Origin of the sequence: Flavonifractor sp. An9 (genome assembly GCF_002161245.1) — a bacterium.
Lineage (GTDB): Bacteria > Bacillota > Clostridia > Oscillospirales > Oscillospiraceae > Flavonifractor > Flavonifractor avicola.
Map to the genome: position 1 here is coordinate 1 of NZ_NFHC01000024.1, position 51688 is coordinate 51688.

A 51688-nucleotide genomic window follows, 5' to 3' on the forward strand; every position below is an offset into this window, starting at 1 on the left:
GGGGACCCTCTGCGTGACCTCCGGCCCGGATGCACTGGGCTGCGCCAGCTCGCGGCGGGAGACCAGCACCTTGGGGGGGGGGGCGGGATCTGGCGCGGAGGGAGGCTCTGGAACATTGGTGGGCGCTTCATATACCACCGCTTCGGTAATGGTAACCTCCAGCGTCTGATAGGAACTGGCATCGCCAGCGGTACCCACCTGGAGCTTCAGACTTTGGCCAACTCCCTTGTAAGTCAGGCCGGTGAGCCGGACGGCATAGACCAGAGGGGCGGAGTCAGAGGAGGTCTTTTCCACCGAGAGGGAGCCGCCGGTAAAGCTGTCGTCCAGCTTTGTAATGTCCAGGGTTTTGGGATCGCCGGCCCCGGTGCCGTCGCCGGTATCCTTGACGGACACGGTGATGTTGACCGTATTGCCTTTGCTGATGCTGCCCACCGAGCGGCCGGAGGAATCGGTGACCTGGTAGCCGGTGATGTACAGATTGCTGCCCTCGGCGGCAAAGACTGCGGGCAGTGTCGCCGCCAGCATGGCCAGCAGCAGGAGCAGAGAAACGCCGGTGCGGAATAGGTTATGTTTCATGGGAAGATCTCTCCTTTGGATTGACTTTGTTGCTGACGATCTCGCCGTCGATGAGGGTGACGATCCGATTGGCGTAGGCCGCCATTTCCGGATCGTGGGTGACCAGAATGATGGTCTGGTGGTAGTCACGGGCAAAGGTGCAGATCATGTTCATGATCTCTACCGTGGTTTTGGAGTCCAGGTTGCCGGTGGGCTCGTCGGCAAAGACCACGTCGGGCCGGGCAATAAAGGCCCGGGCGATGCCCGCACGCTGCTGCTGACCGCCCGACATTTGGCGGGGAAAGTGGTCCAGCCGGTGGGCCAGCCCTACCCGGGTGAGTAGCTTGCGGGCGGCGGCCTCCCGCTGGGCTTTGGGTACCCCCCGGAACATCAGGGGGAGGGCCACATTTTCTGTGGCGGTCAGATTGGGCAGCAGGTTGTAGGATTGGAACACAAAGCCCAGATGCTGCTGCCGGAAGGCTGCCAGCTGGTTCTCGTTCAGCCGGGAGATGGGTACCCCGCCGATGAGGACCTCCCCACGGGTGGGCTTCTCCATACCGGCCAGCTGGTTGAGGAGGGTACTTTTGCCCGAGCCGGAGGTGCCGAAGATGCAGCAGATCTCCCCACGGGACACGCTTAAATTGATGCGCTTGAGTGCCACCACCGTCTCGTCGCCGATGGGGTACTCTTTGCGGACATTTTTCACTTCAATGATGGGGCGGCTGCGCAAATCAGGCCCATTCATAGGTGTTGCCCCCTTTCTGAATGGGAGTATACCCGACCACTCTTTATCCCTCGTGTGGGTTTGTTTAAGATTTGTAAAGGTAGGAGAAAGAAAAAAGACGCTCCGGACTGTTTCCAGTCCAGAGCGTCAAAAATTAGGTGGAGGTGGGCGGCTGCCACAGGGGAAGGGTGAGGAGAAATTCGGTGCCCTTCCCGGCGGCAGGACGGGTAGAGAGGGTAATAGAGCCGCCGTGCAGCTCCATGATACGGCGGGTGATGGACAGGCCCAGGCCGCTGCCCTGGCCGGAACGGGCATCGCTGCCCACCACAAAGGGCTCAAAAATAGATTTCATCCGCTGCGGGGGAATCCCTGCGCCGTTGTCCGCCACAGTGAGCAGAGCCTTGCCCTCGGTCTCGGTCAGCCGGAAGAAGAGCATGGTGCCCAGCCGGTTGTGGCGCAGAGCGTTGGACAGCAGATTATCCAGCACCCGGCGGAATTGCAGGGGGTCCAACTGGCAGCGCAGGGCCCGGTCGGGCAGATCAATGTCCAGCCCGAAGCCCGCCAGATCGATCTCGTCATATTTGTCTGCCAGATAGGCCCGCAGAAATTCGCACAGGTCGGTGGGCTCGGTGTGGAGCACAAACTCCGGATGCTCCACCTTGCTGTATTCATGGAAGGCGTCCACCAGCTCAGTGAGGGCGGCCGCCTTCCCCTGAATGGCCCGCAGATAGCGCTCCTGCTCCTCGGGGGGCACCTTGCCGTCGCAGATGGCGTCAATGTAGCCGGCAATGACGGTGATGGGAGTTTTGAGGTCGTGGGAGATGTCGGCAATCAGCTTCTGCCTGCCCTGATCCAGCCGCTGGCGCTCCGCTTCACTCTCGGCCAGCCGGTCGGAAAAACGGTCAAAGCTCTCCCCAATACGCCGGATCTCCCGGGTTCCGCCGCAGTCCCCCACCCGGACCATCCGGCCCTCGGACTGGGAGACCACCGCGTCGTTGAGCCTGCGCAGAGGCCGGCCGATCCGGCGGCTGAGCCACCAGATGAAGAGCCCTGCGCTGAGCAGGAACAGGGGGATAAAGAGGAGCCAAACCTTCCAGGAATCCTGATAGCGTTTCATGTAATCGGCGTCGCTGATCACCGCCTCACGCAGCAGAACGGTCATGGGCTCGTTGTCCTGATTGACAAAGACACCACGGGTAAGAAAGGCGTCGGAAAACCGCTTGCCGGACAGGTAGAGAAATTCCTGGGGCGTATAGACGGTCTTGCCCTCCTTCAGGCCGCCAAATATGACCTCATAGGAGCCATTCAGCACCATGGTGTCCACCGATCCGTCGCTCATGGACTGACGGATCACCAGATAGCGGGATTCTTTGTTCGCGTTGGACAACGCAAAGGTGGTAACGGCGGCATCTGCATCCCAGAGCTGGACGCAGTCCAGTTCACTGGGAGTGCAGAGCGGGTCAAACCCGAGATCGGAGGAGTAGACCAGCAGACCATCCCCGTCATAGACGGCAAAGGCGCTGCCTGTGTCGCCGGTATAGCGGGTCAGGCTCTGGTAATTGCCGGATAACAAGGCGCTGTCGGCCATCAGACCGGCCCAGTCCGCCGGTTGATAGAGCCGGGTCAGCCACTGATCCCACAGAGAAAAGATCCCGCCCACAATGACCAGCAGGGTGAGGGTAAACAGCAGGTAATTGCGTACCAGCAGGCCGAACAGGCTGCCGGGAACCGGTTTATTTTTCAAGCTTATACCCCAATCCTCTCACGGTAATGATATAGCGGGGGTCCTTCGGGTCGTCCTCCAGCTTGTCCCGCAGTTTGGAGATGTGGACCATCATGGTGTTGTCGTCCCCCTCAAAGTAGGGGCCCACCGCCCCCTCATACAGCTGGATCTTGGTGAAGATCCGGCCGGGGGAGCGCATGAGCAGGGCCAGGATCTTATATTCCATGGGGGTGAGAGCCACGGGGACGCCCCGTTTGGACAGCTGGCAGGTAACGGTATCCAGCGCCAGATCCCGGACCGTGAGCACATCCTGACCTGTCCGGCCTGCCCGGCGCAGCTGGGCCTTTACCCGGGCCACGATCTCCACCGGGTTAAAGGGCTTGGCGATGTAGTCGTCGGCTCCCAGATTCAGGCCCAGGATCTTGTCATTGTCCTGGCTTTTGGCGGACAGGATCAAAATGGGCAGCTGGCTGTACTGGCGCAGGGCGCGAGTCAGTTCAAACCCATTGAGGCCGGGCATCATGATATCCAGAATGGCCATGTCAGGGCTGTGGGTTCGGGCCAGCTCCAGCGCCTTGCTGCCGTCGTCCGCCTCCAGAACCCGAAAGCCTTCGCCCTCCAGATAGAGCCGCAGCAGGCCCCGGATATCCGCGTCGTCCTCGGCAATGAGAATTATAGGTGTCATGGACAGCGCCTCCTCGTGCTGTATTGTGCTCCCATTGTAACAGAGGAAGGCGGATTGGGAAAGTCCGGCCCGCGAAAAAAGCGGAGTCTTTACGAATCTTAAGACGTGAGGAACGAATAGAGCCCAGCGCCCAAAGAAATTTGCGGTTTTGTTGCAGTAGCAACAGACAAAATACCTAAAATCATATATGATTTAGACAACACAAGGAAAGCTGCAAAAAGCACAGGCCGTGGAGTGATCCACGGAACATAGAGAGGTGTATATGATGAAAAAGACCATCGTCAATCCCCGCAAAGCTGCCATCGTCGGCTGCGGTTTTGTAGGCTCCGCCACGGCCTTTGCCCTGATGCAGAGCCATCTGTTTTCCGAACTGGTGCTGCTGGACGTGAACTTCGACAAGGCCGATGGTGAGGCCAAGGACATTGCTCACGGCATCCCCTTTGCGGGGGCTATGAAAATCTATGCCGGTACCTATGACGATGTGGCGGATGCCGCTGTGGTCATTGTGACGGCGGGAGCCAATCAGAAGCCCAACGAGACCCGGCTGGATCTGGTCCACAAGAATGTAGCGATCTTCAAGAGCATCATCCCTGAGATCGCAAAGCGGGATTTCCAGGGCATCCTGCTCATTGTCTCCAATCCGGTTGATATCCTGACCTATACAGCCCTTAAGCTCAGCGGGCTGCCGGAGCACCGTGTGATTGGTTCTGGTACTGTGCTGGATACCGCCCGGCTCAAGTACCAGCTGGGGCAGCACCTCCATGTGGACAGCCGCAGTGTCCACGCCTTCATCATCGGTGAACACGGCGACAGCGAGATCGCCGCCTGGAGCAGCTCCAACGTCTCCGGTATCCCACTCAACGACTTCTGCGAGATGCGGGGACATTTCGACCACGCCTCTGCCATGAAGGAGATTGCCGAGAAGGTCAAGACCAGCGCCTATGAGATTATTGCCAAGAAGCAGGCTACCTACTATGGCATTGCCATGTCGGTAAAGCGGATCTGCGAGGTCATTGTCCGCAATGAGCGGTCTATCCTGCCGGTGTCCACCATGATGCACGGGGAGTACGGCATCGAGGGCATTGCACTGAGTATGCCCGCCATTGTAGGCTTGGACGGGGTGGAGACCCATGTGCCTATCGTGCTGGACCAGGAGGAGCAGGAGCAGCTGCGCCGCTCGGCGGAGACCCTGAAGCAGGTGGCTGCCACTCTGGAACTGTAATCGGAAATTATAAAGAATTCCTTTCTTTTTGCGGCTGGCACAACTTTCCGGCCTCGACGGGAGTCTAAGCATCGTAACACGGGCGGCAAGGTCTGCCCGGTGAATGCATCAATCCCAGACAGGGACAAAGAAAGGAACATGACTATGAAGCGGAAGATTTGCCTGGTTCTTACTCTGGTGCTTGTGATGTTTGCACTGAGCGCCTGCGGAAAGGCTGACAGCGGTAAAAAGGCGGACGATGGTTCCAGCCAGCCTCAGTCCACGGAGAAGGTAGAGGAAAAAAAGGTGAGCGGGATCATCAACCGGATGGGGGACTATCTGATGCTGCTTACCGGAGATGGTGAGTACCAGGTCATGGATTACGGCAAGGGCGTCAGTGTCGATGGATTTGCTGAGGGTGACTCGGTGGAGATTACTTATACCGGCGAGCTGGGGGTGGACGGCGCTGCTCCTGTGATTACCGCCATCAGCAAGGTGAAGTGAAGCGCACCCGTTGCGTTTGGACGGGATCTGTGGGATAATGGCTTGAAAACAGGCCTGTTCCCCGGTACAGGCCCAATGATGGAAAGGATGAAGTGGACTTTATGGACAATACCTACATTCGCTTTACAGACGATCTGGAGGCCCCCTACTCCGATCTGGTGGTGGTGGACGGGAAGTACCTCTACCTCTCCGGCCTGGTATCCGAGGATCTGGAGACCCAGGAGCTGGCCTGCGGCGACATCACCTTTGAGACCCGCCAGGTGCTGAACAACCTGGAGACTCTGCTCAAGCGTTACGGCTCCGACATGGACCATGTGGTGCGGATCGACGTGCTGCTGCGGGATTTTGCCGAGCGGGACGAGATGAACGCGGAGTATGTGCGCCACTTTGACCCCAAGCGGGTGCCTGCCCGGCTGTGCTACGGCAACGTAGGCCTGGCGGATAACTGCAAGATCGAGATCGCAGTCATTGCCGTCAAGTGCTGACCATTGATTGAGAGATAAAGCGCCCCCCGCGCCCGGTTTAACCGGGTGCGGGGGGCGCTGTTTGTTGGAGAGGGGCGTCAAGTGAAGTTCTGCTCCGCGGCCCATTCATAGGCAGCATAGTAGATCTCTTCGTCGGTGGCGATGGTGGGGAGGATGCCGCAGCGGCCCTCATAGGAGACGAGGTGGCACTGGCTCAAAATGCTGCTCAAGCGAGTGAACTTGGGAGAGCGGCAGTTGCCGTTAAAATCGTATAGCTGAAAAACTTTATAAACGTCATAAGGTCCATCTTCACCGTCCCAGTAAATCAGGATCATGTAGTTATCGGTATCAAAGATTGCTTTATCGTAGTCTACATCCAGAAGCGGCTGTAGATCAGGGCAGACGATATCAGACCATTGCCCGCCGGACACATTGGGATCAAGGGGGCTTAATGTAGCGTCAAACACGCCGTTTGCTTTGGTGGAACGGATGGAATCTACATTTCCGGTTGGCTGCGGAAGAGGAATGGGTTCAAAACCCTGGGGCGGGTCGGGAAGCGGATTGGGGATCAGGTCATATCGGTCCTCATAGCTGATCTCTGTCAGCAGATTCCCGGCATCGTCCATCAGACCGTAACGGTCATTTGATTTTACCAGGAATGTGCCCTGTTTTTCCTGAACGGGGCTGATCTCATCGTAAAGGCCCGAGACAGGATCGCCGTATTCGTTCAGAAGCTGCTGCTGGTGGGTATAGGTGTCGGGGATATCCACGCGCACTACATAGCGGAAGCTGCCGTCTGACATTTTGGAAATTTTAGAGATATCAGAAGGGTCGTAAGGCCGGAGGGTGATGATACACTCGCCGTTTTCATTATATACCCCAGTTGCCCCATGCGCTTGGGGCAGAGCGGAAAAATAATGGATGCCGTCTATTTGGCCCAAATACCTGGCATCCTCCAGATCTTCAAAAGTAAAATCATCCAGCCAGATGACGGACTCCATGATGTCGTTACCCTCGGCATCCAGATAGACCTCCTGCCAGTCCTCCTCACGGTAGGGGGTTACCTCCTCCAGGATCCAGCCGCCCTCATCATAGAAGATGTAGAGCAGCTGGTACTGCCGGGTGAACTGGCGGAACTGCTCCCCTCCTGTTACAGAGCAGTAGACGATGTCCTCCTTGTCCTTGGGATTGCTCTGCCGCTTGATGACTTCACAGCCGGTGTAAGGTATCTGGTCGGGGAGGGCGGCCTCCTCCCAACGGTTCAGGTCGGCCAGGATCTGCTCATCCTTGGGGGGAACGTCCAGCCAGGTGGACACCAGGGCCGGAGCGGAAGCATCCGGCTGGGGGGCGCTGCCGCCGGAAGGGCCGCCGCATCCGGCCAGCAGGCCCAGGCACAGGGTGCAGCCCAGCAGGGCGGCGGGAATGGCACGTGTTTTCATCTATCTCTCTCCTTTATGGAAATAGCGGTTGGGGGATCAGCCGGCCTGGTCGCCGTACTGGGCGTACAGCCGCCAGGCCAGCAGGATGGCCTGCTCCACGGAGCAGGGCTCCTGGGGAGAGAGGGCGGAGCCGTTGCCCTTCATGATACCGTTGGCGGCCAGGGCGCCCACGCCATCCGCCGCCCAGAGGGAGACGCTGGCGCGGTCGTTGTAGTCCTCAATGGAGCCGGCCTTGGGGGCCAGATCCACGCCGGTGGCGGTTTTGACGACGCCCACGGCCCGGTAGAGCATGGTGGCAATCTGCTCACGATTAGTGGTGAGGGTGGGGGCGAACTTGTCGCCGCCGGTGCCGGTGACGATGCCCGCCTGGCTGGCCTTGCGGACGGCCAGACTGTCGCTGTCGGAGAAGGTGCTTTCCGCCGCGGCGGGCAGCTCTTCCTTCTGAATGACCTCCACCAGGCGCACCGCCAGCTGGGCAAACTGCTCACGGGTGATCTCATCCTGGTAGGAAGGATCGCCGGTGAACTGGGGGATGAGGCCGGCGTCGGCGGCCTGCTTGATCTCCGACGCGGCCCAGCTGCTGGGGCTGCCCTCGGTGGGGATGTAGGGCAACTCGTCCGGGTTCACCACCTCGCCCTTGATGGCCAGGACCGGGGTGACCAGCATGACCAGGGCAGTCAGGGTACAAAGCAGTTTTTTCAACATGATGATTTCCTCCTGATATTAGAACTGGCTGATAAAGGCGGACAGCTTCTGGTCCAGATACTGGGCCCGCTGGATGATGGGCATATTCCTCGGTGGGGGAAACGGTGTCCTGGATGAGCAGCAGCCCGTCATGGAACTCAGGGCAGAAGTTCCAGTTGTCGGCGGAGTGCTCATAGATCCCCCGGTCGTTCAGGGGATATTTGTGCTGGGTCCAGAAGTCCAGGGTCTCCTGGTTGGGGGTGATGGTAAAGCCATCAGCCTCCATGGTGTAGGCCTGGGCCGGGATGGTCAGGGTGGTAATGGTCAGGACGATGGCGGCCAGGGTGCTGCCCAGGGTTCGTTTCATCCCTTTCGCTTCCTTTCACTTCAAATTACTGGGTGCTATTTTTGGGGGGAAGGGCTCAGCCCGCGGAGGCCTGAGTGAAGGTTACGTTGTAGAAGAAACCTTGGTATTCGACAGCATTCAAAAGATGCTCATTTTGATTGATCGTGATATACAGGTAATCACAGCCCCGGATGTTGGTGTGGACGGACACCGGCTCGTCCCCGGACTTAAGCTCATAGCTGTCGATGAGGTTTTTGGTGCCATACTGATCCACCGCATAGATGGACAATTCGGCGGTACGCTTGTCGGTCAGGTCGGATTGACGGGCCACAAATTCGCCGTTGAGTTCGGTGTACATCCCGTCCAGCTTCACGGTGCGGCCTGATCGATACAAATTAAAGGGAGCCTGGGTCTCATTCAGCAGGGTAAACTGAGCGTCTTTCCCGGTATAAGCCAGGGCGCTGCTGCTGTCATAGGGCTTCAGTTCGTCGGCTCGGACCACCTTACCCGCGCCGGGCTTTGTGCCGATGTACACGCTCTCGGTTTTGGGGTCCCACTCCACCGGCTTGTCGGTGAGCATCCCGGTGAGGGCACGGACGGGCAGGTAGGTGGTACCGGCGTAGATCAGAGGCTCCACCTCGTTGCCGTTGACGTCAGTGGGCACCTGCAGCTTACCGTCCACATAGAGGGAGATACCGCCCATGGAGACATTGATCTGCTTGAAAGCGGACATGGCGTAGGCAGGCAGGCCGCTGCCGGCGATGACGGCGGCAGCCAGCAGGCCGGCGCCAAAGCCCTTAATGGTGTTGTGATTGAATTTTTTCATGTCTGTTTCCTCCTGTTTTTCATGGTCAGGGTTGGTTTGCCACTCTCCATTTTAGTAATAATATTTCTAAAGTAAATAGAAATAGTAATAATAGTTCTAATTCATGCAACGGTCAAAATTATCCGTTATCATGAACCTGGGGTGAGTTCCTTGACCTTTGGAGAACGGCTGCGACAGCTGCGGGAGGAGCGGAACCTGACACAAAAAGCCATTGCCGGGATCATCGGCATATCTCCGCGCATGGTCAGCTTCTATGAGAGCGGTGCCCACTTCCCACGGGAGGAGGGGACGCTGCTCAAGCTGGCACAGTTTTTCGGGGTCTCCACCGACTACCTGCTGGGATATTCCGACGTGCGCTGCGGGGAACAGCTGCGTAAACTGAATCAGGCTTTTCAAGGGCTGCCCGAGGCGGAACGCGAAAGTCTGATGGATTATTTGGACTTTCTGTCCGCGAAACAGAAACGTCCGAAGCCTTGACCGCCCTTCGCCGTTCCGCCCCAACAGCGGTGTGAGTTGGTCCGCTCACGGAAAGTAAGACCTGCCGAATTGTCGGCAGGTTTTACTTTTCTGAAAAAATTTTAAAATTTCATTGCGGGGATTTTCTCCCTTTGCTATGATGGGGTGGCGAGGGAGGAGAGACTATGAAACTGATGGAGCAGGTGCATCTGGCCCAGCAGGGCGATTCGGAGGCCCAGACCGCCCTTTACGAGGCCATGTACAAGCGGGTCTACTACCTGGCTTTTCGCATGACCCGCAGCGCCGAGGACGCGGAGGACGCCGTGCAGGAGGCCTTTCTGTCCGCTTTCCGGGCCCTGCCCAATCTGGCCGACCCCAACGCCTTTGAGGGGTGGCTGTTTCAGATCACCGCCAACAAGTGCCGCAATGTACTGAGCAAGTCGGGGCGGTACACCCAGCTGCCGGAGGACGAGGACGGCAATACTATGCTGGACGAGCTGCCTGAGGAGAACGAGGGCCTCATTCCAGCCTCCGCCCTGGAAAACCGGGCTCAGCGGGAGATCATCCTCTCTATTATTGAGGCTTTGCCCCAGCAGCAGAAGGAGTGCGTGCTGCTGTTTTACTATTCCGAACTTACCGTGGCCCAGATCGCCCAGACCCTGGAGTGCTCCGAGGGCACGGTGAAGAGCAGGCTGAACTATGCCCGCAAAAAGCTGCGGGAAGGTATTCTGGAGACCGAGGAGCGGGACGGCATCCGCCTGCACACCCTGGCACCTCTGGGCTTGCTGTTCCTCAAGGATTTTCAGGAGTTGACCACCGGTATGACCGCTGCCGCTCTGGGCGGTACGGCGGCAGGAGCTGCTACGGCCGGTTCAGGCACCGCGGCCGCAGGTTCGGGTACCGCCGCGGGAGCAGCGGCCAAGACAGGACTGTTTGCCACTGTGAAGGCCAAGGTGATTGCGGGCGTGACGGCGGCCGCTCTGGTGGTGGGCGGCGGAGCGGTGATCCTGAGCCAGCCCAAGGCCCTGGCCTTTACCGACCCGGCTATGGAGGCCAACCTGCGGATACTGCTGGACAAGCCGGAGGGAGCCATCTATCCGGCGGATGTGGAGAACCTGTGCGACCTCTATATCTTTGATGACGGCATGGCCACTGAGACCGGGTATATGAGCCAGGCGGTGACCCAGGCGGAGAGTGGAACCACGGCGGTGAGCAGCCTGGCCGACTTGGAGCAGCTGCCCGGATTGAGGAGCCTCTACTATATGTCCGATGATCCAGCTCTGCTGGACACCCTGGGCCAGCTGTCAGGGCTGCGGGAGCTGATCGTCACAGGAGAAAATGTAAATGTGTCTGACTTCTCCTTTGTATCCGGTATGCCAAACCTGCAACATATTTCTGCCCGTGTGGCGGGAGGTGCTGACCTGGGTCCCTTGGAGGAATGTGTGACTCTGCGGAGACTTATGCTATGGTCGGAGGGAAGCATCGCCCTCAACGCCGGAAAGCTCACTGAACTGCAGGAACTGAATCTCTCGGGGAATCTGAATGGGATGCAGCCAGAGTCGACTTGTGTGCTGGAGTTGGACCAGCCATTGCCTCAGCTTCTGTCCCTGACACTTCAGGGTGGGGAACTGCCGTCCCTGGGAGTGCTGGCGAATACTCCAGCACTCCAGGACCTGGATCTGTATAGCAACAACCTGGGTCAATTGGATCTGGGTCCTATCGGCGGTCTAAAGGAGTTACGGGCTGTCAGTCTGATGGCCTCCTACGACCAGACCCTGGATCTGGCGTCTCTGGCCGACTGCCCGGCGCTGGAGGTCTACCTGGTCCCAAACGGCACGGTGCTTAACCCGCCGCCTCAGGCCGTTACCGATACAGAAAGCAGTTTGCCTCTTTATAACCAAGTGACACAAAGTGTCTATGATGAAATCTATGCCAGACAAGAAGAGCAATGGGAAGGACTGCATGAGTAAATAGAAAAAGGGCGCGCTGCAACTTGCAGCGCGCCCTTTTGACGTGTTTGACAATTATTCAATATCTCCCAGGAGAGCAATCACATTGCGGAAGACCAGCCGCAGGAAGAGCAGGCTCAAAATCAGGGAGGCTATCTCGGCAATGGGGAAGGCCCACCACACGGCGGTCACGTTTCCGGTAAAGGAGAGCAGGTAGGCGGCGGGGAGCAGCACTACCAGCTGGCGGACGATGGACATGATCATGCTCAGTACGCCGTTGCCCAGGGCCTGGAACGTGGAGGAGCAGATGATGTTGAAGCCGGCAAATACAAAGCACAGGCTGATGATCCGCAGGGCGGGCACGCCGATCCGCAGCATTTCCGCCGAGGCCTCAAACAGACCCAGAATGGGGGCGGCGAAAAATTGAATGATCACCAGGCCCACCAGCATGATGCCAACGGCCAGAATGGCACTGAAGCGCACGGTTTCCGTAAGACGCTTACGCTTCCGGGCACCAAAGTTGTAGGAGACGATGGGTACCATGCCGTTATTCAGGCCAAATACCGGCATGAATACAAAGCTCTGGAGCTTGAAGTAGACGTTGAATACAGCCACGGCGGTGGAAGTGGAGATGGCGCCCAGGATCAGGTTCATACCAAAGGTCATCACCGAGCTGATGGAGTTGAGTACGATGGTGGGGATACCAACGCTATAAATGCGTCCAATGATATGTCCGCGGGGGCGGAAACCCTTCAGTTTGGGCTGGATCTCATGGTTGTGGGTAATATTGAAGATCAGAGCCAAAATGGCGGCAACAATCTGGCCCAGCACGGTGGCGGCAGCAGCGCCGGCCACGCCCATCTCCGGGAAGGGGCCAATGCCAAAGATGAGGATGGGGTCCATAACGATGTTGATGACTGCGCCCACGCCCTGGGTGATCATGGTATAGAAGGTGCGTCCAGTGGACTGGAGCAGCCGCTCAAACATGATCTCCATAAAGAGACCAATGGAGAGCCCGGCGCAGATTCGCAGATAAGCCACGCCCTGGTTGACGATATCTGGGTCGTTGTTCTGTGCCAGGAAGAAGGGCTCGGCAAACACAACACCTGCAATGGAAAAGACCAGCATACTGAGGAAGGCCAGGAAAACGCCGTTCTCTGCGGTGCGGTTGGCCGTATCAAAGTCCTTGGCGCCCAGGCTGCGGGAGAGCAGGGCGTTGACGCCCACGCCGGTACCTACGCTGACGGCGATCATCAGGTTCTGATAGGGGAAGGCCATTCCCACGGCAGCCAGTGCGTTTTCGCTGACTTTGGCCACGAAGTAGCTGTCCACCACATTGTACAGAGCCTGCACCAGCATGGAGATCATCATGGGCAGGGACATGGAGAGGACCAGACGTTTGATGGGCATGACGCCCATTTTGTTTTCTTGCAGTTCTGACATAAAAACCTCCCAACCGAAAAGAGAGCCGCAGCGAACCGCTGCGGCAAAAAAGAATCCATTTCGTTGTTATTCTAATCGATTGTATATGGTTAGTCAATAGATTTTCAGTATACGAACCAGTTTTTCAGAGGCACCACCCTTTCTGCTCCGCAATATGATAGGTTGTGGGGGCCTGCACCGGCTGACGGTGAACCTCCACCCATTTCAAGTGACAGCGAGGAGCGTTATGATATGAGTACCATTACCTTGGATGCCCTTCGGGTGGGCCAGTGGGGCCAGGTAGCCGAGGTGCTGACCGAACCGGCCATGCGCCGGCGTTTGCTGGACCTGGGACTGGTACCGGGGACTGCAGTGAGCTGCACGGCAGTCAGCCCAGCGGGTGACCCGGCAGCCTATCTGATCCGTGGGGCGGTCATTGCTCTGCGGCGGCGGGATGCCAGGGGCGTCAGACTGGCAGGCGCGCCATGGGACTGACGCGTGCTGCCACAGGAGCGGGCGCGGCGGCAGTGCTCCAGCCGGTAGGGATCGACGGAGCGGAACGGGTGGTGGCACTGGCGGGCAATCCCAATGTGGGTAAGTCTACCCTGTTTAATGCACTGACCGGTCTGCGCCAGCACACCGGGAACTGGCCGGGCAAGACCGTAGCGGTGGCTCAAGGGCGATGCCAGTGGAATGGAAGGTCCTATACACTGGTGGATCTGCCGGGTACCTATTCTCTATTAGCCCACTCCGCTGAGGAGGAAGTGGCACGGGATTTTCTCTGCTTCGGTGGTGCTCAGGGTGCGGTGGTGGTGTGCGACGCCACCTGTCTGGAGCGCAATCTGAATCTGGTGTTCCAGACCCTGGAGCTGGAACCCAGGACCGTGGTGTGTGTCAACCTGCTGGACGAGGCTGCCCGCAAGCATATTACGGTGGATTTGGAGGCTTTGTCTGCCTATTTGGGCGTTCCAGTGGTTGGAAGTTCCGCCGGACGGGAGGAGGGTCTGGAGGATCTGATGGAAGCACTGGACCATCTGTTGGATGGAAAGGAGCCGCCCAAGCCCCGGCCGGTTTGTTATCCGCCTCAGGTGGAATTTGCCGCTGCCTCCCTCAAACCCCTTTTGGAATCCAGGCTCCAGGGTAAACTCCCTGTACGCTGGGCGGCGCTGCGGCTGCTGGAGGGAGATCCCACGCTTCCTTCCAGCCTGGCACGGCAGACAGGCTGGGACCCGGAGAAGGACCAGGAACTTCAAGCCGCGTTGACCAGGGCCAGGGAGCTGCTGGCCCACAGCGGGATAACGGACCTGAGCGATCAGCTGGCGGCCAGCCTGGTCCATGCAGCCCACCAGGCCGCCCAAGAGGCCCTGCCCCAGGGTGTGGCTGCTGCAGGGGGGGAACGGCTGGATCGATTGCTTACCGCCAGGGCCACCGGTATTCCCGCCATGCTGCTTCTGCTGGCGGCTGTGCTGTGGCTCACCATAGAGGGGGCTAACTATCCCTCTCAGATGCTTTCCGATGGGCTGTTCTGGATTCAGGATCGACTTACCGACCTGTTTGTCTGGCTCAATGCTCCGGAGTGGCTCCACGGGGCGCTGGTCCTAGGCGTATACCGGGTGCTGGCCTGGGTGATCAGCGTCATGCTGCCCCCTATGGCCATCTTCTTTCCCCTTTTTACATTGCTGGAGGATTTTGGATATCTTCCTCGGGTGGCTTTTTTGCTGGATCATGCGTTTCAAAAAGCCAAAGCCTGTGGCAAGCAGGCCCTGACCATGTGAGTAGTATATATAATTTTGCAAATTGCTATTTACAGCCTCCAATGGAGCTGAATCGACTGGCCGTCAATAGTTACCCGATCCAGAAGGCCGGCCAGCAGTGCACGTTTGCGGTCTGTGTCCCCACCGGCAAAGCCCTGCCGGTAGTCCTCTACGGCAGCAAGAAACAGATCTTTGGCGGGCACCTCATCCGGAGCGTTGAGCTGCGATTCCAGCGCAGCCTTTTGTGCCGACAGATCGTTGACCCTCTGGGTGATAGATGCCATGGGAATGGAGCCGACCTGATATAGCTCGATCAGACGCTCGATCTGCCGCTCCAGCTCCGCGCAGGTGCGGCGCAGCTTTTCCTTGTCAACGCGTACTGTCTTGGCGGCGTCGGCAGCCATAATCGCGTGATCTACGGCAGCGGAGCTGGATACCATCGCATCTACCTGCTGACATACCAGGTGATCCAATGTGCTGATCTCCCAGTTGTCATTTTTGCAGTCTGGGTCACGCACAAATTTGGGGCTGCTTTTGGCTCTGGAATAGCATTTGTAGTATCCATGGTTGGCTGAGTACCGGGCTCCGCAGCGGCCGCAGTACAGCAGGCCTGAGAGCAGGTAGCCCGCCCGGAAAGGGTTGCGCTGGGATGTTGTTTTTGCTGCCTCACGGGACAGGCTGTTGAGCAGTTGGTTGGCGGCGGTAAAGACACGCTTCTCCACAATGGGCTGATGTATTCCATCATACTCTTGCCCCATGAAATGGACCTTCCCGATATAGAGACTGTTCTTCAGCACGTTGCGCACCTTTGCAGCTGTCCACTTTGTGGTGTACTTTGTGGATAAAATATGCCAGATTGCGTTGATGGACTTCCCGGCCAGGAAGAGGTCAAAGGCCTCCCGGACCTGTATAGCCTCGTACTCATTGACGGTAAGGACGCCGTCGGCATAGGTATAGCCGGTGGGTGCGTTGCCGCCGCCATGGAAGTACCCGGCCTTGCCCCGGCCGATCCGGCCCATGGTAAAGCGCTCGGTGATTTGATCCTTCTCCAGCTGGGCAAAGACGGACAGTATTCCGATCATGGCCCGGCCGAAGGGGGTGGAAGTGTCGAAGTTCTCATTGATGGAGACAAAATCAGTGCCGTGGGCCAGCAGCTCGTCCTCAATGAGGGTGAGGGTATCCTTCTGAGAGCGGCTGAGCCGGTCCAGCTTGTAAACCACTACAGCGTCCACATGGGTCTCCCGGATCTGCGCCAGCATGGTCTGAAGGGCAGGCCGGTCCGTGTTCCCGCCGGAGTATCCCCCGTCTATATAGGTGTGCAGCAGCACCCAGCCCTTGGCGGCACAATAGGACTCCAGCCGGGCGGTCTGCTCCTCGATGGAGTAGTTCTCCAGCTGGTTCTCGGTGGAAACTCTGGCATAGCCGAATACCATCATTTTGTCCTTGGACACTTGGAGTCCTCCTTATCTTAATATCAATGGTCTATATTTGGCGTCTTTAAAAGATTTTGAACTTGGGTGTATCTCAATGTGCAACTTTTAGTAATGCTACACCATAAGTGAGGGACAGCGTCAAATGCCATCATTGAAATAGTGTGATTAAAAAAGTCAACAATAAGCTAACAAGAACTTCGTAGAATTTCCCAGTGTTTTTTTTGGCTATTCTGCTGCTATAATATAAACGTTGCATAGTAAAGGAGGTGCGGTTATGGCTACAAAGAGCATCCTGAAAGATGTCCGCTTCCGGGACAAGTCGCTATGCCGCGGTTTTGCTGCAGCACTTGAGTCCTCAAAGAGAAAAAAGTATAAAAAGGTGCGGTTGTCCAGAACGTGCCAGATCATTCCTCAAAATATGGTTGAAGAATTTTTTGTGGATAAGTAATGACAGCCTATAGGATTATGAACTTGTTTACAGTATATTATGAATATATTAAGCCGGATTTTGTTATCACAAAATTTAACAAATTCACACAAGTGTCTTTGTACAATAAACCAGTGGTTAACTATGTGCAAAACTGATATAATAACAATGCAGAGGGAGGTACCCTCTGCCAGATAAGAATTTGACTCTCCGTCATCTTCGTCTGCCCATCGTCATTGCCGCCTGTCTCCGGGCGACTCACAAATACGGGACTTGCTTTAGATTGCCCCCTGCCTGTCCGGGGACTCATAAATAGGCGGCTTGAAAAGCCTCCCTGCGATCCTCCGTAGGGAGGCTTCCCCATTTACGGCGAAAGAGAGAATGTGAAGATGCAGGTAGAGACAAGCGGCAGCTTATCAATAAACGTAAGAATGCTGAGTATCTTGTATAACACTTTTGAGGCCGGGGCATGAGCCCCGGCTCATTTTGCTTAAAGATACCGCCGAAGTACCTCGGCCAGCTGGTCGTGGTAATCTCTCAGGTCATAAATATCTGTCAGGGGATATTTGGTTTCCTTCTTGTTCTCATCGGGGATAATCAGCATTTTCTGACTATCCGTCAGCCGCAAACGGCAGATCCACTTTCTGGTGTTGGCCTTATAAAGAATATTGATGTACGACTCAGTATCCTTGTAAGTAATATCATGGATGCTGACCAGGTCGGAGAGCAGATTCTTGATGATGAAAAATGCCTCCAGCTCCTCCTCGGTGGTCACGATATTAGATTCCCTTTTCTCCGGGGCGGGTTCCTCATCCGGGGGAGCGGACGTGTCATCGACCGGCTTGGTGTCATTGATGGAGACATTGCCGCCACTACCGCCCAAGGCAGTTTTGATCTTATCATTCATCATTTCACTGACCAAATCATTTAGCGCTTTTTTCAGGATGGGCCTAAACTTTTCCAGCACATTTTGGGTCTTGGGGGCAGAATAGCAATCTTGAAGGAAAAATCGGATTAGATCATCAGATGGATTGTTCAGCTGAGCGGTAAAGATATCCTTAAACTCATGCACATATTTCAGCTCTGAGGCTGTGCTGAAAATCGAATCAATATCAAAAATAGATTTACAGAATTTTTTTAGCTCTGGGACTTGGTTCTCACGAATATCAAGAATATTGACCGTCAAAAAAGGATCGTCATCCATTTTATTGGGGTTGTCCAGGTCAGTATAGAAGCGATAGATTACGCCGTTGGTGAGGATGGCGAACTTTGCTGTGGTGGTCCCAAAGTAGCGGAACAACTGGGAGTCGTGCCGGTCCAAGTTCTCGGAAATGGACTTGCACTCCACAAGAATCACGGGATTTCCGTCCTTAATGATGGCGTAATCAACCTTCTCGCCCTTTTTGATCCCAACATCAGCAGTGAATTCTGGTACAAACTCCTGTGGATTAAAGACGTCATAACCGAGCATGGAAAAGAACGGCATGATGATAGCGGTCTTAGTGGCTTCCTCTGTCTGGATGGAGTCCTTCATACTTTCGACTCGTTTTGAAAACTGCTTCAGTTGATCGATGAAATCCATAGACACACACTCCTCTTTCTCTTTTTTGTGGGCTAATTCCATGCTTTTAATTAAAGATCGGCTAAGCTGGCTTTGCTACTAGGCTATTAACAGATTTGAGAACACTATAATCATAATAAGTTCCATTGTCTACTACTGTACTGTAATAATAGGTATCAGAATATAGAAGGAAATTGAGTTCGTCGCCTACAGCCTCAAAATTTGCTGGGGATAGCAAGGCTGGAATCCTAGCGGCAAGTATAGCGGATGCAAGAGATTCTTCTTCAGAAATCCCAGCCATATACCAGTCTAGCTGAATCCTGTTCAATCGTCCGTCATCGGTTGCATCGAGAGTTAAAGAAACCTTCCCGCCATCTCCAATGGGAATCTCATCTCCAGAATTCTTATAGGAAGGTATTGTAAATGGCACATTAGCTTCCTCAAAAAATTGGTTTAAATCGTCAATGAATTCTTGTGGAGTGCAACTGTAAGCGCCATTTTCAATGTGTATTCCCGACGATGTGCTACAGGAGGATAGAAAGATCAAAGAAAGACAGACCAAGATGGTATATACTTTTTTCATAGTATTTACCCCCATTTCACACAGGTAAAATATTTTTCGACAAATTTCTTCCTTCGGTGTACCAAAACGTACAACAAACAGGCCTGTTCCACCTATAGGTGGACGATACTTTTTGAAAGGGGGCCTGTTCATGGTACAGAATGACATCATGACTGAGGCGCTGGAACTGTTCCGGCAGCTCTCCGAGGAGCAGCAGCTTACTTATCTTTCGCGTCTACGATCCCTTTTAGCTGAGCAAGAACAAGCTCCTGCTGATCCGGCGTGAGCTGGCTGAACAACTGAGTAAATTCTTCTTCACGCCCGTTGGCCGGTAGGCCGACGGGCGATATTTTTTCACCCAGCAAGTCGCTGGTGGTAACGCCCAGATACTCAGCCAGCATCTGAACTTTGGCCACAGAGGGTACCTGCCCACGGTTGATGTCACTTAAAAAGCTTCCTCCAACACCGCTTTCTTTGCAAGCATTTGTTGGTTTGATTCCTTTTTGTAGGCACAGGAACTTGACCTTTTGCACAAAAAAGTCTTTGTCCATTGACACCAACTCCTATATATAAAGAATTTGGTAATTACGTATAAAATAAATAATTACGAATTATTTGGTTGACAATACGTGATTACGGATTTATGATTAACCCGTAGCAAACCACAGGTTTACCGGCAAGCAGGAAGGGGGGAGAAAAACATGGAAAATTATCCCGCCATCGTGCTAGGGCGAGTCAGTTATGAACTCCAGTGGAACAGTGCCCGTATTTGCGGAGAAGCATATATCCCACAAGAACTGGTGGGGAAATTTATGGAACTCATGGATGAGCTGGAGTTGTTCAATGAGTCGGCCCCCACGTAACTTTGATGTATGGACACTCGGTGTATTCATAGAAGTTGCTGACCTTTGCTAACACAAAACGGCTATGCGGGAAACAATCCCGGACGATGTCCCGAAATGGCTCATGAAAATCATCTAAGTGTACAGAGATCAAGTAAGATGTGCCTAGGACGGGTTCATATTCCTCGCACTTTTGAAACAGCTTTTCCAGTTCGGCGTACGTCGGTTTTGTCTCAAAGTGAAGATAAAATCGAGCCTTCATATTACGCTACACCTCAATTGAGAATTTATGATTAATCCGCAGCAAGCCACAGGTTGCTCCGCAAGCAGGAAGGGGGTGAGCGGAGGTGGAAGAACTGACGTTTGAAAAGCAGACGGAAATCCATGATAAGATCATCCAACTGCTGGAGCAGGAAAACTGCACTGTGCGGCAGGCCAAAGCCATTTTGCTCCGATGTGGAAGAACCATTGAAGGGACCGCAGCAGTGCAGTTTGTCCCCGGCCTGGATTACGAGTTATGATCCTCAGCTTCCATGGTCCGCATCAGGATGTACTGATCCAGCTGATCTGCTGCAATAGCCAAGACACACAGAGAGGTATTGCTTTTCATGCCTCCTGTACTGGATCTTGCAAGGTGCCGGAAGGTACAATCTTCCCGGCACTCTCCGTTGATAAACGGGCAAAACATTTTCCTCACCTCCTTTCGTTGGGAGGAATTTGAAAAATCACCATTAACCCGTAGCAAACCACAGGTTGTCCGGCAAGCAGGAAGGGGGTGGATAAAATGCTGACTGCGATTTTGGGCATTACCACGGTCGTCTGCGCTGTTTGTTTGTTCTTTTCCAGGGTGACAATCAAAACGATCCTGTACTGTTGGAGAGATCGAGGGTATCCTCTTCCAACAGACAAAGAGATTCATGCGAATACCCGAAAAGTGATTGATGAGATTTTTAGGCCCGGCCGAAAACCAAAGTACTGATGGCGGCAGCAGAAGCACCGTCAGCGATGGCATTCAGGGCAGACAGGGAGTAATCCCGCACTGTGGAAACAGCTTTTTTAAGTTTTGGCCAGCGTTCTGGGTCACGGATTTTTGCAATAAATTCATGGCCCTGGAACGTCAATCGAATGATTGACTTAACGCCTGGCCTTTCCTGTCCCGGCAGTTGAATGGTCATAACTTGCAAAAAGTTTCCGTCACTCAGGACAAGGCAAGTGTATTCGATTTCTTCTTCCGTATATTGGGACAAGGAACGATGAAGTGTCGCAGGAGAAATATGATCACCAAGTGCAGCGTCTTCTATTGCGAGAAGTACTTCACGGACACAGTCAGGGTTTAGTCGCATTGCAATCCATCCTTTGCAGATATGGTGATTTGCTATTTGTAAATCATACCACATAAGCGGTTAAAGAACAACAGGAGGGGAGGGAAAACGTGAAGATCAGAGAGTTGCGGGAGCAAATGGGCTTGTCCCAGCTGGAGCTGGCCAGGGCAACACGGCTCTCTCCCGCTCTGGTATGTCAGTTGGAGAAGGGAAAGCGGACACCGTCTCTGTCAACGGCGCTGATTCTGGCAGACTTTTTCAGGGTTTCGCTGGATACCCTTGTGGGGCGTAAGCTCCCCAGCCAGACAGTACGGGACGCCAGCTGATCCCCGTAAGCATTTTAACCCAACCAGGAGGAGATAACCATGCCGGGAGACTACCGGAATATCTATAAAAACGCACGAGCTGTAGCCGATATCACCCAGGAAGCGGCAGCTGAGAGGCTGTGTATCAGCGTGGAGAGTGTGCGGGCCTACGAGACCGGCCAACGGATACCGCCCAATCATGTCGTATCCCGGATGGTGACTGTTTACAATACCCAGTGGCTGGCGGTTCAGCACGTCAATCTACACGACGAGTTGGCGGCCAGTATCATCCCGATGATCCAGCCGCGCACCCGGATGGAGGCAGCGATTCGATTCGCCAACCGCGTTAACCGGTTCATCAAAAAACACTCATTAGAGCGGCTGCTGGAGATTACGGAAGATAATCAAGTCGATCATGAGGAGAAGGAAGACTATAACGAGATTGTTGAGGCAATGGGAGATCTTGCTCAAAGCTATCTGGAGCTGCGTTTCTGCGATGAGTGACACATCAAAGGAGGTATCGATGTATGACCAAGCGTGAGTGGGAGGCCATGACCCGCCGGGAACGGCGCCAGTGGTACCTGGAGACCATTAAGGGCGGCGCTAGGCTGCTGGCCGTGTTCGTCATCGCCGCAGGTCTGCCCAACTGGATGCCCAACTGGGTGGGATAGGACAACCCGGCGGCAGCATAAATGGAAAAAGGAGGTGGCGCGCAATGGTCGATATGAGCAAGGTCAAGGTGACCAATATCATGGCGGATGGCTCTATCTGTGAGGATCTGAGTACATACCTTGAGACCCATACTCTGCCGGATGATGTGCTGCGGATGATCCTGGGATTTATCCGGGATGGACGCGCCATCCGGGAACAGAGAGAACGGGGTGCGTCTCATGATTAGGCAAAAAGAAAGGCCCCCCTGTCTGTGGGCGCAGACAGAGAGGCCAAACGATGGTTTCGTGCATGAAAACCATAATTATCATACCACAGTTAGCTGGATTTTACAAGGGGAGGGGATGAAAAATGGCTGATGTGATCCGTGTCCAGCGCAGTGTTGGGTACACCGTGCTGCCCAACGGCATCCTGCGGGATACCGGGCTGTCCCTCAAGACCAAGGGGCTGTTTGCCATCATTCTGTCCCTGCCGGAGACCTGGGACTACAGCGTGGCCGGGCTGGCCACGGTGGCCGGCTGCGGCCGGGATGCCATCCGCTCCGCCCTGGGAGAGATGGAACAAGCGGGCTATCTGACCCGCACCCGCTCCCATGGCGAGGGTGGCAAGTTCACCGGCGTGATCTACAACATCCGGGACCAGGCTGAGCCATTGTCGGAAAACCCGACTATGGTGGAAGAAGAACCATTGTCGGGAAAACCGATGACGGTTGAGCCAACATTGGAAAAACCATCGTTGGAAAATCCGACGCAATTAAATAAAGATATATTAAATAAAGACTTAATAAACCCCCATAGTCCCCCAACGGGGGAAAAGCCCCAGCGGAAAAAGCGACGGCCCAAGTCGGTGCCCACATGGCTGCCGGAGCGGTTTGAGGGCTTCTGGGGTGCCTACCCCAGAGATGAGGACAGGGCCAAGGCGGTGGATCAGTGGGACAAGCTGCCAAAGGACAAGGACCTGGTGGAGCGGTATGGATCGGAAGAGGCGCTTCTCCACGACATAGCGGTGGGGCTCAAGAGGCATCTGGAGTGTGAGGACTGGCGGGAAGGCCGGGGCATCCCCTACGCATTCCGGTGGCTGCGGGATCGCCGGTGGACGGAGAAGCGGAAGAGCGTGCAGACACAGCATCAGCCGCCACCCCAGCGGGTGGTTGAGGGGGATGGTGTGCCGGTATGGTGATCCAGGACATGGAGGCAGCCCAGCAGGCCGTTTTAGGCGCTATGTTGATCAAGCCAAGTATAGTGGGGGAGATATTGGCCGAGGTCCGTGACGAAGATTTTGTGAGCCCCACCCACCGCATGACCTTTCAGGTGATCCGGACGCTCTTTTCGGAGGGAAAGAAACCTGACCCCATAGTGGTGCTCCATCGATTGGGAGCGTCGGATCAGCAACCCTGGCGTGAGTACATCATTGACCTGATGGACCGGACCCCGACGGCGGCTAATGTCTGGGAGTATGTGCCCATCCTCAAGGAGCAGGCTAAGCTGTATCATCTGCGTCTGTTGGGAGAGCGGCTGGCCCAGGCGGGCAGCCTGGATGACGCAGCCAAATGTATGGCCGACGGCAACGCCATGATGGTGGACAAGCCAGGGCTGCGCTACGTCACTATGGAGCAGGCCCTGCTGGACTTCTACGACCGGCACAAGACCAGGAAGGAGTATCTCACCTGGGGACTGGACAAGCTCAATGACCGGCTCTTTGTGGACCGGGGCGACATGGTGGTGCTGGGGGGCTATGCCTCCGCCGGTAAGACGCTGCTGGCCATCCAATTCGCCTGGCACTGGGCCAAGCTGGGGCGGAAGGTGGGCTTTTACTCGCTGGAAACCGGTGCGGGCAAGCTGGAGGACCGACTCATTGCCCACAACATGAGATTGGATTTTGGCAAGATCAAGCGCTCTGAGCTGATTGAGGATGATTACAAGGCCCTGGCGATGGCCTCCAAGCGGTTGATCCAGCCAACCTTGGAGTGGGTGCCTGCCAGCGGTATGACGGTGGATGAGATCCGATCCTCCGCCCTCAGCCGGGGGTATGACGCCATTTTTATCGACTACTTACAGCTCATCCAGGGGGATAAGAGGCGCAGCCGGGCCGAAGAGGTGGCCGGGATCAGCATAGGGCTGCACCAGCTGTCACAGAGCACCGGTATCACGGTGGTTGCCCTGTCCCAGCTGTCCCGGCCGGAGAAGGGCGGGGACGGGGTGAAGGCCCCCACCCTGGCTTCCCTGCGGGAGTCCGGGCAGATCGAGCAGGATGCAGACGTGGCCATGCTGCTCTACAAGGAGGAGGACACCCCACATAGCCGGCGGATCCTGCACATCGCCAAGAACAAGGAGGGCGAGACCGGCAAGATCTATCTGGCCTTTGACGGCGCCCATCAGCGGCTGTATGAGTCGGTGGTGGACGCTCCAGCCCCCAGGAAACGGCGGGAGCCGGAGTACAAGCAGGTGCAGTTCACAGAGATCATGGAGGATCCGGACGATCCATTCCGCGAGAAAGGAGACCAGCATGGACAAAGCCAGAGCGGCCCAGCTGCTGCGGCTGGAGATCCTGCGCCGGGAGGCCCTGGCACGGGCCAGCAGCTTCCCAGTGGATCACCTGCAGGTGGCCCAGGCGCTGACTCTGGCAGTCCAGGCTCTGGAGGAGGATCAGCATGAGGATAGGCGAGAAGATCACATGGACCCCGGCGGCCTTTGAGTATGAGCTCAGCGGCGAGCGGGCCAACAAAATGCGCAAGCTGCGGTCGGTGACTGGCCGGATCGTCTACATCCATCCGGCCCGGCGGTATTACATGGCGGAAGCCAAAGTGGGCAATGAGACCATCCGGGAGTGCTTCCCGATGGAAAACAGATAGGAGTGTTCGTGCATGAAGACGTTTGCAATCGTGAACCGAAAGGGCGGGGTAGGGAAGACCACCACCGCCGTCAATCTGGCCTATGTGCTGGCAACCAGCTGCCGGCTGCGGGTGCTGTTGGTGGATGCCGATGGGCAGGCAAACGCCACTCAGATTCTGCTGCCCCCCCGGTGAGTATGCTGGCTTGGGCGCCCTGCTGCGGGGGCTGAGTATCTGCTATGACGAACTGGTGGAGCAGACCGATGTGCCCGGCCTGGATGTGCTGCCGGCATCGGCTGACCTGTGGGCGTTGGACCTGGAAGCGGATAAGGGGGCACACACATACAGAGCGGTGATGAATATGCGGGATGCCTTGGAGGAGGATGGGGCCTATGACGTGATGGTCATTGACTGCCCGCCCAACCTGTCGGCTGCCTGCGTGTCAGCCATCCTGGCCAGCGACGCCGTCATCATCCCGGTGCTGTCCGATGCCTGTTCCTCCACAGGTGTGGCTGACCTGGTGGAGCAGATCGACAGTCTGCGGTACATCAGACCGGAGATCCGGGTGGCTGGGGTGTTGATCAATCAGTGGCACAACTCCCCGGTAGTAGAGCAGGGGGAGGCCTTGCTCCGGTCTATGCCTCTGCCTGTGTTTAAGCAGACGATCCGCCGTACCGACAAAGTTCCGGAGAGTACGTTTCAAAATAAACCGGTTCTTGACTACAGCACCACCAGCGCAGCCAGCCGGGACTACCGGCTGCTGGCAAAGGAACTGTTTTGGGAGGTGCCTGGAGGTGAGTAAATTCCAGATCGGCGACTTCGCCAAGAGCGTGGGGGCGGCGGTGTCCAAGTTGGACACATCTGAGCAGCTTCAGCATATTGACATTGACCTGCTGGACCAGAATGAGGGGAACTTCTACGACCTGAGCAACCTGGAGCCCTTGGCGGACTCCATCGCCATGGATGGACTTCAGCAGCCCCTGGTGGTGATGCCGGCGGAGAAGGGGCGCTACACCGTTCTCTCCGGCCACCGGCGATGGGCGGCCATCCGCTTGCTTCTGCAGGAGGATCCGGAGCAGTGGGGGCGTATGAGGAACGTCCCTTGCCTGGTACGGACCTACGAAAACCAGCACCTGGCCCAGCTCCAGCTGATCCTGGCCAACTCCACCGCCCGTGAGCTGACCAATGCCGAGAAAATGAAACAGACAGCCCAGTTGGAGGTGCTCCTCTACCAGTTGAAGGAGGAGGGCTATGAGTTCCCCGGCCGGATGCGGGACCAGGTGGCGGCGGCCTGCAACGTATCCGCCCCCAAACTGGCCCGGCTGAAGGTGATCCGGGAACACTTGATCCCGGAGTATATGGTGGAATTTGAGGCGGACAGGCTGCCGGAGCAGACTGCATATGCATTGGCACGGATGCCGGATGATTTCCAGGCTCGTCTCCATCGCGTGCTGAAGGGCGAGGCCCCACGCGGACGAAGGTCAGAGGAGATACTGGAACTTCAGCAGAAGGGATGCACCTGGGAGCCGGACTTTACCTGCCCCAACGGGAAACCCTGCCAGAGGGGGGACGCTTTTCTGCGGCATGACGCTGAGTGCATGGCCTATGAACTTTGCCAGGGCAAGACCTGCTGCCTCCAGTGTTCCAGAGCCACCACCCAATATGGGGCGTGTGAGCGAATGTGCGCCAAAGCCAAGGCCCTGCGCAAGGACGGTCGGGATGAGGCCAGAGAGCGGGAGCAGGAACGGGAGCAAAAGCGCCAGAAGCAGTTCCAGGATGAGATTTGCTCAAGTGCTGTCCGGCTGTTGCGGGCGGCTGAGGCGGCGGGGCTGGAGGACGAGGTGGAACTCAAAATCCAGGATTACAGGCCCACAATATCAGTGGCAGAGCTGCGGTCCTATGCTGCTGGGGATTTCCTGGGGCGGTATTTCTATGGAAATGATCTGGACAAATTTGACCATCCGGCTGATCTTGCAAGACAGCTCAGTTGCTCCAGCGATTATCTGCTTGGGATGACCGAGGACCTCAACCATGCCATTGTTCCTCCTGCAGAGGGATGGCTACCTCTGAAGTGGATTCCCGGACAGGAACGTCCCCAAATAGATGGTCAGATGGCAGTAGGGCGATTCCGGCTGGACGGTGCGGAGGATCTGGTCCGCAGTATCGTCCGTTGGGATGCTGCATCCTGTGGATGGTGCTTCCCTGGCAGATGGGTACAGGGCGAGAAGCTGGAGGCGGAATGTGTGGCCTGGTGGCCGATTCCGAAGGAGGAATGAGCGTGGAACGGAATTCTAAAGATCATTTTTCTGATCTCACGAACAAGATCCCGCTGACTATAGAGCAGTTGCGGGCGATGCGTGGGAAGTGGGTATGGATTGTGTCCCCGGACAAGGACTTTACCGTGGCTGGATGGGCCTATGTCGGGAAGGACCATGTTTTTACGTATTGGGAATATGAGTATGATGCCATTGTCGGGCGTGTAGTCTATAACCTTTGCGATTATGGGGCATGGATTGCCTACGCCTACCCTCCCGCCAACATTCACCGGGAGGTGTGGGTGAGTGTCGAGGAACGGCTACCAGAAGATGAAAAAGATGGAGAAACCGTGCTGGTAATTGTTTTTGGGAAGCCACACGAAAATATAACCTTACATGGAGCAATTATGACGGCTGGTTATTTCCGAGATGAGGGTTGGATATTGAATGAATACCCGGAATGGGAAGGACCGGAAGTCACGCACTGGATGCCATTGCCGAGCCCGCCGGCCGAGCTGGAAAAGCGGTTGCGGGGGTGAGGGCGTGAGTATATCCCCTATCTTATTCAATACAGAGATGGTTCAGGCCATCTTGGATGGCCGGAAAACCGTCACCCGCCGGGTGGTGAAGCCGCAGCCGGATGGCAGACCGGTTCCTATGACGAAAGATAGCTGCTGGCCTGGGTATTTCGCCATCCAGGGGACAGAGGAGGTTGTCCAGCTACCATATCAGCCCGGTGACATCCTGTGGGTACGGGAGACCTGGAGCCGGGTGGAAACTGGCCAATACCTCTACAGAGCGGACAATGAAAATCCGTTATCGTTCCTTGGATGGAGACCGTCCATCCATATGCCCCGGGAGGCCGCCCGGATCTTCCTGCGGGTGACCAGCGTGCGGGTGGAGCGTCTGCAGTGGATTACACCGCAACAGATCGATGCGGAAGGCTGCTGCGAATACGCCTATAACGCTAAAACCGGGAGGCTCGCGCCATCTGGCCCATCGTGGTTCAAAATTATGTGGGACAAAACGGTAAAGCCTGCAGACTGGAGCGTATACGGCTGGGATGCCAACCCTTGGGTGTGGGTGATCGAGTTTGAACGCTGTAAGAGGTCGGAAAATTGGAAATGAGCAGACAGATCATCCCACTCGAGCCATGCTCGGCCAGGTGCCTGGGGCAGTCTTGCTGCAATTGCTGCGGCGATGCCCCAGCGCTTCACCGGACGGACGGCGGGCGATGGTTCGACCGATGGGACACCCGGTGCTGCCTTCATACACGCCTGGTAATGCCGAAACAGTGTATGTATTTACAGGGGAAGACCCGGGAGGAATGGCAGAAAGAGGAGTGATATTTATGGGTAAGAACCGAAGCTATCATTCGGGCAAGCCCCGAGGTATGAACTACGCCCAGGTGCTGGCACGGCAGGCGGCCATCCGGGCCGGGATCGAAAAGGCAGCCCGGGACGCCACCGTGCAGGCCGAGGCCGACGCCCACACCCAGCGGGCCATGTGGCTGATGGTGTGCTCCATCTCGGACGCTTACGGATATGGACCGAAGGGAATGCAGAAGTTTTTTGCAGCCCTCCAGGAGAACACCGACGAACTGGAACGGATGCGGACCGAGGTGGACGAGGAGTATGCCTTTGAAAAGCTTCGACAGAAGGCATCCAAGGTGACTGGTATGGAGGTCCACTATCTGGAGGACCAGCTCGGTATGCTGGCAGAAATGAGACGGGAAGCGGGGGTTACGCTTGGATAGATTAGACGTGTGCAGTTTTTGCAGGCACAATCCACCATCTGCTTGCGATGGGAAGCCGTGTACTATGTGCCCTGCAAGCGGAAGGCTTATTACTACCAACGCCGACCGGATCAGAGCTATGAGCGACCAGGAGTTGGCGACTTTCCTTAGCAGTGTCTGCTATGGACGTGTGCCCTGGGAGCGGGCATTCAAGGCTGCCTGCTGCGACTGTTGCCCAACCGTGAAGGGAACGGATGAGTACGGCAGACACTGCGATCTGCACGAGTGCGATTTTGCTGACGGTGTATGTCCTCACGGGGACAGCGTCCTCTGGTGGCTGGTACGGCCGCAGCAGGTGGAATAGACCTGTCAGCTCCGGCTCTCTGCCGGGTGAGAGCGCTCACTCACCCGGACCTCTCTCTTTCTCTTTGGTCGGGGCCCTGCTGATCCGAAGGCCTGCGTCCCAACGCGGGGTAGTGGTAGGAGAAGCGGGGCGCCCGGCAGAGAGCCGGAGCAGCAAAGTGCCGCCCACAGCGGGGCGGCACTTTGACACATACCATTACAACTCTTCCTGGTCGGTAATGGGCTTTTGGTGGTACACCTTCAGGCCGGGGCCGGAGGTGCCCGCCACGATGGGGTTGGCCTTGGCCTTCCCGGGCTTGGCTTTGCCCTGGATCTGGGGAACAGGAGGTTCCGTATTGCGAGGCTGGGTGTGGGTCACATCAGGACGTGCCATACCTTGCTTGGCCATCGTATCACCTCACTCTTTGTTTAAAACAGCTGTTTGACCTCTTCGGCCATGCGTTTCAGGTCTTCCAGAGTGGCAGGCTGCTGCTTGCGGGCGCGGATCTGCGCCTGGATATATCCGGGCAGCTGGACAAAATAGGCCTCCATGGCCGGGTCTTCCATCAGGTTGGCATATCGATCGCTGTAAGTGGATTCCATACGAATCACCTCCAGTGATAGCTTGCCCAGGACTATGTTGTTATCCGCAGAAAAGGGGGTGGGAAGATTGACCACGATGGACTTTTTGACAACACTCCGGGCGGTAAAACGAATGAAAGTGGAAACAGGGTCCATGGTCTGCTTGGGCTGTAGATTTGAACATAACTGCTCCGTGCATGGCTGTGCCATCCTGTGTAATGCAGCAGAGCATATGGAGGCAGCCTTGGCAAACATAGATCATTTGAATGCCCTGCTTGATCAGCGGGACACGCAGGAGGGAGAAGGAAAATGAAAAACAAAAATTTGCGACGAATATCTGTGTTAGTGACGGCCCAGACTGCTGCCAACCTGGAGAAGCTGGCCCAGATGGACGGCCAGCCCAGCATCGGTCGGGTGATGGACAAGCTGGTACGGGATCGAATGATCTCCCTGCGCCAGCCGAAGGAAGTCTGGATGACGCACTATATCAACCGCTTCAAAGAGGTACGGTGATGGCCAAACGGATCAAAACCATCACCGCCGGGCGGCTGGTGATCGTGGGCTGCTACACTATCCCGACGCCCCGCAGCTCTGACCGAGAGCGGCAGGCCCTGCGGGAGATCTCCTCCGCCGCCCAGGAACGGATGAACCTGAAGCGATCGTGGCAGAAACTGGAGGTGGAGCTGGCCACCAACTTCACCCGCCGGGACCTCCACCTGGTCTATACCTACGACGATGATCATCTACCGGAGTCCAGGCCGGAGGCTGTGAAGTGTCTCAAGAAGATGATCCGCTTGCTGCGGGCCCACCGGAAAGCCAGGGAACAGGAGACCAAGTACATCTATGTGACCGAGCAGCTTAGCGCCGAAGGCGGACGGATTCACCACCATATGATCCTCAACGGAACCGGGGCGGACCTGGAGGTGCTCCGCTCCCTGTGGCCTTACGGAGAGGTGGAGCTGGAGACGCTGGACCTGTGGGAGGGCTACGAGGCCCTGGCCAAGTATCTGACCAAGGAGCCCCGGGAGTGCGGAAAGGCGGAAAGCGGCGCACGGACCTGGGCATCTTCTATCGGGCTGAAGAAGCCCAAAGTGGAGAGCGAGATCGTCAAGGACAATATAACGGTAGCGGCACCGCCGGGCGCCATCATTCTCAGCTCGCCGCCGCCGGTGGAGAATGAGTTCGGGGTGTTTACCACCATCAAATATTATTTGCCAGTGAGAAAGGAGAGGAAAGGAACCAGGCCGCCGCGCAAGCGACAACAGAACAGCCCTCGCGTCTTTATTCGGTCTGGAAACCAGGTGTAACAAGTAAAAAAGCTCATAGAAAGCGAGTGAAAAAGTTGAAAATGGACCGTGAGTGTGGTAAACTAATCGTGAAGGACGGATGGCTGATCTGTCCCGGCTGCCGCAAGCGTCTGCTCCGGGTGGAGATGGACACGGCAGCGCAAAACTTAATCGTCTACTGCCGCAACTGCAAGCGCACCGTGACGGTAGACATCGACAGAGGCCAGTGCTTTGAAAGCCAGAGCCCGACATGATTCCAGCGTGGGATGTGGTCGGGCTCTGGCTTTTTGTTTTGCCCGGAGGTGATAGCCCGTGGCCATGAAGCCCCTCCGACCATGCAGGCACCCTGGGTGCTCCGCCCTCACCCGGGAGGGTTACTGTGACAGGCACAAGCCAAAGCCGGCGGCCCGTCGGGCCTCGGCGGAGTACCACGCCTGGTACAGCTTGCCCGTCTGGACCGACGACCTGCGGCCCACCCAGCTCCTGCTGGAGCCCTGGTGCCGGGAGTGTGCCAAGCGGGGCATCCGCACCCGGGCCACGGTGGTGGATCACGTGGAGCCCCACTGTGGTGACTGGGCCAGGTTCATCGAACGGGCCAATCTCCAGAGCCTGTGTAAGCGCTGCCATGATCGTAAAACGGCGCTGGAACAGGCGGGAAAACGGCGGAAAAGGACCAGCCGTTAAGGACCTACCATGTGGATGCTTGGGCGCGTGTGCGTGGGTGCGCCATGCGCCTGTGCGCCCACAGCAAGCCCTTGGCTTGCCGTGACCCGCCCCCCCGACCTGGAAAAATTTGGCGGGCGAGTGTGTAAGACCGTGCGGCCCCCTCCGTGCGGGATTTTTTCCCCACGGAAAAACGGGGCCTGGGATGAAGAAAGGAGGCGGTCAGATGCCGGGACCCAGGCAAAAGCTGAGTGTGCTGGAGGGGAACGGCCGGAAGCACCTGAGCAAAAGCGAGAAGGCCCAGCGGGCTGCCCAGGAGGTGGACCTGCCCAAGCCTAAAACCATGAGAGTGCCCAAGTGGCTGCCTGAGGACTGCCGGAAGGAGTTCCGGGCCCTGGCCAAGGAGCTGCTGGCCGCCGATCTGGGGGCGGCCCAGCTGGACCGGGATGCTCTGGGTCGCTATGTGGTGGCCCAGGCCAACTATACCCAGACCCTTGCCATTGTCCATGCAGCGCTGGCGGACCACGACGGCGACGCCCTCAAGGAGGCGACCAAGATCCTGGACACTTACTTCAAGCAGGCCCGGGCCTGCGCCAACGATCTGGGCATGACCATCACCAGCCGGTGCCGTTTGGTGCTGCCTGAGGGGGCCAGGCCCAAGGAGAAAAACCCCTTCGAGCAGATGATGGAGGAGCGGATGCGCCGTGCCTGAGTTGCTCCAACTGGGACCGGTGACGGTGTGCGCCCCGGACGACGGCGCCGTGCTGCGGTACAGCGAGCAGGCGGTGCAGGACGTGCTGGACTTCTTCTCCCTGCTGTGCTTTGGCTCCAACGAATGGGCGGGAGAGCCTTTCCGGCTGTTGGACTGGGAGCTGGACGCCATCCGCAGCTTCTACGGAGTCCAGGAGCAGGACGAGGACGGCAGCTGGAGCCGGTACCGGCGTTTCCTCTATGACGAGCTGCCCAAGAAGAACGGCAAGACAGAGTTTTCCGCCGGTCTGGGGCTGTACCACCTGCTGTGGGACGGGGAGAAGCGGCCCAAGGTTGGCATTTTCTCCTCCGACAAGGAAAACGCCGCCCAGGTGTACGAGGCTGCCAAATACATGGTGGAGCATACCTGCCTGGGCCAGCCTGAGCACGACCCCATCGCCTGGGCGGTGGATTCCAAGCGGGAGATCCACACCAGGTATGGCGGTGTGCTCAAGGTGTATTCCGCCGACGCCGTGTCCAAGCACGGCTACTCCTTCAGCGCCATCATCTTTGACGAGCTCCACACCCAGCCCAACCGCCGGCTGTGGGACGTGCTCACTGCAGGCTCGGACGCCGCCCGGCGGCAGCAGGCGGTCATTGTCCTTACTACCGCTGGCGACGACCCGGACCGGAAAAGCATCGGCTGGGAGATCCATGAGAAGTGCCGGCGTATCCTGGCCTGGCGGCGGGGGGAACCCGAGCGGGAGCTGGACACCGACGACCCGGCCTGGTGCCCCATTATGTATGGCGTTTCTGTCCTTACCGGCGACGATCCGGACAGGATCGCCGCCTTGGACATCTACGACGAGGCGGTGTGGTACGCCTGCAACCCAGGCCTGGGGCACAACCTGAAGCTGCGGGACTTCCGACGGGAGGCCAGGGCCGCTAAACAGAGCGAGGCGGCGGAACGGCTCTTCCGGTGGCTGCGGCTCAATCAGTGGATTGCCACCCATACAGTGGGCTGGCTGCCCCTGGGACTGTACGACAAGACCCAGTGGAACCGGGAGGAATGGCAGGGCCTTAAGGTCACGGATCGGCGGCAGGCCGTCCGGGACTGTCTCATGGGCAAGAAGTGCTACGGTGGCCTTGATCTGTCCACCACCACCGACCTGACGGCGCTTACCCTGCTATTTCCGCCTCAGGAGGGACTGGATATCTGGGTGACCCTGTTCTGGGCCTGGCGGCCGGAGGACGGGGTGGTGGAGGCCGAGCAGCGGGACCATGTACCCTATCGGGACTGGGTCAGAGCGGAGTTTATCACCCTGTGCCCCGGGGATATGGTGGACTTCTCCATGATTGAGCAGACGGTGGCCTGGTGCGCCAGCGTATTCAACCTGGACACTCTGGGGGTAGACCCTTATCTGAGCCGCACCCTGACCCAGCGGCTGATGGACAGGGGCATCAACGTGGTGGAGATCCCACAGACCATCAAGGAACTGTCTCCGGCCATGAAGGAGCTGGAACGGCTGATGCGTGCTCATGAACTGCTTCATGAGCATAATACCGCCGCCCGGTGGTGCTTTGGTAATGTCCGCTGCCATGTGGACGGCAATGAGAACCTGAAGCCCATGAAGAACCGGAGTATCGGTCGCATCGACATGACAGTGGCCTGGATCATCGTTATGGCAGTGGCCCTGCTCAGAATGCCCATCGGTACTGATATCAATGCCCACATTATGTCAGATGATTGGAGTTTGTAATGGACGAGAAAAAGAACTTTTGGCCTGTGCTGGCGCAGGTGATCCGGGCGGTGATCGGTTACCTGGGGCTGTACCTGGATGACTTGCTCCTTATAGCTGGCGGCGGGTGTTTTGTGCAGGCGGCCTTTGATCTGGGCGGCCGGCCGGCAGCTCTGGCTACGGCTGGCGTCTGCCTGACTGTCTATGCCGTGGTAGTGGCCAGATCCAGAGGAGGTGGCAGAAAGTGATTCTGAATCAGGCAATGACACCAAGGGCCTCGGTGGAGGAGACGTCACTCCCCTGGGAACAGCTCAGCCATTGGTTCCAGCGGGTCTTTTCCAGCGAGGATGCCATAGAGGCCAGCCGGGCCAACGCGGAACACCTCTCTCCGGTGGCGGCGGCCCACCGGATCCTGACCAACTCCTTTGGCCTGATCCCTTTCAGCCTTTACCGGAAGGACGGGGACGCACGGGTCCCAGTGGATGACCCGACGCTCAATAAGGTGCTCAAGGTGCGTGCCAATGATTATATGTCTCCCTTTATGCTGCGGAAAATCGCCATGTCCAACGCCTTTTGGTTTGGCTTTGGCGCGGTGTGGAACCGGAGAGACAGTACCGGCCATGTAGTCCAACGGATCCCTCTGCCCACGGACTGCTGCACCATCCGAAAAGATGCAGACACCGGGACCTATTGGTACGACTACAGCGTGGATGGATTTTACAAGTCCTTTGCCAACTCGGAGCTGTCTTTTTTGTACTTTGAGACCTACGACGGCATCCGGGGGCGCGGGATGCTGGACCTGGCCCGGGAAGCCATTTCTGTGGATGCCATGGCTCAGCGGTACAGCAAGAAATTCTATCAGAACGGCGCGCGGCTCTCCGGCATCGTGGAGGTTGATACCGACGCCAAACCGGAGACCAGGCAGAAGGTCAAGGAGGAGTTTCGTACATTTGCCTCCGATGACGCCTTTGCCGTGGCGGTACTGGACCACAGTATGAAGTTTACCCCACTGGGTATCAGCCAGAGTGACGCCCAGTTCATCGAGAGCCGGGGCTTCACCGTGGAGGAGATCAGCCGGTTTTCCGGGATCCCGAAACATATGCTCCAGACTGGCAAGGAGAGTTACAACAGCAATGCTCAACAGCGGCTTAACTATGTTACAGACACCCTGCTGCCTTATGTGGTCCAGTGGGAGAGTGAGGACAGCTACAAACTGCCGGACCCTGTCAAGCGGAGGGAAGGGGTTTACATCCATGGAAATGTAGAGGCCCTGCTTCGGGCTGATCCTGCCACCCGAGCGGATTTCTACGTGAAATTGATCGAGCACTCTGTATTTTGCCCGGATGATGCCCGGGCCAAAGAGGAGCTGAACCCCATCCCCGGCGGACTGGGGAAGGAGTTCCTGGTGACAAAAAATCTGGGCTCCTTGGAGTCCGTGCTGAAAGGAGAGACAGTAACAGATGGTTGACATCTCACTCAGGGGAGAGCTGTGGGACAACGATTCCGCCGACGTGCTGCGCTGGTGGGGCTTTCGGGATATCACGGCCCCCATGGACATCCAGGCTGCCCTGGATGCGGCCGGCGGGGATGAGGTGACCCTGCTCATCAACTCCCCCGGCGGGGACATGACGGTGGGCACTGAGATCCGCTCCATGCTGCGGCGGTATCAGGGCAAGACCACGGCTCTGTTCCAGGGCTATGGGGCCAGTGCAGCCACCCTGGCGGCTACCGGGTGCCAGGTCATCCAGAGTGAGCCTGGGGCCCTGCTTTGCTATCACAATCCCAGCGCTGTTGCAGAGGGTGATTACCACGATATGCGCCGATCTGCGGAGGCGCTGCGCAATGCCCGGGACTGCGTGCTGGAGGTCTATACCGCCCACAGCAGCGCCAAGAGCCGGGAGGAGCTGATCGCGCTGATGGAGAAAAACATCTGGATCAGTCCCAGCCAGGCGCTGGACTACGGACTGATTGATGAGATCGTGGGCCTGCCCGGCGTGGAGGAGGACCCGGCGGCCTTCGTGGCGGCGGTGGGCGAGCGAATCCGGCTGACGGCCGCCATGAGGCAGCGATATCAGGACCACATGGACGAGGTGCGGCGTGATACCGAGGCAAAGGAAAAGGCAAAATGCGCTCTGGCAAGGCTGAGAGCGCTTGCAAATTTTTAAATGAGAGGAGCCAAGACTATGGATTTTATGGAGAAGATCACTGACCTGCGGGCCCAGAAGAGCCAGCTGCTGGCCAAGGCCCAGGCCTTCGCTGATGATGGCAACTATGACGAGGTGGACAAGATCACCGAGCAAATGGAGGGCATCAACAACCAGATCAAGAGCCTGGAGAGCCTGGCCAAGCAGAGCCAGGAGAATGCCGTTCCCGTCTATGACGGTATCCTGCACGACAAAGGCAAGGTCCCCAAGGAGGGTAAGGGAGGCGAGGACAAGCCCTTTGCTTCCATCGGCGAGCAGCTGGCCGCCATCTACAATTTCCGGAAGAACCATGTGGAGGATAAGCGGCTGCAGCAGGTGAACAACGCGGTGCTGGGCGCCAACGAGGGCATCGGCGCGGACGGCGGCTTTGCCATCCAGACCGACTTCGCCGGTGCCATCCTGGAGAGCGCCGTGCAGATGAGCCCCCTGCTCAACCGCCTGGACCGTTACACCTGCTCCAGCGCGGCCAACTCCATGCGGTGGATCAGTGCCGATGAGACCGACGTGAGCAAGTCGGTATTCGGCGGCGTGCAGATGTACTGGGCGGCCGAGGCTGCCGCAGTGAATGCCAGTAAGCCCCAGTTCAAGGAACTCAAGATGGATCTGGAGAAGATGATGGGCTTCCTCTACTGCACCGATGAAGTGCTGCAGGACGCGGCCTTTATGACCGGCTTTGCCTCTACCGGCTTCTCCCTGGCGGCTGACCGGCTGCTGACCGATGCGGTGATTGCCGGTGACGGCGTGGGCAAGCCTCTGGGCATCATCAACTCCAAGGCCCTCATCACCGTGGCCAAGGAGCAGTCTCAGCCCAACGGCACCTTTGTGGGCAACAACGCCGTAAAGATGCAGGCCAGCGCCATGCCCAAGAACCGCAACCGCCTGGTATGGCTGATGCACCCCGACGTGGAGGAGCAGCTGCCTCTGCTGGCCATCAAGAGCGGCGACGAGTCCAAGTTCCTGTGGAACCCCGAGGGCGGCCTGGGCGGCTTTGATACCCAGCGGGTGCTGAACAAGCCTGTCCTGTTTGAGGACAGCTGCTCCGCCCTGGGTACCAAGGGCGACATCATGCTGGTGGATCCCTTCCAGTACATCCTGCTGACCAAGGGCGCCGCCAAGCAGGACTGGTCCATCCATGTGGAGTTCCTGACCGATCAGAACTGCTTCCGCATGGTGTACCGCTGCAACGGCTCCCCCAAGGTGAACAATGCCCTGAAGATCAAGAACAGTACCAAGCTCCGCAGCCCCTTTGTGGCGCTGGCGGACCGAAAGTGAGGAGGAGTCACTATGAAGCGTATTTTTGAAGAGCTGATCTGCGCCAACGTCTTTGCTCCCCAGTCCGTGGTTGCCTCTACCGACAAGACCACCTCCTTTGTGGACGCCTCCGGTGCCGGTGAGATTGCTTTTCTGGTATCTACTGCCGCTCTGGGAAAGGGCAAGACCCTGACTGTCACGCTGATGGGTTCCGACCAGGAGAACGGCGGAAGTCCCACCTCGGTCGGCGATGCTGTGGTGTTGACCGATGCTGTTGGTACTGCGCCTCAGATGGCGGTGGTGAGCTACAAGGTGACCCCCACCAATCCTCGCTACATCGGCCTAAAGTTCCAGCACAACGGTGACGCCGCCGTCCTGTGCGGTGTGTCGGTAGCAGCACGCAGCCTGCACCTGCCCGCAGCCAATGGCTGGACCGTGGCAAAATGACTGTGCTGACCGATGAGCGGCGGGCCGGGCTGCTGGCCTATTGCCGCATTGAGGAGCCCACCGCCGAAGAATTGCTCACCCTGGAGACCCTGTATGACGCGGCGGTGGGTTACCTGGAGGGCGCTGGGATCTCCCAGCCTGCCCCCGGTACCCCCAGGGCCGCTCAGTACGATCTGGCGGTCAACTTCATGGTGCTGCGGGACTTCGACCTGCGGGACGCGGAGGTGACGGGGACCATCCAGGACAACCCGGCTTTCCGACGGCTTATTACCCAGCTCAAACTGACCGAGCCCAGAGAGGAGGCATGACCCATGGCCTACATCGGAGCGGGTAGACTGGACCAGCCCCTGGAGGTGCTGGAGCTGCGGGAGGCTTCCGCCGGGCTGTGGGAGTGGGTGGCTATCCGCCGGGCCTGGGGTCAGGTGGAGCAGACCGCCAAGACCAATCTGTTTTCCAAGGTGGGTGTGGGGGCCAGGGATGCCGCCGTTGTGTTGCGCACCCAGCCCCTCACCCTTCACAACGCACTGCGCTGGAAGGGGCAGCACCTGTTCCTCACCGCCATCACCCACCGGGACCGCGGCCACCTGGATGTGGCGGCGGCCCTGGTGGAACCAGTGACCTGCACTGCACAGGGATACACCACCAAGATGGGAGAGGGGAACAGACCCCAGAAGGTGGAGACGGACCCGGTGACCTTTCCGGGCGTGCTTACAGAAAAATATGTGAAGTACGAAAAAGAGGACACCTTCGCCAAGGCCCGCCGCGGCCTGGTGCTGGTGACCTCCAAGCCTATCCAACTGCGGGAGGGCGACCTGGTGACAGTCCAGGCCGGACCGGCAGCTGCTGTGTACAACGTCCAGGTGTGCCATGTGCTGGACGCATACAAGAATGAATATGAGATGGAGTTCAGCCGGGATGTGTGAGAGGAGGATCCCAAAATGCCTAGTGTGCAGATGGATGGATTGGATCGGATCCTGAACAGTTGGGATGCCTTGCAGAGAGAGTTTCCGGCCATGAAGCGGGATCTCCTGGAAGATCTGGGCGAACAAATGCTTTCCGGGGTCCAGAGCAAGATCCCCGGCACCGGAACGGTTCGCGGGTGGCAGGAACGGTATATCGGCTCCAAAAGCGGCTATGTGGCGGTCCGCCCCAAGGCCAAGACCTACAAGACAACCCCAGGTGGCAAGAAATATGCCGTGGGCTATGTGACCAACGCCATTGAGGGCGGACACAAGCACCGGCGGCCCAGCCAGCAGAAACGGGACGGGTACAAATACCGGGCGCGGATCAACGTTCCGGCGGTGCCTGGCCTGCACTTTTACGCGTCGGTCCGCAGTCAGCTCTCCGGAATGGGTGCGGAGCAGCTGCAGGCACTGGCCGCTGAGGTGGCAGCCAGACTGGAGGGGAGAGCATGATAACCAGCATTGACGTTTGCAATGCGATTGCGGATGTGATCGCCAAGCTGTGGCCGGACCGGATGATCTACCGGGATTTTTGCCCAGTGGATCACCACCGGCCCAGCTGCTACCTGTACCTGACCTCCAGCGAGATGACGCCAGCCAACATCTCAATGGTCCAATGGGAGATGGAGGCCAGCCTGGAGCTGTTCTGCTCCACAGATGCGTATGACATCAGCTCCACCGAGGCGCTGCGGAAGGATCAGGAGGCGGTACTGCTGGCCTTCGCTCCCCCCTCCATACAGGTGGGGGAGCGGTGGATCTCCCTGACGGCAAAAGGGGATGGCATGGATATGGGCAGCGCCTTTGTCACATTCTCCGCCGCCTGGATGGATGAGCGGCCGGGCTATCATGATCCGGATGACATGACAGATCCTGTGAGCAGCGCAGTGCCAAAAATGGAGCATATCGAGTGCAGCAGAACTTTTTCCGCTCAGTCCCCGGACGAGCGGACAATCTAATATACGAGGTGAGATATTATGGCAACTACAAACGGCCTGCCCGTGTTGAAGATCGCCTTTGAAAAGGCGGCGGCAGAGGTGGCCAACCGGAGCAAAAAGGGCAACGTGGCTATTTTTGTGCGGGACGCTGCCAGCCAGGGAGTCCATCAGCTGACCTCCACGGCCATGATCCCGTCTGGCCTTGGCAGTGATAATAAGGCGCACGTCATGACGGCCTTTGAGGGCAGCGACCGGGGTGTGCCCAGCCTGGTGACCCTGGTGGTCATCGCCACAGGAACCGAGGACACTACCGCCCTGGAAGCCGGGCTCAAGAGCATTGAGGCCTTTTCCATCGATTATCTGGCCGGCCCGCCCGATGTGACCGATGATGAGATGGAGGTGCTTGCAGAGTGGGTTAAGGCCCAGCGGGCCATTTACCGCCCTGTTAAGCTGGTGAAACCATGGAAGACTGCCGGAAGCGACGATATGGGCGTCATCGAGCTGGACGAGACCGGGATGATGAATGCAGCCGGCGGGGTGACGGCAGCGGAGTACTGCGCCAGAATGGCCGGTATCCTGGCCGGTATCCCTATGGGTATGAGCGCCACCTATGCTGCATTGCCCGAGTTAACCGCCGTTACTGCCCGCACCACAGAGGAGCAGACGGCGGCCATCCAGGCTGGCAAGCTGATCCTGATCCACGATGGTCTCCAGGCCAAAATCGCCCGGGCAGTCAATTCCCTGACCACCATCCCTGAGAATGGAAAGGAGGACTGGAGCCGTATCAAAATCGTGGAGGGGATGGACCTGATCTCCTACTACCTGCGCACCACCATTGAGAATGAGTATCTGGGCCGGTATCCCAATACCTACGATAACAAGCAGATCCTGGTCACCGCGATTTCGGACTATTTCCGTTACCTGGAGCGGGCTGGCGTCCTCTCTGCTGGGGAGAGCTATGCCGAGGTAGACTATGAGCGGCAGCTGCTGTGGCTGACCAGGCAGGGGGTGAATACCTCCGGAATGACCCGCAATGAGATTCTGGAGTATCAGACCGGATCCTGGGTATTTATCCGGTGCGGTGGCCGCCTGGTAGACGCGATGGAGGACTTCGAGGTCCTGTTCAATAACCTGTAAGGAGGAACGATCATGGCAAGATCCAATGTAACAGCCAAGCGGGTACCCAATGGTACATACGGGTCTGTGTGGCTGGACGGCGATCGACTGGCCGAGTGCTATGGGTGCCAGGGCAAGGTGGCCATCAACAGCGAAAAGCTGGCATTTTGCGGCGAGTTCATGACCCAGACCAAGGCCACCGGAGGCGAAGGCACAGGCTCTTTGATGCTCTATAAGGTGGACAGTGGGATGTTGATCCGAATGCAGTCCATCCAGGACGGCCAGATCCCTGAGGTGACGGTCATTTCCAAGCTGGCGGACCCGGACAGCGCCGGCGCCGAGCGCATCGCCTATTACGGCGTTCAGTTCACCGACCTGACACTGGCAGATTGGCAGGCAGCGACGGCCGGTAAGATCACAGCGCCGTTTACCTTCACTCGGTTTGAACTGCTGGACGTGATCCCGGTGGAGTAAGGAGGATACTATGGAGAATAAGGAAAAATCTATCGCCCGGTCTCTGCTGGAGATTCCTGTGACGGAGCCCGAGACGGCTATGGTCCAGGTGACCCGCCTGGGCCTGTCCATTACCCTGAAGGAGATCCCCTACAACAAACTGACTGCCCTGCGGGGCACAGAGGACGCGGATCTCCACTATATGCTGGCCAGCTGTGTCAGCCCCAATTTTAAGGACAAGGCCTGGTATCAGGACCACATGGGATGTCCCACGCCGGTGGACGCACTGAAAAAGCTGCTGAGACCCGGTGAGGTGCGGGCCATTCTGCGCCAGTGCGACACGCTCAACGGTTATGGCCCGGGTGCTGTGATCGCCCTGGAGGAGAATCCGGATGTGCTGCAGGATATGGCCGTGGGCGCCGCCCTGGAGGATCTGGAAAAAAACTGAGCAATGACACAGATCTGGCGGCGGCCCAGCTGCTGCTGATCCGCCACGGCATCTTCCCAGGGGACTACTTCCGCCGCAGTCCCGGGGAACGGGCCGTGATCTGTGCCATGCTCATTGACCACGTTCGGCGGAGGGAGGAGGGACCATAATGCCTACAGACGCCAGCATCGCTATGAGTGTCCAGGACAACCTGTCCGCGGCTATCGTGGGAATGAAAAGCTCTGTGACGAATTTCCGGTCGGACATTAAGTCTCTGCAGGGCGAACTGGACCGGCTGAATGCCACCAGGGTACAGATGCGGGTGGACCTGACAGGGGCAAAGCGGGAGGCCCAGCAGGCGCAGAGAGCCTTTGAAGAGCTGGGAGACAGCGCCACGGAGGCGGAACGTGAGGCGGCCGAGGCGGACTGGAAGAAGGCAGAGGAGAACCTGGAGAACATCCGCCAGCAGTATGATCTGGTGGGCCGCCAGGTGCGTCAGACAACCCGTGATATGGAAGCTGCATCCGGAGCGATCAGCAAGGCGGACAACCGTGCAGGCAGTGCAGGAGGCAGGAAAGGCATCCTGTCTGCCCTGGGCCAGGCAGGACTGATCAGTATGGCGGGGGACGCGGCTGGGCAATGGGCTGATGCCCTTGTGGGCTCCGCTTTCGGCAGCAACGCCGGCACCATGTTCTCCAGCGGCCTGAGCGGAGCGGTTCAGGGTGCAGCCCTTGGCAGTCTGCTGGGACTGCCGGGGATGGCTGCCGGCGCTGTCATCGGCGGTGGCATCGGTCTCATCACAGGTGGGTCTCAGATCTATCAGGAGCGGGATGAGGCCTTTAAGGCATATGTCCAGGAGGCCACGCAGGGACAGCTTGAGGATCTTTCCACCTCCATCACATCGGGCAGCGCCACCGCCGCCCAGCGGGAGCTGGACCTGATTGCGTTTGACCAGCTTCTGGGAAGCGGGCAGGGCGCCAAATACCTGGCAGATCTTCGGGAGATGGCGGCCAGCACGCCCATGGAATACAGTGACCTGACTGCCATGTCCCGTGCTCTGGCCACCGGCTTCGGTACAAACCAGAAGCGGATGCTGGATCTGATGGAGGGCATTGGCAACGCGGGCAGCGCCGTGGGCGTGGACGCCAGCGGCATGACCTATATGGCCCAGGTCATGAGCCGGATGCAGTCCAGCGGCAAGGTGGGCCTGGAGGATCTGAACGCCTTCCAGGACCGCGGCATCGATGTGATCGGAATGCTGTCCGACGCCCTGGGCAAGAGCCAGGGGGATATCTATGGCATGATATCTAAAGGGGCCATCTCCGGCACAAAGGCGGTGGATATCATCCAGCAGGGGCTGGAGCAGTATGCCGGGGCCATGGACAAGATGTCCCAGACTTTCAGTGGTCTGGAGTCCACCTTGGCCGATGCCCAGACCGAGATGGATAATGCCTACGGTGAAGGGTACAACGAGACCCGGAAGAAGGGTCTCCAGGAGGAGATCGACTACCTTAGCGGTGAGAGCGGCGCCCTGATCCAGGAGGCCAACCGGGCCATGGGCGCCTGGCAGGCTGAACTGGAGAACAGCAAGGAGCAGTATCAACGAGAAGCGCTTTCTGCTGTATTAACTGGTGCGAAAGCATCAATTTTTAGCGAGGAAAAGCAAGAGCGGCTCAATGAGCTGCACACAGAATATCAACTAGCTGAGGCAGAGGGTAATGCAGCAGAGCAGGGACGTTTGCTTGCAGAGGCAAGGGTATTGGCTCAGGGTGAATATAACGCCAGCGATGGGGCCCAGCTGATGGTTCAGTATGAGAAAGAACTGGCCGCAGCCATCCGGGATGATGCTGCCTCCAACGATGCCTATTGGGATGCTGGCTATCGGAAAGGACAGGAGTATTCCAAGGGTTGGGCGGCGGCTCGGACAAGCCAATGGATTGAGGATGTACCGGACGAAAACACTGTAGCTGGACGGGTACGGGCGCGTAACCATTACCGATATGCTTATGGCCTGGACCGCGTGCCCTACGACGATTTCCCCGCCCTCCTACATGAAGGGGAGCGGGTGCTCACCGCCCGGGAGGCTCGGGAGGCTGACAGCAAGCCGGGCCGCAGTATCTCCATCACAATTACCGGCAACCAGTTTGGCGCGGGGGTGTCTGCTGAGGAGATCGTCCAGCGGCTGGCCGACCAGATCGAGCTCAAATTCGCGGCGGGGGTGCTGTCATGAGACGGATCATGTCTTTTCTGGAGCCGTCCGCCGGCAGGGAACTGGTCCTGCCGGTGACACCGTCCTCCTATGAGTGGACTCACGGCAACCGGGTGGAGACCATCCAGCTGGACCAGCTGGGGGAGATCAACCTGCCCGGCGGCCGCCTGATGGGCAGCTGTACTCTGTCGGATGTGCTGTTCCCGGCCAGGCTATATCCCTTCTGCAACCCCGGCGCCGTGGCCAATCCCTATGTGTATCTGGAGCAGCTGCAACGGTGGAGCGACAGCCGCAAGCCGGTACGCTGGATCGTGTCGGGGACGCCTACCAACGCCCTGGTGCTGCTGGAGAGTGTGACCTATGGCGAACGGGACGGCACCAACGATGTCTATGCCTCTATCTCTCTGCGGCAGTATACGGCGCCGGAGACGCCGGTACTGGCCATCTCCGGCGGCGACGCCAAGACGTCCAGGGACGCCAGCACAGGCGCGGCCTCCACCCGGACCTACACCGTCCAGGCGGGGGACACCCTCTCGGGGATCAGCCGTAAATTTTATGGGGACAGCAGCCTGGCCTACCGGCTGGCAGCCGCCAACAGCAAGATCATCAAGAATCCCAATCTGATCTATCCCGGGCAGGTGCTCACCATCCCGCCCAAGGACCAGCTGCCGGCGGCCATGCAGGTGAGCGCCAGCGTCAAGACCGCCAAGGCCACAAAGACGGTCTACAGCAAGGAGGATAAGATCTGGAAGGTGCAGCTTGCCAAAGAGCAGGCGGCCATGAGGTGACGGTATGGACTATGAGCTGATCCTGACGGCCCCCAGCGGGACCTCCAGAGACGTGACGCAGCTGGTCCAGACCGTTACCTGGAGCGGATCGGACAGCCAGACCGCCCGGGAGCTGTCGGCCTCACTGGCGGTACCCAGAGACGGCAGCGTTACCCCGCCCGAGCTGGTGGAGGGCGCTCAGCTGATCTTCAGGCGGGAGGGGACCCAGCTCTTTGCCGGGCCGCTGCTCTCCGCCACCACCAGCTCTCAGTCCTCTGTGGTGGACCTGTCCGCCCTGGACCGGGGGCGGTACCTGGTAAAAAATGAGGGTTGGTACCAATTTGCGAACGCGGCGCCGGAGACCGCCGTGGCCGCCATCTGCCGGGACTACAGTATTCCGGTGGCAAGTCTGGCCAGGACGGGGCTGACCGTGTCCCGCAAGTTCCCCGGCGTAGCGCTGGACAAGATCATCAAGTCTCTGTATGCCCTGGCTGCCCAGAAAAACGGGAAGCGCTATCTGGCCCGGTTTACCGGTGCGGGTGCGCTGGAGGTGCTGGAGAAGCCCAGCGCCGCCACACTGGACATCAAGAGCACCATGGGGGTCACCAATACATGGGACATCTCCAACCTGCAAAACAGCGTGGCCATCCGCACCGATACCGGCGCCCTGGTACGCCGGGTGGAGGACAAGGACTCGATCGGCCTGAACGGCCGGTTGGAGCACGTCCTGATCCAAAAGGATGGGGAGGACGCCGGGGCTGAGGCCAAGGCCTGGCTGGAGGACCACGGCCTCCAGCAGAACCTGACGGTGGAGACGCTGGGGGATATCCGGCTGATCTCCGGCAATGCCGTCAAGCTGCGGGACACCGGCAGCGGGGTGACCGGCCTGTTTTGGATCGAGAGCGACACCCACACCTGGAAGAACGGCCAGTATTACTGCAAGGTCAAGCTGAATTTCCGCAATCTGGCGGACGATACCATCTCGGGGAGTGAGCTTAAATGAACACATTTGAAGAAAACGCCGGGCGGATCGCCCGGAGCATGGGGGCGGCGGCCAGACAGGTGGCCGACCCCTCCCCGGTTTTGATCGGGACTGTGGTCAGCGTCTCCCCGCTGAAGGTCCGGGTAGATGGGCTGGACGTAGGGGCGGAGTCTCTGCGCATCAATGCGGCGCTGCTGGCCGGGTATGACCCCGGCCTGTCCGGCACACTGACCGGCACGGGCTCCATGGGCCCTGTGACCACGGAGGTGGAGCCGGGAGATCTGACCCGGAAAACGGCTGCCTTACAGGTGGGGGACAGTGTGGCGGTGCTCTCCCTGGACCGGCAGACCTACTACATCCTCTGTAAGGTGGTGACGCCATGACGCTTTTCCCCATGTTTTCCACACCGGTGGCTGGTGGGAGTGTGGATCTGCCCCTCTACACCGACGTGGCCATGGACTATGACGCCGGGACGCCCCGATGGGAGAGCGGCCAGCCGGTGGTGGTCACCGGCCTGGAGGCGGTGAAAAGCTGGGCCTGGCGGGCTGTTTCCACCGCCCGCTATCAATGGGCGGCCTTCTCTTGGTCCTACGGCTGCGAGCTGGAGGCCCTGGTGGGCCAGCCCTACCAGGCGGATACCAAAATCAGCGAGGCCACCCGATACCTGCAGGACGCCCTGCTGGTATCTCCCTATATCACCGCTGTAGACGTGACGGAGGCATCCTTTGATGGCTCCACGTTCCATATGAGGGTGGATCTCACCACGGTCTACGGGAAGGAGGGTTTCTATGTTTGAGGACCGCACCCAGGAGCAGATCAAGAAAGAGATGCTGGCCGATATCGACCAGGAGACTGGCCTCTCCTCCATGGCGGGCAGCTATGCCGATGCCACAGTGGGGGCGGCGGCACGGCAGATCAGCGAGTTTTACCAGGCTCTTCCCGCCGTGGTGTCTATGCTCTTTGTGGACGAAACCAGCGGAGGGTATTTGGATCTGGTAGGGCAGACCTATTTCAACATCACCCGCAGGCCGGGCACCAAAGCCCGGTGTGGCATTACGCTGACCGGCAGCGCTGGCGCTGTGATCCCGGCTGGCACGCTGTTCCTGACCGCCACAGGCCTTCAATTTGCCCTGATGGAGAGCGTGACCATCCCGGAGGGCGGAACGGCCAACGGTGTCCTGGAGGCTGCCCAGGAGGGCGCTGACTACAATGTAGGCCCTGGAGCTATTGTCAGTATGTTTGTCAATCTGCCCGGCCTGACCTCCTTCTCCAATCAGCAGGCTTCCGGCGGCACTGACACCGAAAGCGACGCCGCTCTGCTCCAGCGTATCCAGGAGCGCCGGCAGAAGCCGATTAACGGCACCAATGGCTGGCAGTACCGGGCCTGGGCCATGTCGGTACCGGGTGTTGGAGACGCCAAGGTGGTAGAGCTGGCAGAGGGAGCTGGCACCGTGGGTGTGACTCTGGTGGACAGCACGATGGCACCGGCCTCCCCGGAGATCGTGGAGGAGTGCCAGACACTCATTGACAGCCAGCGGCCGGTGGGCGCCACAGTGGCGGTAAGCGCCCCCACGCCCCTGGAGGTGAATGTGGCGGCGGTAGTGGTCATATCCTCCGCCACATCGGCTGAAGCTGTAGAAACAGCCTTTCAGGAGCGGCTGGCGGAGTACCTGGCCGGCCTGATCCGGGAGAAATACGACGTGATCTACTATGCGCCGGAGGACGACAAGGCCTATACCGTGATCTATAACCGGATCTTGGCGCTGTTGCTGACCGTTGACGGTGTGATCAATGCCACCTCCCTCACCGTCAACGGGGGAACGGCGGATACCACAGTACAGCCTGATCAGGTACCGGTGATTGGCAGCCTGGAGGTGACCACCTGATGGACCGATATGATCTGATGCTCCAGCTGCCGGCCCTGTATCGCAGCATTCCTTTTACGGAACTCCAGCGTGTACTGGGTGAGATGTGCCGGCAGGCGGGCGCCGATCTGGAGTTGACCCTTCGCCAGCTGTGGCCACAGACTGCCAGCAGCTGGGGGCTGGAGCTGTGGGAGACCGCCTACGGCATCCCGGTGGACGTGTCCAAAGACCTGGACTTCCGGCGCACCAGGTTGCTCTCCAAACTCAGGGGCCAGGGTACCCCCACGGCGGAGCTGATCCGCTCCGTGGCGGCCTCCTTTGCCAATGGGCAGGTAGACGTGGTCGAGCATAATGACCAGTACTATTTTGTTGTGAAGTTTGTGTCCGTAATGGGAGTTCCGCCCAATATTGACGATCTCACCGCCGCCATCAATGAGATCAAGCCGGCCCATCTGAGCCTTGTGTACGAATACCTTTTCCGCCAGTGGGGGCTGCTGAAGCCCTACACCTGGGGCCAGCTGGCCACCAGGACGTGGAAAGATCTGAGGGAGGGACAGCTGCCTTGAAAAACACGCCATTTTATAACCTGAAGAAGCCGGATGACAATGACAATGCCCTGATCTCAGATCTGAATGAGAATATGGATGTCGTGGATCAAGCTCTTCATGACATGGATGATAAGGTGGATCACCTGTGGAAAACTATATCATTTACCTCTGGTCAGTGGAGCGGCGGCGCGCTGCGCATTAAGGCAAATACACATGGCATTAAAAATGGTTTGCGCGGCTTCCAGGTGTTCCACCAGGTGGGTAGCTCCCTTAGTATAAACACCTGGGCGGTCAGATGCACGGATGTAACTTACGAAGAATCCACCGGGGACCTTATCCTGAAATGCGAGGATGCCTATAGTGGTCAGATCTGCGTTTTGGTGTAGGAGGCGGTGTGATATATGAAACCGCTGATCAACTTAGCTGAAGATTACCGTAAGGCAGCTGTGGTTCTCCGTTTGGCCATTGAGGACCGGCGGGAACAGGCGGCACAGGGAAACTCCGTCGCTGCCCGGGAGCTGGCGCTCCTGCGTCAGATGCTGGGAGAGATGCGGGATCTGCGGCAGCTGACCCAGGGGTACTATACCCGGCCCAGAGATGGCACATATACCACATCCAATCTCCGGGCGCCCCGCATGGACATGAGTAAAAAATGAGCCAGGCCAGAGAGATCAAGGACCAGATCCGGGTGCTGCGAGCGCAAAAAAACGCCCTCCAGGCCAGACTGGAGGGCGCCCAGGGCAGGGAGGCCCGGGCCATCCGGCTGGAACTGGCCCGGATCGGGGAGGATCTGGTGGACTGCGCCCGGCAGCTGCGGGAGCTGATGCCCCGTCACAAGATCAGCCGGGGCGGCGCCACCTGGAGCGGAGTAGAAGGCTGGCGGTGGGATCAACTCCAGTACCAAACCTGGGCGGAAATGGAGACTGCCGAGGAACAGGAAGGTCCCACCGAGAAAGACAAAATGCGCCTGGCGGTACGGGCGGCCCGGACGGGCATCAGCCCCACCCAGGAGGACTATCTGGCCGGTACCGACGGGGGCAGGAGGCAGGCCCAGGTGGCCCGGGAGGCGGGGAAGAACCGTTCCACCGTGTGTCGTACCCTCCAGCGGGGACAGAAACGGATTGCGGAGGACGCCAAGGTCCTCTATCAGCTGCTTGGACGTCAGGAGGGCGGCCCCCTGGTGGTGGACCTGGGGGAGCCGGAAGTACTGAAGGCGGTGCTGGATCGGCTTACAACCCGGCAACAGACCTATCTGTATCTCTACTATGGAGAGTGGCTCTCCCTGCGGGAGATCGGCACCCTGCTGGGTGTGGATCACGCTTCGGTACTGCGATCCATCCAGTGTGGCCTGAAGCGGCTGGAGAGCCTGGCGTTGGGGGAGCAGGTGGAGGTGCGGGGGTTGGACAGCCTGGAGGAGCGGCTCATGGCCCACTTCAACGACCTGCCCCCAGAGGAGGGACCACGGGAGAAGAAGATCTACCAGAAACGGAGCAAATCCACCCCCAAGCCTGCGCCCATCCACCTGAAGGACCGGCTGCTGCGCTTTGTGCGGGGCGGTCAGGTGCGGACGGTGGGTGCGGGAGCAGAAGCGCCTGAGATCCGGACGGAGGGCTGGAGCAGCGGAAAGCTGCTGGCATGGCTGGAGGGGCAGGGGGGAGACCGACGGGAGCGGGCAAGCTGGATCCGCAAGCTGTTGTATCACTTATTTGCATGGATCAGGAGGGATTTGGATGTTGACCATTATTGAGATCGCGGCCAGAGAGGACGGAGGCCACGGCCTGCAGAGCCAGAGCCACCGGACCGAGTGCTGGCTGGAGGGGTGGATCGCAGTGCCGCCCCAGCTGGAGAAGGCCGCCTGGGACTGCTGCGGCTACTGTGATCTGAAGATCGAGGACGGCGTGCTGGTGGATCTGACCCCCGGTCAGATCCCCGAGCCGGAACCTGCCCCGGAGCCGGAGCCCACGGAGGCGGAGCGGCTGCGGGCGGACGTGGACTATCTGGCCATTATGACGGGGGTGGAACTGTGAACGTATATGAACTGGCCCAGAAGTATTATCCCAAACTGTGGGACAAGGAGCGCATCCAGGCCCTGGCGGCCGCCGGCAAGCTGACGGAGGAGGAGGCCGCCGCCATCCTGAGTGATCAGGAGGGATAGGATGATACAGTTTCAGGACTGGACCATCCAGGCGGAGGGCCGGGTGCTGGCGCGGCAGTACGACAACCTGACCCGGGAGCTGCGGGTGGAGGGGGTGATCCCGGAGGGGTGGGAGTGGGATCTGCTGGTGCAGGCGGGGGAACAGATGGATATCATCCGTCTGACGCCGGGCGAAAACAGCGTGTCTGTGACCCTGACGGCTGAAATGCTGGCCCTGTCCGGGTTCTACCAGCTCCAGCTGCGGAGCACCCAGGGGGAGACCGTGAGATCCGGCGAAAGCCGTAAAATGAGTTGAGGAACGGCTTTCAGAATTGGAGGCCGCGGTGAAGGGACTGAGAGCAGCAGAGGAGCCCACTCAGTACTACACATCCAAATATTCAGGCGAGGAGATTGACGCGCTGCTGGATGTTGTGGCGGCTCAGCAGGCGGCAATAGAATAATTTTCTGCCTGGGTGTATGAAAACATACATCATTTTTATGAGAGCCGCTATAGGTGGGAGGTAGTGCTATGATCAAGTTTGACAACTGGCGCATTTTAAACCAAGGAAAGGTATTGGCCCGACAGTATGACAATCTGACTCGGGAATTGAGAGTGGAAGGAATTATCCCGGAGGGCTGGACTTGGGATCTGCTGGTGCAGGCAGGCAAAAACCTGGATATTGTTCGCCTGAGCCAGGGAGAAAACAGCCTGTCTGTGATCCTTACAGCTGAGATACTGGCATTGTCCGGATACTATGTTCTTCAACTGCGGGCCACACAGGGAGAAAAGGTCCGGCATACCAATGCGATCCGGGTATTTGTACCGGAAAGCCTGTCCGGTGACGCACAGTGGCCGGAAGTGCCCACAGAGTTTTCCCAGGCTGAGGCGGTCATCCGGGAACTTAACGCCCATCCTCCGATCCCGGGCGATGAGGGATTCTGGCTGACTTGGGATCTGAAAACAAAAGAATACATCAAGTCGGAATTGCCGATGCCTGAATTGCCTGAAGGCCCTCAGGGGCCGGCAGGTCCCCAAGGCGAGCCTGGCCCGCAGGGGCAGAAAGGTGATACCGGTCCTCAGGGACCCAAGGGAGATCAAGGAGAGCGCGGTGTGAAAGGCGAAAAAGGTGACCCCGGAGAGACCGGCCCTCAAGGAGAAAAGGGTCCGCAAGGCGAAGCAGGACCCCAAGGCCCCACGGGAGAAACCGGCCCACAGGGACCTGCCGGTGCTGTTGGCCCGCAAGGAGCACCTGGCGAGAAAGGCGAAAAGGGAGATCCATTCACTTATGATGACTTCACCCCGGAGCAGCTTGCATCATTGAAGGGCGAAAGGGGTGACAAAGGTGACCCCGGCCCTGCCGGTCCCCAAGGTCCACAGGGCGAGCAGGGCGAAAAAGGTGACCCCGGAGAGAC

The 51688-nt window shown here is 58.2% G+C and carries 66 protein-coding genes and 3 pseudogenes; 54 read left to right on the top strand and 15 right to left on the bottom strand.

Annotated elements, in window-relative coordinates:
• The 4 genes and pseudogenes from B5G40_RS13445 to B5G40_RS13460 form a co-directional block, all read right to left on the bottom strand.
• Nucleotides 1-576, bottom strand: a pseudogene (locus tag B5G40_RS13445) (hypothetical protein); the annotation flags it as partial.
• On the bottom strand, nucleotides 566-1300 hold the full coding sequence (locus B5G40_RS13450) for an ABC transporter ATP-binding protein (RefSeq protein WP_087187513.1): 735 nt from the start codon (nucleotides 1298-1300) through the stop codon (nucleotides 566-568). The pseudogene B5G40_RS13445 and the gene B5G40_RS13450, both read right to left, overlap by 11 nt.
• A gap of 133 nt (nucleotides 1301-1433) precedes the next feature.
• Complete coding sequence (locus B5G40_RS13455; protein ID WP_087399989.1) at nucleotides 1434-3023, bottom strand: sensor histidine kinase; 1590 nt, start codon at nucleotides 3021-3023, stop codon at nucleotides 1434-1436.
• Nucleotides 3013-3687 carry a response regulator transcription factor gene (locus B5G40_RS13460; RefSeq protein ID WP_087270998.1) on the bottom strand — a complete coding sequence of 225 codons (675 nt, stop codon included), beginning with the start codon at nucleotides 3685-3687 and terminating at the stop codon, nucleotides 3013-3015. The genes B5G40_RS13455 and B5G40_RS13460 overlap by 11 nt, the downstream gene beginning before the upstream one ends.
• Nucleotides 3688-3952: 265 nt before the next feature.
• Between B5G40_RS13460 and B5G40_RS13465 the strand changes: the two genes are divergently transcribed.
• The 3 genes from B5G40_RS13465 (at nucleotide 3953) to B5G40_RS13475 (ending at nucleotide 5877) form a co-directional block, all read left to right on the top strand.
• Nucleotides 3953-4909: an L-lactate dehydrogenase gene (locus tag B5G40_RS13465; protein WP_087270995.1), complete on the top strand. Its 957-nt coding sequence runs from the start codon at nucleotides 3953-3955 to the stop codon at nucleotides 4907-4909.
• Nucleotides 4910-5053: 144 nt separating this feature from the next.
• On the top strand, nucleotides 5054-5392 hold the full coding sequence (locus B5G40_RS13470; protein ID WP_087399991.1) for a hypothetical protein: 339 nt from the start codon (nucleotides 5054-5056) through the stop codon (nucleotides 5390-5392).
• Nucleotides 5393-5493: 101 nt separating this feature from the next.
• The gene (locus B5G40_RS13475; protein WP_143383421.1) at nucleotides 5494-5877 is read left to right on the top strand and encodes a RidA family protein; all 384 of its coding nucleotides are present in this window, start codon (nucleotides 5494-5496) and stop codon (nucleotides 5875-5877) included.
• Nucleotides 5878-5954: 77 nt separating this feature from the next.
• Here the strand turns inward: B5G40_RS13475 and B5G40_RS13480 are convergent, their stop codons facing one another.
• From B5G40_RS13480 to B5G40_RS13495, 3 genes are all read right to left on the bottom strand, one after another.
• On the bottom strand, nucleotides 5955-7295 hold the full coding sequence (locus B5G40_RS13480) for a hypothetical protein (RefSeq protein ID WP_087399995.1): 1341 nt from the start codon (nucleotides 7293-7295) through the stop codon (nucleotides 5955-5957).
• Between the two features lie 36 nt (nucleotides 7296-7331).
• Nucleotides 7332-8000: an S-layer homology domain-containing protein gene (locus B5G40_RS13485; RefSeq protein WP_087399997.1), complete on the bottom strand. Its 669-nt coding sequence runs from the start codon at nucleotides 7998-8000 to the stop codon at nucleotides 7332-7334.
• A gap of 401 nt (nucleotides 8001-8401) precedes the next feature.
• Nucleotides 8402-9151: a hypothetical protein gene (locus tag B5G40_RS13495; protein ID WP_087400001.1), complete on the bottom strand. Its 750-nt coding sequence runs from the start codon at nucleotides 9149-9151 to the stop codon at nucleotides 8402-8404.
• 150 nt (nucleotides 9152-9301) lie between these two features.
• On the opposite strand from B5G40_RS13495, the gene B5G40_RS13500 reads away from it, so the two are divergent.
• Together B5G40_RS13500 and B5G40_RS13505 are read left to right on the top strand one after the other, a co-directional pair.
• A complete protein-coding gene (locus B5G40_RS13500; RefSeq protein WP_158099541.1) occupies nucleotides 9302-9628 on the top strand; it encodes a helix-turn-helix domain-containing protein in 327 nt (108 codons plus the stop codon).
• 164 nt (nucleotides 9629-9792) lie between these two features.
• Nucleotides 9793-11577 carry an RNA polymerase sigma factor gene (locus tag B5G40_RS13505; protein ID WP_087400005.1) on the top strand — a complete coding sequence of 595 codons (1785 nt, stop codon included), beginning with the start codon at nucleotides 9793-9795 and terminating at the stop codon, nucleotides 11575-11577.
• A 54-nt stretch (nucleotides 11578-11631) separates the two neighbouring features.
• Here the strand turns inward: B5G40_RS13505 and B5G40_RS13510 are convergent, their stop codons facing one another.
• Nucleotides 11632-12999 (bottom strand): MATE family efflux transporter, encoded by a 1368-nt coding sequence (locus B5G40_RS13510; RefSeq protein WP_087400007.1) that lies wholly within the window; start codon nucleotides 12997-12999, stop codon nucleotides 11632-11634.
• A gap of 231 nt (nucleotides 13000-13230) precedes the next feature.
• On the opposite strand from B5G40_RS13510, the gene B5G40_RS13515 reads away from it, so the two are divergent.
• Nucleotides 13231-13473, top strand: coding sequence for a FeoA family protein (locus B5G40_RS13515; protein WP_087187506.1), 243 nt, complete (start codon nucleotides 13231-13233; stop codon nucleotides 13471-13473).
• The gene (locus tag B5G40_RS13520) at nucleotides 13464-14753 is read left to right on the top strand and encodes a FeoB small GTPase domain-containing protein (RefSeq protein WP_087400009.1); all 1290 of its coding nucleotides are present in this window, start codon (nucleotides 13464-13466) and stop codon (nucleotides 14751-14753) included. Before B5G40_RS13515 ends, B5G40_RS13520 begins: the two co-directional genes overlap by 10 nt.
• 29 nt (nucleotides 14754-14782) lie before the next feature.
• Here B5G40_RS13520 and B5G40_RS13525 read toward each other — a convergent pair whose 3' ends face one another.
• Nucleotides 14783-16183 carry a recombinase family protein gene (locus tag B5G40_RS13525; RefSeq protein ID WP_242959435.1) on the bottom strand — a complete coding sequence of 467 codons (1401 nt, stop codon included), beginning with the start codon at nucleotides 16181-16183 and terminating at the stop codon, nucleotides 14783-14785.
• Between the two features lie 256 nt (nucleotides 16184-16439).
• Between B5G40_RS13525 and B5G40_RS17105 the strand changes: the two genes are divergently transcribed.
• On the top strand, nucleotides 16440-16613 hold the full coding sequence (locus B5G40_RS17105; protein WP_164496954.1) for a hypothetical protein: 174 nt from the start codon (nucleotides 16440-16442) through the stop codon (nucleotides 16611-16613).
• Between the two features lie 469 nt (nucleotides 16614-17082).
• Here B5G40_RS17105 and B5G40_RS13530 read toward each other — a convergent pair whose 3' ends face one another.
• The 3 genes from B5G40_RS13530 to B5G40_RS13535 form a co-directional block, all read right to left on the bottom strand.
• Entirely contained in the window at nucleotides 17083-18174 is a 1092-nt protein-coding gene (locus tag B5G40_RS13530; protein WP_087400011.1) for a type I restriction endonuclease, read from the bottom strand.
• 61 nt (nucleotides 18175-18235) lie between these two features.
• On the bottom strand, nucleotides 18236-18736 hold the full coding sequence (locus B5G40_RS16725) for a hypothetical protein (RefSeq protein WP_143383422.1): 501 nt from the start codon (nucleotides 18734-18736) through the stop codon (nucleotides 18236-18238).
• A 197-nt stretch (nucleotides 18737-18933) separates the two neighbouring features.
• On the bottom strand, nucleotides 18934-19266 hold the full coding sequence (locus B5G40_RS13535) for a helix-turn-helix domain-containing protein (RefSeq protein WP_087400014.1): 333 nt from the start codon (nucleotides 19264-19266) through the stop codon (nucleotides 18934-18936).
• Between the two features lie 150 nt (nucleotides 19267-19416).
• Here B5G40_RS13535 and B5G40_RS16950 point away from each other — a divergent pair, with 150 nt between their 5' ends.
• Nucleotides 19417-19578 (top strand): hypothetical protein, encoded by a 162-nt coding sequence (locus B5G40_RS16950; RefSeq protein WP_158099542.1) that lies wholly within the window; start codon nucleotides 19417-19419, stop codon nucleotides 19576-19578.
• 326 nt (nucleotides 19579-19904) lie between these two features.
• Nucleotides 19905-20078: a hypothetical protein gene (locus tag B5G40_RS16955; protein ID WP_158099543.1), complete on the top strand. Its 174-nt coding sequence runs from the start codon at nucleotides 19905-19907 to the stop codon at nucleotides 20076-20078.
• A 429-nt stretch (nucleotides 20079-20507) separates the two neighbouring features.
• On the opposite strand, the gene B5G40_RS13540 is transcribed toward B5G40_RS16955, so the two are convergent.
• On the bottom strand, nucleotides 20508-20900 hold the full coding sequence (locus B5G40_RS13540; RefSeq protein WP_158099544.1) for a DUF2513 domain-containing protein: 393 nt from the start codon (nucleotides 20898-20900) through the stop codon (nucleotides 20508-20510).
• Nucleotides 20901-20989: 89 nt separating this feature from the next.
• Between B5G40_RS13540 and B5G40_RS13545 the strand changes: the two genes are divergently transcribed.
• From B5G40_RS13545 to B5G40_RS13595, 12 genes and pseudogenes are all read left to right on the top strand, one after another.
• Nucleotides 20990-21205, top strand: coding sequence for a helix-turn-helix transcriptional regulator (locus tag B5G40_RS13545; RefSeq protein ID WP_242959436.1), 216 nt, complete (start codon nucleotides 20990-20992; stop codon nucleotides 21203-21205).
• A gap of 39 nt (nucleotides 21206-21244) precedes the next feature.
• The gene (locus tag B5G40_RS13550; protein WP_087329928.1) at nucleotides 21245-21688 is read left to right on the top strand and encodes a helix-turn-helix domain-containing protein; all 444 of its coding nucleotides are present in this window, start codon (nucleotides 21245-21247) and stop codon (nucleotides 21686-21688) included.
• A gap of 23 nt (nucleotides 21689-21711) precedes the next feature.
• On the top strand, nucleotides 21712-21855 hold the full coding sequence (locus B5G40_RS16960) for a hypothetical protein (RefSeq protein WP_158099545.1): 144 nt from the start codon (nucleotides 21712-21714) through the stop codon (nucleotides 21853-21855).
• A gap of 53 nt (nucleotides 21856-21908) precedes the next feature.
• Nucleotides 21909-22082: a BOW99_gp33 family protein gene (locus tag B5G40_RS13555; RefSeq protein ID WP_206407249.1), complete on the top strand. Its 174-nt coding sequence runs from the start codon at nucleotides 21909-21911 to the stop codon at nucleotides 22080-22082.
• Nucleotides 22083-22204: 122 nt separating this feature from the next.
• Nucleotides 22205-23032, top strand: coding sequence for a helix-turn-helix domain-containing protein (locus B5G40_RS13560; protein WP_087400018.1), 828 nt, complete (start codon nucleotides 22205-22207; stop codon nucleotides 23030-23032).
• 8 nt (nucleotides 23033-23040) lie between these two features.
• Entirely contained in the window at nucleotides 23041-24507 is a 1467-nt protein-coding gene (locus B5G40_RS13565) for a replicative DNA helicase (RefSeq protein WP_275533061.1), read from the top strand.
• Complete coding sequence (locus B5G40_RS13570) at nucleotides 24504-24704, top strand: hypothetical protein (protein WP_087400022.1); 201 nt, start codon at nucleotides 24504-24506, stop codon at nucleotides 24702-24704. The genes B5G40_RS13565 and B5G40_RS13570 overlap by 4 nt, the downstream gene beginning before the upstream one ends.
• A gap of 12 nt (nucleotides 24705-24716) precedes the next feature.
• Nucleotides 24717-25485: pseudogene (locus B5G40_RS13575) on the top strand (ParA family protein).
• The gene (locus tag B5G40_RS13580; RefSeq protein ID WP_143383423.1) at nucleotides 25478-26959 is read left to right on the top strand and encodes a ParB/RepB/Spo0J family partition protein; all 1482 of its coding nucleotides are present in this window, start codon (nucleotides 25478-25480) and stop codon (nucleotides 26957-26959) included. Before B5G40_RS13575 ends, B5G40_RS13580 begins: the two are co-directional and overlap by 8 nt.
• A 2-nt stretch (nucleotides 26960-26961) precedes the next feature.
• The gene (locus B5G40_RS13585; protein WP_158099546.1) at nucleotides 26962-27477 is read left to right on the top strand and encodes a DUF551 domain-containing protein; all 516 of its coding nucleotides are present in this window, start codon (nucleotides 26962-26964) and stop codon (nucleotides 27475-27477) included.
• Nucleotides 27478-27514: 37 nt separating this feature from the next.
• On the top strand, nucleotides 27515-28066 hold the full coding sequence (locus B5G40_RS13590; protein ID WP_242959437.1) for a hypothetical protein: 552 nt from the start codon (nucleotides 27515-27517) through the stop codon (nucleotides 28064-28066).
• A 223-nt stretch (nucleotides 28067-28289) separates the two neighbouring features.
• Nucleotides 28290-28694, top strand: a complete 405-nt coding sequence (locus B5G40_RS13595) for a hypothetical protein (protein ID WP_087400028.1) — start codon at nucleotides 28290-28292, stop codon at nucleotides 28692-28694.
• Nucleotides 28695-29232: 538 nt separating this feature from the next.
• Here the strand turns inward: B5G40_RS13595 and B5G40_RS13600 are convergent.
• Together B5G40_RS13600 and B5G40_RS16965 are read right to left on the bottom strand one after the other, a co-directional pair.
• Nucleotides 29233-29409 carry a hypothetical protein gene (locus B5G40_RS13600; RefSeq protein ID WP_242959438.1) on the bottom strand — a complete coding sequence of 59 codons (177 nt, stop codon included), beginning with the start codon at nucleotides 29407-29409 and terminating at the stop codon, nucleotides 29233-29235.
• A gap of 35 nt (nucleotides 29410-29444) precedes the next feature.
• Nucleotides 29445-29807, bottom strand: a complete 363-nt coding sequence (locus B5G40_RS16965) for a hypothetical protein (protein WP_206407253.1) — start codon at nucleotides 29805-29807, stop codon at nucleotides 29445-29447.
• Nucleotides 29808-29936: 129 nt separating this feature from the next.
• Between B5G40_RS16965 and B5G40_RS13610 the strand changes: the two genes are divergently transcribed.
• From B5G40_RS13610 to B5G40_RS17490, 32 genes and pseudogenes are all read left to right on the top strand, one after another.
• Nucleotides 29937-30110: a hypothetical protein gene (locus tag B5G40_RS13610; RefSeq protein ID WP_242959439.1), complete on the top strand. Its 174-nt coding sequence runs from the start codon at nucleotides 29937-29939 to the stop codon at nucleotides 30108-30110.
• Complete coding sequence (locus tag B5G40_RS13615) at nucleotides 30110-30904, top strand: rolling circle replication-associated protein (protein ID WP_087400036.1); 795 nt, start codon at nucleotides 30110-30112, stop codon at nucleotides 30902-30904. Before B5G40_RS13610 ends, B5G40_RS13615 begins: the two co-directional genes overlap by 1 nt.
• A 26-nt stretch (nucleotides 30905-30930) precedes the next feature.
• Nucleotides 30931-31137, top strand: a complete 207-nt coding sequence (locus B5G40_RS13620; RefSeq protein WP_087400038.1) for a cysteine-rich KTR domain-containing protein — start codon at nucleotides 30931-30933, stop codon at nucleotides 31135-31137.
• Between the two features lie 64 nt (nucleotides 31138-31201).
• Entirely contained in the window at nucleotides 31202-31567 is a 366-nt protein-coding gene (locus B5G40_RS13625; protein WP_087400087.1) for an HNH endonuclease, read from the top strand.
• Nucleotides 31568-31772: 205 nt separating this feature from the next.
• Nucleotides 31773-32258 (top strand): phage terminase small subunit P27 family, encoded by a 486-nt coding sequence (locus B5G40_RS13630; protein WP_158099548.1) that lies wholly within the window; start codon nucleotides 31773-31775, stop codon nucleotides 32256-32258.
• Complete coding sequence (locus B5G40_RS13635) at nucleotides 32251-33996, top strand: terminase large subunit (RefSeq protein WP_087400042.1); 1746 nt, start codon at nucleotides 32251-32253, stop codon at nucleotides 33994-33996. Before B5G40_RS13630 ends, B5G40_RS13635 begins: the two co-directional genes overlap by 8 nt.
• Nucleotides 33996-34223 carry a hypothetical protein gene (locus B5G40_RS13640; protein ID WP_087400044.1) on the top strand — a complete coding sequence of 76 codons (228 nt, stop codon included), beginning with the start codon at nucleotides 33996-33998 and terminating at the stop codon, nucleotides 34221-34223. The genes B5G40_RS13635 and B5G40_RS13640 overlap by 1 nt, the downstream gene beginning before the upstream one ends.
• Nucleotides 34220-35443 carry a phage portal protein gene (locus B5G40_RS13645; protein WP_087400046.1) on the top strand — a complete coding sequence of 408 codons (1224 nt, stop codon included), beginning with the start codon at nucleotides 34220-34222 and terminating at the stop codon, nucleotides 35441-35443. Before B5G40_RS13640 ends, B5G40_RS13645 begins: the two co-directional genes overlap by 4 nt.
• Nucleotides 35436-36140, top strand: coding sequence for a Clp protease ClpP (locus B5G40_RS13650; RefSeq protein ID WP_087400048.1), 705 nt, complete (start codon nucleotides 35436-35438; stop codon nucleotides 36138-36140). Before B5G40_RS13645 ends, B5G40_RS13650 begins: the two co-directional genes overlap by 8 nt.
• Nucleotides 36141-37451 carry a phage major capsid protein gene (locus tag B5G40_RS13655; RefSeq protein ID WP_242959440.1) on the top strand — a complete coding sequence of 437 codons (1311 nt, stop codon included), beginning with the start codon at nucleotides 36141-36143 and terminating at the stop codon, nucleotides 37449-37451.
• A 12-nt stretch (nucleotides 37452-37463) separates the two neighbouring features.
• On the top strand, nucleotides 37464-37877 hold the full coding sequence (locus B5G40_RS13660) for a hypothetical protein (protein WP_087400052.1): 414 nt from the start codon (nucleotides 37464-37466) through the stop codon (nucleotides 37875-37877).
• Entirely contained in the window at nucleotides 37874-38185 is a 312-nt protein-coding gene (locus B5G40_RS13665; RefSeq protein WP_087400054.1) for a head-tail connector protein, read from the top strand. The genes B5G40_RS13660 and B5G40_RS13665 overlap by 4 nt, the downstream gene beginning before the upstream one ends.
• Before the next feature lie 3 nt (nucleotides 38186-38188).
• Nucleotides 38189-38800, top strand: coding sequence for a hypothetical protein (locus tag B5G40_RS13670; protein WP_087400056.1), 612 nt, complete (start codon nucleotides 38189-38191; stop codon nucleotides 38798-38800).
• A gap of 15 nt (nucleotides 38801-38815) precedes the next feature.
• Nucleotides 38816-39292, top strand: coding sequence for a hypothetical protein (locus B5G40_RS13675; RefSeq protein ID WP_087270230.1), 477 nt, complete (start codon nucleotides 38816-38818; stop codon nucleotides 39290-39292).
• A complete protein-coding gene (locus B5G40_RS13680; RefSeq protein WP_087400057.1) occupies nucleotides 39289-39795 on the top strand; it encodes a hypothetical protein in 507 nt (168 codons plus the stop codon). The genes B5G40_RS13675 and B5G40_RS13680 overlap by 4 nt, the downstream gene beginning before the upstream one ends.
• 18 nt (nucleotides 39796-39813) lie before the next feature.
• Nucleotides 39814-40911, top strand: a complete 1098-nt coding sequence (locus B5G40_RS13685) for a phage tail sheath C-terminal domain-containing protein (protein ID WP_087400059.1) — start codon at nucleotides 39814-39816, stop codon at nucleotides 40909-40911.
• A gap of 12 nt (nucleotides 40912-40923) precedes the next feature.
• A complete protein-coding gene (locus B5G40_RS13690; RefSeq protein WP_087400060.1) occupies nucleotides 40924-41364 on the top strand; it encodes a phage tail tube protein in 441 nt (146 codons plus the stop codon).
• Nucleotides 41365-41374: 10 nt separating this feature from the next.
• A complete protein-coding gene (locus B5G40_RS13695; RefSeq protein ID WP_087400062.1) occupies nucleotides 41375-41791 on the top strand; it encodes a phage tail assembly chaperone in 417 nt (138 codons plus the stop codon).
• A gap of 148 nt (nucleotides 41792-41939) precedes the next feature.
• Nucleotides 41940-44000 carry a tape measure protein gene (locus B5G40_RS13700; protein ID WP_087400064.1) on the top strand — a complete coding sequence of 687 codons (2061 nt, stop codon included), beginning with the start codon at nucleotides 41940-41942 and terminating at the stop codon, nucleotides 43998-44000.
• A complete protein-coding gene (locus B5G40_RS13705) occupies nucleotides 43997-44767 on the top strand; it encodes a LysM peptidoglycan-binding domain-containing protein (protein ID WP_087400066.1) in 771 nt (256 codons plus the stop codon). Before B5G40_RS13700 ends, B5G40_RS13705 begins: the two co-directional genes overlap by 4 nt.
• Nucleotides 44768-44771: 4 nt before the next feature.
• Nucleotides 44772-45749: an XkdQ/YqbQ family protein gene (locus B5G40_RS13710; protein WP_087400068.1), complete on the top strand. Its 978-nt coding sequence runs from the start codon at nucleotides 44772-44774 to the stop codon at nucleotides 45747-45749.
• The gene (locus B5G40_RS13715) at nucleotides 45746-46111 is read left to right on the top strand and encodes a DUF2577 family protein (protein ID WP_087400070.1); all 366 of its coding nucleotides are present in this window, start codon (nucleotides 45746-45748) and stop codon (nucleotides 46109-46111) included. The genes B5G40_RS13710 and B5G40_RS13715 overlap by 4 nt, the downstream gene beginning before the upstream one ends.
• Nucleotides 46108-46524: a DUF2634 domain-containing protein gene (locus B5G40_RS13720; protein ID WP_087400072.1), complete on the top strand. Its 417-nt coding sequence runs from the start codon at nucleotides 46108-46110 to the stop codon at nucleotides 46522-46524. Before B5G40_RS13715 ends, B5G40_RS13720 begins: the two co-directional genes overlap by 4 nt.
• On the top strand, nucleotides 46517-47614 hold the full coding sequence (locus tag B5G40_RS13725) for a baseplate J/gp47 family protein (RefSeq protein WP_087400074.1): 1098 nt from the start codon (nucleotides 46517-46519) through the stop codon (nucleotides 47612-47614). Before B5G40_RS13720 ends, B5G40_RS13725 begins: the two co-directional genes overlap by 8 nt.
• Nucleotides 47614-48159 carry a putative phage tail protein gene (locus B5G40_RS13730; protein WP_242959441.1) on the top strand — a complete coding sequence of 182 codons (546 nt, stop codon included), beginning with the start codon at nucleotides 47614-47616 and terminating at the stop codon, nucleotides 48157-48159. The genes B5G40_RS13725 and B5G40_RS13730 overlap by 1 nt, the downstream gene beginning before the upstream one ends.
• Nucleotides 48156-48527, top strand: coding sequence for a hypothetical protein (locus tag B5G40_RS13735; protein WP_087400076.1), 372 nt, complete (start codon nucleotides 48156-48158; stop codon nucleotides 48525-48527). The genes B5G40_RS13730 and B5G40_RS13735 overlap by 4 nt, the downstream gene beginning before the upstream one ends.
• 15 nt (nucleotides 48528-48542) lie before the next feature.
• On the top strand, nucleotides 48543-48797 hold the full coding sequence (locus B5G40_RS13740) for a hypothetical protein (RefSeq protein ID WP_087400078.1): 255 nt from the start codon (nucleotides 48543-48545) through the stop codon (nucleotides 48795-48797).
• Nucleotides 48794-49888, top strand: a complete 1095-nt coding sequence (locus B5G40_RS16730; protein WP_143383424.1) for a hypothetical protein — start codon at nucleotides 48794-48796, stop codon at nucleotides 49886-49888. The genes B5G40_RS13740 and B5G40_RS16730 overlap by 4 nt, the downstream gene beginning before the upstream one ends.
• Nucleotides 49872-50168 (top strand): toxin-antitoxin system toxin subunit, encoded by a 297-nt coding sequence (locus tag B5G40_RS13745; RefSeq protein ID WP_242959442.1) that lies wholly within the window; start codon nucleotides 49872-49874, stop codon nucleotides 50166-50168. Before B5G40_RS16730 ends, B5G40_RS13745 begins: the two co-directional genes overlap by 17 nt.
• Nucleotides 50165-50296: an XkdX family protein gene (locus B5G40_RS16735; protein WP_143383425.1), complete on the top strand. Its 132-nt coding sequence runs from the start codon at nucleotides 50165-50167 to the stop codon at nucleotides 50294-50296. The genes B5G40_RS13745 and B5G40_RS16735 overlap by 4 nt, the downstream gene beginning before the upstream one ends.
• Nucleotide 50297: 1 nt before the next feature.
• Nucleotides 50298-50591: a hypothetical protein gene (locus B5G40_RS13750; RefSeq protein WP_087400080.1), complete on the top strand. Its 294-nt coding sequence runs from the start codon at nucleotides 50298-50300 to the stop codon at nucleotides 50589-50591.
• A 213-nt stretch (nucleotides 50592-50804) separates the two neighbouring features.
• Nucleotides 50805-51688, top strand: a pseudogene (locus B5G40_RS17490) (collagen-like protein); the annotation flags it as partial.

What these genes read in the sequence shown, in the direction of transcription:
- B5G40_RS13450 (WP_087187513.1), bottom strand. Translation starts at nt 1,300, where the DNA reads ATGAATGGGCCTGATTTGCGCAGCCGCCCCATCATTGAAGTGAAAAAT.
- B5G40_RS13460 (WP_087270998.1), bottom strand. Translation starts at nt 3,687, where the DNA reads ATGACACCTATAATTCTCATTGCCGAGGACGACGCGGATATCCGGGGC.
- B5G40_RS13465 (WP_087270995.1), top strand. Translation starts at nt 3,953, where the DNA reads ATGAAAAAGACCATCGTCAATCCCCGCAAAGCTGCCATCGTCGGCTGC.
- B5G40_RS13470 (WP_087399991.1), top strand. Translation starts at nt 5,054, where the DNA reads ATGAAGCGGAAGATTTGCCTGGTTCTTACTCTGGTGCTTGTGATGTTT.
- B5G40_RS13475 (WP_143383421.1), top strand. Translation starts at nt 5,494, where the DNA reads ATGGACAATACCTACATTCGCTTTACAGACGATCTGGAGGCCCCCTAC.
- B5G40_RS13480 (WP_087399995.1), bottom strand. Translation starts at nt 7,295, where the DNA reads ATGAAAACACGTGCCATTCCCGCCGCCCTGCTGGGCTGCACCCTGTGC.
- B5G40_RS13485 (WP_087399997.1), bottom strand. Translation starts at nt 8,000, where the DNA reads ATGTTGAAAAAACTGCTTTGTACCCTGACTGCCCTGGTCATGCTGGTC.
- B5G40_RS13495 (WP_087400001.1), bottom strand. Translation starts at nt 9,151, where the DNA reads ATGAAAAAATTCAATCACAACACCATTAAGGGCTTTGGCGCCGGCCTG.
- B5G40_RS13505 (WP_087400005.1), top strand. Translation starts at nt 9,793, where the DNA reads ATGAAACTGATGGAGCAGGTGCATCTGGCCCAGCAGGGCGATTCGGAG.
- B5G40_RS13510 (WP_087400007.1), bottom strand. Translation starts at nt 12,999, where the DNA reads ATGTCAGAACTGCAAGAAAACAAAATGGGCGTCATGCCCATCAAACGT.
- B5G40_RS13515 (WP_087187506.1), top strand. Translation starts at nt 13,231, where the DNA reads ATGAGTACCATTACCTTGGATGCCCTTCGGGTGGGCCAGTGGGGCCAG.
- B5G40_RS13520 (WP_087400009.1), top strand. Translation starts at nt 13,464, where the DNA reads ATGGGACTGACGCGTGCTGCCACAGGAGCGGGCGCGGCGGCAGTGCTC.
- B5G40_RS17105 (WP_164496954.1), top strand. Translation starts at nt 16,440, where the DNA reads ATGGCTACAAAGAGCATCCTGAAAGATGTCCGCTTCCGGGACAAGTCG.
- B5G40_RS13530 (WP_087400011.1), bottom strand. Translation starts at nt 18,174, where the DNA reads ATGGATTTCATCGATCAACTGAAGCAGTTTTCAAAACGAGTCGAAAGT.
- B5G40_RS16725 (WP_143383422.1), bottom strand. Translation starts at nt 18,736, where the DNA reads ATGAAAAAAGTATATACCATCTTGGTCTGTCTTTCTTTGATCTTTCTA.
- B5G40_RS13535 (WP_087400014.1), bottom strand. Translation starts at nt 19,266, where the DNA reads ATGGACAAAGACTTTTTTGTGCAAAAGGTCAAGTTCCTGTGCCTACAA.
- B5G40_RS16950 (WP_158099542.1), top strand. Translation starts at nt 19,417, where the DNA reads ATGGAAAATTATCCCGCCATCGTGCTAGGGCGAGTCAGTTATGAACTC.
- B5G40_RS13540 (WP_158099544.1), bottom strand. Translation starts at nt 20,900, where the DNA reads ATGCGACTAAACCCTGACTGTGTCCGTGAAGTACTTCTCGCAATAGAA.
- B5G40_RS13550 (WP_087329928.1), top strand. Translation starts at nt 21,245, where the DNA reads ATGCCGGGAGACTACCGGAATATCTATAAAAACGCACGAGCTGTAGCC.
- B5G40_RS16960 (WP_158099545.1), top strand. Translation starts at nt 21,712, where the DNA reads ATGACCAAGCGTGAGTGGGAGGCCATGACCCGCCGGGAACGGCGCCAG.
- B5G40_RS13555 (WP_206407249.1), top strand. Translation starts at nt 21,909, where the DNA reads ATGAGCAAGGTCAAGGTGACCAATATCATGGCGGATGGCTCTATCTGT.
- B5G40_RS13560 (WP_087400018.1), top strand. Translation starts at nt 22,205, where the DNA reads ATGGCTGATGTGATCCGTGTCCAGCGCAGTGTTGGGTACACCGTGCTG.
- B5G40_RS13565 (WP_275533061.1), top strand. Translation starts at nt 23,041, where the DNA reads ATGGAGGCAGCCCAGCAGGCCGTTTTAGGCGCTATGTTGATCAAGCCA.
- B5G40_RS13570 (WP_087400022.1), top strand. Translation starts at nt 24,504, where the DNA reads ATGAGGATAGGCGAGAAGATCACATGGACCCCGGCGGCCTTTGAGTAT.
- B5G40_RS13590 (WP_242959437.1), top strand. Translation starts at nt 27,515, where the DNA reads ATGGTTCAGGCCATCTTGGATGGCCGGAAAACCGTCACCCGCCGGGTG.
- B5G40_RS13595 (WP_087400028.1), top strand. Translation starts at nt 28,290, where the DNA reads ATGGGTAAGAACCGAAGCTATCATTCGGGCAAGCCCCGAGGTATGAAC.
- B5G40_RS13600 (WP_242959438.1), bottom strand. Translation starts at nt 29,409, where the DNA reads ATGGCACGTCCTGATGTGACCCACACCCAGCCTCGCAATACGGAACCT.
- B5G40_RS16965 (WP_206407253.1), bottom strand. Translation starts at nt 29,807, where the DNA reads ATGGCACAGCCATGCACGGAGCAGTTATGTTCAAATCTACAGCCCAAG.
- B5G40_RS13615 (WP_087400036.1), top strand. Translation starts at nt 30,110, where the DNA reads ATGGCCAAACGGATCAAAACCATCACCGCCGGGCGGCTGGTGATCGTG.
- B5G40_RS13625 (WP_087400087.1), top strand. Translation starts at nt 31,202, where the DNA reads ATGAAGCCCCTCCGACCATGCAGGCACCCTGGGTGCTCCGCCCTCACC.
- B5G40_RS13630 (WP_158099548.1), top strand. Translation starts at nt 31,773, where the DNA reads ATGCCGGGACCCAGGCAAAAGCTGAGTGTGCTGGAGGGGAACGGCCGG.
- B5G40_RS13640 (WP_087400044.1), top strand. Translation starts at nt 33,996, where the DNA reads ATGGACGAGAAAAAGAACTTTTGGCCTGTGCTGGCGCAGGTGATCCGG.
- B5G40_RS13650 (WP_087400048.1), top strand. Translation starts at nt 35,436, where the DNA reads ATGGTTGACATCTCACTCAGGGGAGAGCTGTGGGACAACGATTCCGCC.
- B5G40_RS13655 (WP_242959440.1), top strand. Translation starts at nt 36,141, where the DNA reads ATGAGAGGAGCCAAGACTATGGATTTTATGGAGAAGATCACTGACCTG.
- B5G40_RS13660 (WP_087400052.1), top strand. Translation starts at nt 37,464, where the DNA reads ATGAAGCGTATTTTTGAAGAGCTGATCTGCGCCAACGTCTTTGCTCCC.
- B5G40_RS13665 (WP_087400054.1), top strand. Translation starts at nt 37,874, where the DNA reads ATGACTGTGCTGACCGATGAGCGGCGGGCCGGGCTGCTGGCCTATTGC.
- B5G40_RS13670 (WP_087400056.1), top strand. Translation starts at nt 38,189, where the DNA reads ATGGCCTACATCGGAGCGGGTAGACTGGACCAGCCCCTGGAGGTGCTG.
- B5G40_RS13675 (WP_087270230.1), top strand. Translation starts at nt 38,816, where the DNA reads ATGCCTAGTGTGCAGATGGATGGATTGGATCGGATCCTGAACAGTTGG.
- B5G40_RS13680 (WP_087400057.1), top strand. Translation starts at nt 39,289, where the DNA reads ATGATAACCAGCATTGACGTTTGCAATGCGATTGCGGATGTGATCGCC.
- B5G40_RS13685 (WP_087400059.1), top strand. Translation starts at nt 39,814, where the DNA reads ATGGCAACTACAAACGGCCTGCCCGTGTTGAAGATCGCCTTTGAAAAG.
- B5G40_RS13690 (WP_087400060.1), top strand. Translation starts at nt 40,924, where the DNA reads ATGGCAAGATCCAATGTAACAGCCAAGCGGGTACCCAATGGTACATAC.
- B5G40_RS13695 (WP_087400062.1), top strand. Translation starts at nt 41,375, where the DNA reads ATGGAGAATAAGGAAAAATCTATCGCCCGGTCTCTGCTGGAGATTCCT.
- B5G40_RS13700 (WP_087400064.1), top strand. Translation starts at nt 41,940, where the DNA reads ATGCCTACAGACGCCAGCATCGCTATGAGTGTCCAGGACAACCTGTCC.
- B5G40_RS13705 (WP_087400066.1), top strand. Translation starts at nt 43,997, where the DNA reads ATGAGACGGATCATGTCTTTTCTGGAGCCGTCCGCCGGCAGGGAACTG.
- B5G40_RS13710 (WP_087400068.1), top strand. Translation starts at nt 44,772, where the DNA reads ATGGACTATGAGCTGATCCTGACGGCCCCCAGCGGGACCTCCAGAGAC.
- B5G40_RS13715 (WP_087400070.1), top strand. Translation starts at nt 45,746, where the DNA reads ATGAACACATTTGAAGAAAACGCCGGGCGGATCGCCCGGAGCATGGGG.
- B5G40_RS13720 (WP_087400072.1), top strand. Translation starts at nt 46,108, where the DNA reads ATGACGCTTTTCCCCATGTTTTCCACACCGGTGGCTGGTGGGAGTGTG.
- B5G40_RS13725 (WP_087400074.1), top strand. Translation starts at nt 46,517, where the DNA reads ATGTTTGAGGACCGCACCCAGGAGCAGATCAAGAAAGAGATGCTGGCC.
- B5G40_RS13730 (WP_242959441.1), top strand. Translation starts at nt 47,614, where the DNA reads ATGGACCGATATGATCTGATGCTCCAGCTGCCGGCCCTGTATCGCAGC.
- B5G40_RS13740 (WP_087400078.1), top strand. Translation starts at nt 48,543, where the DNA reads ATGAAACCGCTGATCAACTTAGCTGAAGATTACCGTAAGGCAGCTGTG.
- B5G40_RS16730 (WP_143383424.1), top strand. Translation starts at nt 48,794, where the DNA reads ATGAGCCAGGCCAGAGAGATCAAGGACCAGATCCGGGTGCTGCGAGCG.
- B5G40_RS13745 (WP_242959442.1), top strand. Translation starts at nt 49,872, where the DNA reads ATGTTGACCATTATTGAGATCGCGGCCAGAGAGGACGGAGGCCACGGC.
- B5G40_RS13750 (WP_087400080.1), top strand. Translation starts at nt 50,298, where the DNA reads ATGATACAGTTTCAGGACTGGACCATCCAGGCGGAGGGCCGGGTGCTG.